The sequence below is a fragment of the Chryseobacterium sp. SC28 genome (genome assembly GCF_003932955.1).
GTDB lineage: Bacteria > Bacteroidota > Bacteroidia > Flavobacteriales > Weeksellaceae > Epilithonimonas.
The window spans coordinates 1-57,671 of the sequence record NZ_QOVY01000002.1; the positions used below are offsets into that span (position 1 = coordinate 1).

Below are 57,671 nucleotides of genomic sequence, written 5' to 3' on the forward strand. Positions count from 1 at the left end.
GAATTACCTCCAAAATCACATCTTTTACAATGATTCAATATCTCAATTTCTTTGTTTTCAAAAGAAGTTTGAACAAAATTAAAATGAATTTATCCTAAATGCACAACAGGTTTTTGTATTACAAAATCATTCTCTCACAATAAATGTTTTTGTGAATTTTTAAGGTCTATATAATGAAGAAGGCTGGAAAAATATTTCCAGCCTTCTTATTTTTCAAAATGCTTATTTAAAATTGTATCCGACGCCGATCAGGAACATGCTGGGTCGGTTGTCGTATCTAATTTCTGTTTCATCGCCCGCCACAAGATCGGAGCCGGCGTTGATGAACTTTCTGCTGTCTTCGGAGAACGCCCCTTCATATCTGGCATTGATTACAAATTTGGAAAGCGTAGCCTGAACGCCAATTTGATAGCCGATGGTGAATTCGTTTTTTGCATCTTCTACAAAACCCCCATAGGTATTGTCGGTTGATAAATTATAGGAAGCAACGGGTCCTGCGAATGCCGCCAATCTCCCCAACAAGAAATTATGCCCAACAAGAACCGGCACATCAATTCTGTTGCTTTTGGCTTCAATCTCGACGTTCTCTGTGGTTTCCACCGTATTTTTAAAAGAGGTGTAGTAGACTTCTGGCATTACGAACCAGCCACTTGCGGGAAAATCTACTTTCGCGGCAATACCCACGTTAAAACCTGCGGCGGTATCGCCATCTGAATCAACGGCGGTATTGACGGCACCCTTGAAATTGTCCCAACTTGCCGAGGAGGTGTTTAAAACGGCGTTGGCTCTCATCCCAAAAGTCACTTGTGAATAAGTGTATAAACTTCCCAAAACACTTATCATGCTAATAAATTTTTTCATCGTCTTCGGATTTTTCGTTAATTAAAGTAGTCTGATTATTTTCTAACATAAACTCTCTAAGCTGCTTGAACAATTCTGATGAATAAACGAAATCTATCAGGTTTTTATTTTTGGCGGTTGTCAGCATGCTTTTGTCTCCTTCCCATTCCTTAATTCCCAATCGGAGGTAGAGAATCTTCTCTCCTATGGTCATTACAGAATTCATATCGTGCGTATTGATAATGGTGGTGGTATTATATTCCTTGGTGATTTCCAGAAGCAGATCGTCAATCACATTGGAGGTGTAAGGATCCAGTCCGGAGTTGGGCTCATCACAAAAAAGATATTTTGGATTGTTGACAATTGCTCTTGCTATGGCAACTCTTTTTTGCATTCCTCCCGAGAGTTCAGATGGATATTTCTTGTTGGCATTCTCGAGATTTACTCTACCGATGACTTCCAGCACCTTTCTTTTCTTTTCGCGATGGGTCAGGTTTGTAAACATATCCAGAGGGAAACTGACATTTTCCTCCACGGTCATCGAATCGAAGAGCGCACTGCCTTGGAAAACCGTCCCTATCTCGGCTCGCAGCCCTTGTTTCTCCTCGCGGGACATTTTCATTATATCTCGTCCGTCGAATAGGATGCTGCCGCCGGATGGTTCATAGACGTTCAAAAGTGATTTGAGGAAAACCGTCTTTCCGGATCCGCTTTGTCCTATTACCAAATTAACCTTTCCTGTTTCAAAAGTGGTTGTGATACCTTTCAGCACCTCCACATCGTTAAAACTTTTTCTGAGTTCCTTTACTTCTATCATTAGCTGAGTAGCATTTGGGTTAATATTAAATCCATCACAATGACGGCGATCATCGTCCAGACTACAGCCTGTGTGCTGGCTCTTCCGACCTCCAGAGATCCACCTTTTACATTATAGCCAAAGTATGCAGGAATCGTTGCAATCAAAAATGCAAAAGCGGCGGTTTTGACAAAGGCATACCAAATAAAATACGTTGGCATATACATCTGTACTCCTGTGATATAATCGGCTTTGGTCCAGTTGCCGGTAGCAATTCCGGTAACATATCCTCCGATGATTCCCACGACAATACTGATGGCTATCAATAGCGGATTAAAAACCACGCTGGCGATTATTTTCGGCAAAATAAGGAAATTTGAAGAATTGACGCCCATAATGTCTAAGGCGTCAATCTGCTCCGTCACACGCATTGTTCCGATGCTGGAGGCAATATAGGATCCCACCTTGCCCGCGAGGATGACGGAGATGATCGTCGGAGAAAATTCCAAAATCAGTACCGCTTTGGTGGCATACCCAATAAAACTGTTGGGAATAGGGAATGACGACGCGCTGAAGTTGTTGTACATCTGGATAGACACGACGGCACCCACAAAGAATGAAGTAAAAAGAACCAGACCAAAAGAATTCACCCCCAAGTCGTAGAACTCTCTGACAAGAAGTTTGAGATAGACGTTTCTTTTTTGCGGTTTTCTGAGTGCCTTGCCCATGAGCAAAACGTATTCTCCTACAGATACAAATAGTTGTTTTAGCATAAAACAAAAGTAGTTTTTTTTCGTATAAATATCAGCGCGCATTTTTGTCGCCAACAATTATGAGAAATAAAGTTTTCAAGATGATAACAATATCCATGCTAAAACTCCAGTTTTTCACATAAAACGTATCTGCGAGAATTCTTTTTTTCATTCCGATTCTCATGTCTCCCTCGTCACCGCGCAAGCCGCTCACTTGTGCCAAGCCCGTAATGCCCGGTTTTACCATGCTGCGCAAGCTGTATCTGCTGATCTTGGGCTTGTAAAAATCATCTACGAGAAGCATATGAGGGCGCGGTCCCACGACGGACATTTCTCCCCGCAGGACATTGATGAATTGGGGCATCTCGTCCAAACTGCTTCTTCGCAGAAATTTGCCTATTCTGGTGATCCGTTCATCGTTGACCTCTGTCGTCCTATCGGAACTGTTCCCGTTGCACTTCATCGTTCTAAACTTAATACAGTTAAAAACCTCATTGTGAAATCCATATCTTTTCTGAACAAAAAATATCGCGCCTTTGGCGTCATCCAGTTTAATTAATATCATAATAATCGGAAACAACCAAGAACATATTCCTACTAAAATGATTAGCGAAAATAGGACATCAAAGATTCTTTTGATAACAGCATTGGTAAAAAAATCCAGCGGAAACTTGGCCGGAGACAACACGGGAACCGTCTCTATGTAGTTGAATTCATATTCAAAAAAATCATTTTGAATGATGTTCGGAACTAGGGAAATCTTCACTTTATTCAGTTCTGCCTGGCGGAAAAGATGGTTCTCAAAAGACTGATCCAGACGATTTTCCGATGGTAAAAAAATAGTGTGAATGCCATTATCTTTCCAAAATTTTATAATCTTTTGAAGATCGTAGTCCTTTGCCGGATAGTCGTAAAGGCGGTAGCCATAGTCTTTTCTTTGTTTGATAATTTCTTTAAGAATATCGGTGGAAGCATTCTCGCCGATAAACATCACATTCCGATGATTGATCCCGATGCTTCGCATATATTTCAACAAGAAATAGATGAAACTTTTAATCGGGATCACAACCAGTAGAAGGATTCCTGCCAGATAGAAGCGTTCGGTTTTCAGAAAGTTGTTGTTGCTTACTTTGCCCAAGAGAACGACGCCTATAAAAAAGAAAAAAACATGAATAAGTATTCTTTCCAGAAAAATGGTGTAGGTCAGATTCCGCGGAATATGGTACAATTTGGTTCTGCCACTCAGCAGAAGCCAGAAAAAACAAAGAAGCAATATGGAGAGAAGATTCTGCTCCAGCGTTTCGGAATCATATTTTATTTCGAAATTTTGAAAGTAATAAAAACAAAAAACAGCCGCTACAAGAATCAGATCTAATAGGATCACAAATGTTTTAAAATATCTGGAATACCGAAGGCGCTGCATAAATCAAAGTTAAGGAATATTAAGATACTTATGCGTTTGGATGGAAGATCGCCATTTCGGATTTTGCAAAATGAAATCTGTAATTTTTGGATACATCAGATCGCGCCTGCTCCATTCGCTCTGAAGATAGAGTTCGCAATTTTCAGTCACTTTATGGCCTTGCTCCTCGGCAAATTTGAAGTCATTATGATTAAAAATGATCATTTTCAGTTCGCTTGCAACATTATAAATATCCGCTAAGGGAAGTCCGGTCTTTTTAGGCGAGAGCGTGATCCAGTCGAGCTTTCCACTCATCGGATAGGCGCCGGAAGTTTCGATGTGGATGGTGCAACCCAGCTCTTTCAGTTTCGCGGTCAGAATATCCAACTTCCACATCAGTGGTTCGCCACCTGTCAAAACGATGGTTTTGCAATGTTTTGCCGCCGTTTCAGCAATTTCCTCGGCGTTCATCAGCGGATGAAGCTTTGGGTCCCAACTTTCTTTGACATCGCACCAATGGCAACCCACATCGCAACCGCCCAAACGAATGAAATAAGCCGCCTTGCCAGCGTGAAATCCTTCGCCCTGAATGGTGTAAAAATGCTCCATCACGGGGAGCATTTTTCCTTCTTTTAATAAGATGTCTTCTTGTTCTTTAGTCATTATCCTCTCGCTAAATCCCTCTCCAAAAGGAGAGGACTCTGTCGGCTTCTCCTAAAATTGAGGTATTCTTTTTAAAAATTAATCATTATAAACAGAGGTTTTGTAGGCAATGAGCGTGTTTTTCATCAGCATCGCCCGGGTCATCGGCCCTACGCCTCCGGGTACCGGCGTGATCCAACCGGCCTTCTGGGCGCAGCTTTCAAAATCCACATCGCCAGCCAGATGGTAGCCTTTTTCGGAATCGTCGTCCACGCGGGTGATTCCTACATCGATGATGACAGCGCCTTGTTTGATCATATCTCCTTTTAGGAAATTGGGATCGCCCAAAGCAGTTATCACGATGTCGGCTTTTTTAGTATATTCTTCTATCCGTTCTGTGTACGAATGCGTTAGCGTCACGGTAGAATTTCCCGGGAAGTCTTTTCTTCCCATCAAGATGCTCATTGGTTTGCCAACAATACGGCTTCTGCCGATGATGACACAATCTTTACCTTTGGTTTCGATGCTATATCTCTCCAACAAAGTCAGAATTCCAAATGGGGTTGCCGGCAAAAATGTATCCATTTCCAAAGCCATTTTCCCAAAATTCTCGGGGTGAAAACCGTCCACATCTTTTCTGGGGTCAATGGCCATAATGATCTTTTCTTGGTCGATTTGCTTTGGAAGCGGCAACTGAACGATGAATCCATCAACGGCTTTTGATTTATTCAGTTCATCAATTTTCTCCAATAACTCCGATTCTGAAACCGTACTCGGAAATTTTATTAATGAAGAAGTGAAACCAACTTCCCGACAGTCTTTCACTTTACTATTAACGTAAGCCTGGCTTGCTCCGTTGTTTCCCACGAGAATGGCAACCAAATGCGGCGCTCTCTTCTTTTGAGCGAGGATCCGGCCTACTTCTTCTTTGATTTCAGCTTTTATCTCTTTTGAAACTTTCAGTCCATCTAGAATTTGTGCCATTTTTGTTGCTTTTACTTTTTAGATTTTATTATTAAGGATATTTTTCGGGATCTTGATGGGTGCAGAAAACGGAGAGAATATAAACTGTTTTCTTTAATTCATCGATACGAAAAAGAATGATGTATGGATATTTTGGAAATGGCAAGACTCTCACATTCAAATATCTTCTTTCATAAAAAGGATTTAACCTAAGTTTCTTGTACGAATCCAAAAGCTGTTTTTTGAAAGATTTACCTGCTGATTTAGAAAATTCAGCATAATATTCAAAAGCATGATCTATTTCTTTTTCTGCTTCAGGAGAAATGACGATTTTATATGCCATGCTTAGCCGAAATTTTTTTCAGAGATTCAAAAGCATCCAAATATGTATTTTCATTCTCCCGTAATCTCTCATCTATCACCCTTTTCATTTCATCTGTCAATTCAAAATCGTCCTCGTCCGATTTTTCAAAACGGATTTTCATTTTCTTAAGAAAAGTTTCTACCAAAGTTTCCTCTTCTTTGTCTTTCAATTGGATTGTGATCTGTGTCATAGCATTAAATTTTAATCAAAATTAATGAAAACCCTCTTTTTTTTACTTATTTCTTTTATAATAATTAATAAGTCCGTTTGTAGAACTGTCGTGCGTTTCCACTTTGGCTTCGCTTTCCAGCTCAGGAATGATTTTTCCGGCCAATACTTTTCCTAATTCTACCCCAAATTGGTCGAAGCTGAAAATATTCCAGATCACACCCTGAACGAAAATTTTATGCTCGTACAAGGCAATTAATTGCCCTAAAGTAAACGGTGTCAATTCTTTGAACAAAAAGGAGTTGGTCGGCGTATTTCCCACGAAAACTTTATACGGTAATAAAAACTCGGTTTCTTCCTCGGATTTTCCGGACGTTTTCAGTTCGCTGAATACCTCCTCTTCCGTCTTCCCAAAGGCCAAAGCCTCTGTCTGCGCAAAAAAGTTGGCCAGCAATATTTCCTGATGTTCGCCCACTTCGTTCAACGATTTGGCGTAGGCGATGAAGTCTGCCGGCACCAATTCGGTTCCTTGATGAATTAGCTGATAAAACGCGTGTTGGCCATTGGTTCCCGGTTCTCCCCAAATGATGGGTCCCGTTTCGTATTCTACAAATTCGCCGTTTCTGTCCACCGATTTTCCATTGCTTTCCATATCACCTTGCTGCAGATAGGCCGCAAAACGGTCAAGATATTGAGAGTATGGCAAGATGGCATAAGTGCCTGCGGCAAAAATGTTGCGATACAAAATTCCTAAAAGCCCCATCAAAACGGGAACATTTCTTTCGAACGGTTCTGTACGGAAATGGCAATCGGTGTCGTGGGCGCCTCTGAGCAATTGTTCGAAGTTTCCGTAGCCCACAGATAAAACGATGCTCAAACCTATGGCGCTCCAAAGTGAATAGCGGCCGCCAACCCAGTCCCAGAATTCGAAGATGTTTTCTTCCGCAATGCCAAATCCTTTAACCGCCTCAATATTAGTAGATAACGCCACGAAATGTTTCTCGATATCGGCTTCGGCAGCACCGGATTTCAGGAACCATTTTTTTGCAGAATTCGCATTGGTCATCGTCTCTTGGGTTGTGAATGTTTTGGAGGCAATGATGAAAAGTGTGGTTTCGGGATTCAGCTTTTTGACCACCTCCACCAAGTGATTGCCATCCACATTGGAAACAAAGTGAACATCCAATCTGGTTTTGAAATGCTTCAGCGCAGAGCAGACCATCACGGGTCCAAGATCGGAGCCTCCAATTCCAATATTGACAACATCCGTAATCTCTTTCCCTGTAAAACCCTTGTGAGAACCAGAAATCACAGATTCCGAAAAAGTTTTCATCTGGTTCAAAACCTTTTTGATGCCGGGTTTGATATCTTTTCCGTCAACTAAAATTTCTTTATCAGAAAAATCTCTCAAGGCCGTGTGTAGAACAGCTCTGTCTTCTGTTTCGTTAATCTTGTCTCCGGTGAACATTTTTTCGATCGCCGTTTCCAATTGGGTTTCTTTCGCTAGATTCAGCAATAATTCGATGGTTTTAGAATCAACCAAGTTTTTGGAATAATCGAAGAGATAATTTTCTGTTTCCAGCGAAAATTCTTTGAAGCGGTTTTCGTTATATTGGAAAAGAGTCCTCAGTTCGAAATCGTGGGTGGCAAAGTGGACTTCTAAAGCTTTCCAGGCGGTAGTCGTTAGGGGATTTATTTTTGGCAGCATATTAATTCTTGATCTTAGGTTGTAGCGTTTAAAATTCTGAAATAAACATATTATAGATCATTTATTATTCTAATTTTTGCATTTTAAATGATTCTACAAAGATTTGCAAATTTAAGAAAAAAATAAGCCACATCTTTTTGATTCGTCTCTTTGTTATCAAATGTTAAACTGTCTTAATATTAGTTGTGGTAAAATATTTAAATTAAACTTAACTTTACAATCAAAATAAGCTTATGGATGATTTTTTAGCTGCACGTTCTCAGATGGCAATTTCGCTGGGCTTTCACATCATATTTTCGTGTGTCGGGATGGTGATGCCTTTTCTGATGGCCTTTTCTCATTACAAATATCTCAGGACCAACGACGAAGTTTACAAAGGGCTTACAAAAGCTTGGAGCAAAGGCGTGGCGATTCTGTTTGCCACCGGCGCCGTTTCCGGGACGATGCTGTCTTTTGAGTTAGGTCTTCTGTGGCCCAAGTTTATGGAACACGCGGGTCCTATTTTCGGGATGCCTTTTTCACTGGAAGGAACGGCTTTTTTCATAGAAGCGATTGCGATTGGTTTCTTTCTTTACGGATGGGAAAAGTTCAACAAATGGTTCCATTGGTTTTGCGGCGTTATCGTCGGCGTCAGCGGTCTGGCCTCGGGAATTCTTGTTGTAGCAGCGAATGCGTGGATGAACAGTCCGGCAGGTTTCGATTATATTAATGGAAAATATGTGAACATCGATCCTATAAAAGCGATGTTCAACGAGGCTTGGTTTCCGCAGTCGTTCCACATGTCTGTGGCGGCATTTGCAGCCACAGGATTTGCAGTGGCGGGCATTCACGCTTTGATGATATTGAAAAAAAGAAATGTTAATTTTCACACAAAGGCTTTCAAAATTTCTGCCGGCTTTGCAGTGTTCGGCGCATTGTTGGCGCCTATCAGTGGCGATATTGCCGCTAAATCTGTAGCAAAAAGGCAGCCCATAAAATTAGCGGCAATGGAGGCGCATTTCGAAACCGAAAAAGGTGCAAGTTTCGTCATTGGCGGCATTCCGGATGAGGAAAACGAACAGATAAAATACGCCATCAAAGTCCCCAAGTTTCTTAGCTATCTGGCTACCGGCGACTTCAATTCGGAAGTAAAAGGCCTTAAAGATTTTCCGAAAGACGAATGGCCACCGGTTGCCGTCGTTCATTATGCTTTTCAAATTATGGTATTTTTCGGAACCGTGATGATGATCATTGGCATTTTGTATCTTATTGCCAGTTTCTGGAAAAAGCATTGGCTTATAAAGCCGTGGTTTCTAAAAACTTTCGTAGTTGCAATTCCTTTTGGATACATCGCTCTTGAGGCCGGCTGGACAGTGACGGAAGTTGGCAGGCAGCCGTGGATAATTTACGGAATAATGAGAACTATAGATGCTGTGACACCGATGCCCGGCATCCGGTACTCTTTTTACTTTTTCACACTAGTCTTCATTTCGCTATCCTTAATTATTGTTTTTTTATTAGTGAGGCAAATCAAAATGGTTCCGAAACTGTACGACCCTACCGATCCAAATTATAAATCAAAAAATCAAATAAAATGATCTATGTTGTAATTGCTTTTCTTTGGGTTTCTATCTGCTTATATTTGATTATGGGGGGTGCCGATTTTGGAGTTGGCATCATAGAACTATTCTCGAGAAAATCTTACCGGGAGCGTACAAAATCAATTATGCTCAAGTCGATTGCTCCGATATGGGAAGCCAACCATATGTGGCTGATAATTGCCATTGTAATACTGTTTGTTGGTTTCCCCACTATTTATGCTACTGTTTCCACCTATCTTCATATTCCTTTAGCCTTGATGCTGGTCGGAATTATTGCGCGCGGAACAGCCTTTACATTTCGAAGTTACGATGCGGTGCAAGACGACTGGCAAAAACTTTATACTCAGATCTTTTATTATTCCAGTCTTTTGACTCCTTTTTTTCTGGGCGTCATTGGAGCTGCTACCATTTCCAGATCCATCAATCCTGATGCGAAAGATTTTTTGAGTTTGTACATTTTTAGCTGGCTCACCTGGTTTGGAGTTTGTGTCGGTCTTTTTACCGCAGCGCTCTGTGCCTACTTGGCTGCCATCTTTTCTCTTCATCAGGCCAGATTCAGTGATTCCTTACCGATTATGATACGTAAGACCGGCCAAACAGCTTTCTACGTGGTGATTACCGGCTTGCTGGTTTTTGTGAGCGCTTATTATTCCGATATTCCTTTGCTGAGTTGGATCTTTTCGAAAGCATTGGGAATCGTGGCAATCACATTAGCCACAGTCAGTTTGCTTTTTACAAATGATGCCATAAAAACACATAAATTTATTCTGGCTCGGTTCTTAGCGGGCTTTCAAATTGTAATGATTTTGGTTGCCGCAACCTATCAACACAATCCTGATGTTATCCTGTTTGCAAACGGCACTTCTCTCTCTCTTTTTGATGAAAGTGCTGCTCCCAATACCATTGAGATGTTGGGCTGGGCATTACTTTTGGGAAGTATTTTTATCCTGCCGTTTCTTTTCTATTTGATCATATCCTTCGAAAGGCAAAGCAAAACCAACCAATAGGAGTACGAGGAATAAAAGAACTACATAATCGATATTTTCTATATTGGTCTTAATTTTGATAGTAAAACAGTTAATAATTTAAAATAAACTCTTATGAAAAAACTACTGTTGACAATCGCACTATGTGCCGGAGTACTCTCGTATGCGCAGGCATGGACGGGAAAAGGGGACCAGAAGCTACAAGTCGGGCTGAGTGCATGGGGAAACGGAACCGGGATTACGGGAACGTACGATTATGGTTTATCCAAAATCGTCTCCTTGGGAGGAGGTGCCAACTTCTACTTTAGCGATTATAAGGACGACAATGAAGACAATAATTTCTTTATCTTTGGCCGGGTCAATTTTCATTTGCAAGATCCGCTGAGTCTTCCCAGCGAATGGGATATTTATCCCGGTGTAGATCTTGGGCTGTTGGGTGAGGAGTTTGGGCTGGGCGTCCGTCTGGGCGTCCGATATTTCTTCAATGAAAATATTGGCGCTTACATCGAAGCCGGAAACAACGGAAGCATTGGTGTTTCTTTCAATTTTTGATCGAATAATTCTAATCTATCAGAAGCAACTCAAAAAAAGGGTTGCTTTTTGTTTTTCATTTTGCAAACAAAGCCAAATGCCCGCCATCTCACGACTAAAAAATCCGTCCTTCTGTATTCTTACAGATAATCATCTGAATATTTGTCCTATTTTCCCAACAATAAAGGTCACTTCAGACGGGAACGCGCCAGATGAAATACATTGGTATAGTTTCTGACTAAAATGATTACCTTTGACAACTTATAAATCTAACCTTAGTCAATGACACTTACTCAAATATTCCAATTCATATTAAGTATATCTATACTCGTAACCCTGCACGAAATCGGTCATTTTTTACCCGCCCGATGGTTCAAAACCAGAGTAGAAAAATTCTTTTTGTTTTTCGATATTGGTTTTTCGCTTTTTGCTATGAAAAAGATCAACGGAAAATGGGAGTATAAATTCCTTTCCAAAAACCAGCCTACCGAAGAAGAAGTCATCGTAGACGGAAAAAAAGTAGTACGGCCCATAGATATTTCCAAACTGCCCGACAACGACTGGCGAAAACACGGCGGCGTGAAATACGGCCTCGGATGGTTGCCACTCGGTGGATATGTGAAAATCGCCGGAATGGTGGACGAAAGTATGGATATCGAGCAATTAAAAAAACCCGCAGAACCTTGGGAATTCCGGAGCAAACCGGCGTGGCAGCGGTTGATTATTATGATGGGCGGCGTGACGGTCAATTTCTTTTTGGCCTGGGCCATCTACTCCTCTCTTTCTTATTTCAAGGGCGAAACCTTCCACGACAATTCGAAATTCGAAAACGGCATCGCAGTTTCTGACGCAGGAAAAAAGATGGGCTTACAAACCGGAGATAAAATCCTGGCCATAGACGGAAAACCCGCGGAAAGAATGGAAACGGCCAGCATCAATATGCTCTTTGCAGATAATGTAACTGTTCTGCGAGGGGGCAAGGAAGTCACTTTCCCTGTCAACGAAGATGGCGTTGCCGAAGTTTTGCACGCCAATGAGGCTAAATTATATTTTATGAACCGCTTCCCCGCTGTGGTAGACAGTTTGGTGCCCAATAAGCCCGCCATCAAAGCCGGATTGAAAAAAGGAGACCGCATCGTTGCCATCAACGGCCAGGAAACCCCGTTTTACGATCAGGTGGGAGAGATTCTTAAAGCCAATAAAGCCGGCAGAGTGCGCTTGGATGTTATCCGAAACGGCAAGCCCATAACGATCACTTCCGAGGTAGATCAGGAAGGGAAAATTGGTTTCGGCTTTGATATGACCGAGGCTCAAAAGTCGCTGGATAAAAGTAAAACCGTAAAAAAATACAGTTTTGCAGAGGCTGTTCCGAGAGGTTTTACACGCACCATTGATGTCTTGACGATGCAGATCAAACAGTTTAAAATCATCTTCAACACCAAAACCCAAGGCTACAAAAAAGTGGGCGGCCCCATTGCCATCATCAAACAAATGCCCGAAACCATCAATTGGGAATTTTTCTGGAGTTTTACCGCGATGTTCTCCGTTTGGCTGGCATTTCTTAATTTGATTCCGATTCCCGGATTAGACGGCGGCCACGTGATGTTTACCTTGTGGGAAATCTTTACCGGCAAGCCCGTTCCCCAAAAAGTTTTGGAAAACGCACAAATGGTGGGCGTGATTTTCTTACTGGGATTGATGCTGTTAATATTTGGAAATGATATTGTTAAATGGATAGCGGAGGCTTTCGCGCAAAAAAGTTGACACAAGGATCGAAAAAAGTTTTGCGATTTTTAAAAAAGTTTCTATATTTGCAAACGCTTACAGCAAAAGGAAATATTCCTCTTTAGCTCAGTCGGTTAGAGCATCTGACTGTTAATCAGAGGGTCGCTGGTTCGAGCCCAGCAAGAGGAGCGCTGAAAATGAGACACTTACAGAAATGTGAGTGTCTTTTTTTATATTTGTCACGAACATTTCACGAACAAAAGTATTTTATTTTAATGCTATTTTTGTGTAAGAATATTTTAGTACGTTATCTATGACTGACTTCTATATCGCAACATATATTCTAATGGTAACCTTTACAATCCTTGTCCCCTTCTATCTTGCAGGGCGGCTTTGGTTTGCGTTCAGTCCGTTTGCGATAAACTATTACTCCAAGGAAAGGGCAAACTGGTATAACGACTGGAACACCCAGCGGTTTTTAATCGTTTTGAATTTATTTTTGGTTTCATTGTCGCTTTCCTTTTTCTGGGGCGGGAAAATACTGGAAGATATCCATGCCGAGAAGATCGACTTTACCCAAATCCTATTCTATATCATTCTTCAAATTCTTGCCGTAATACTGTTCGAGGTAAAAATGGAACACCCATTTAAGCCAATTCAGGCATTCAAAAAATTCAAGAAAAACAGTTATAGCGAAAGGTTTGAGTTCCGAGAAAAGCAAGACGCGGCAGATAAAATAGAACACCATTCCAATGAGCTAAAAAGAGAATTTTTGAAAGTTGGCACTAAGATTTCAAACGAATTAAATAATCAACAAATCATTTTATCTGAAACCAACGAACTCGCAAAACACAACAATAATATCCTACAGGAATCCGATTTTGCTTTTGAAATAAAAAAGAATCCGAATATGGTCATTGATGACATTTTGCGGGATTATTTTATTTCTAAAGATTCCGAGAGGGTTTTATCGGACTTTTTACTGCGGAAGAAAAACTCTGGAAAGATTCTGTTTACAAAGCCTGCAAGGAACGGCGTGAGCGTACAGCCTATTTTGGACTTTTTCTCGACCTTTACTAATGTTATGGAAAGTTGTAAATCCGGCACAATAACCCAAGCCGAAACCTGCAAAATTATCAACGCCGTCACCTCGGCAAAAGACAGGCTCGGAAATATCGCAGAAGAGCCAATAAACAGCAAGAACCTCTCAAAATATCTTTCCAACAGCGATGTTCAGGATGATATATAGTCTAAAATCCAAAAACATTTTCTCTTTAAAAATCATATTTGTCTGATAACCAGAATTATAAAGGCGACAGTTAGTCGCTTTTAATGGTTTATTGACTAAACCATTATCAAACAAAACCTCCTATTGAACGCACATTTCTTTAGGTTGTTTTATTTTACAAAAAACTTTTTAAGTCGCTTTTAGGCGGCTATTTCTTTGGGAAATATCTTGGCCTCAACAAAATTCAACGAAATGAAAGACCAAGAAAGACTAGCTGCGCTAGAAAGCCAAATGTCCACTTTGGTAAACTCGCAAAAAGAGTTTACCTCCAAGGCGCTACAGATGCTCGCCCTCGGAACCAAGAAGATCTATTCCAAGGAAGAGGCCGCGCTGTTCCTCAACCTGGATCCGGACTATCTCTACCAACTCAAACACCACGGCAAACTGAAGGCCTACAAAAAGAAGGGGCAAAAGAAAATCTACTTTCGCAAAGAAGACCTGGAAGCTTATCTTCTGGGGGATAATGTGGAGGAAATACAAAATGATGACTACGATGCATTCGAGCAGGAAATTCTGGAGAGATGGAAGAAATAACCAACAAGCCGGCTGACGAGCAAAAAATCCCAGTACTCTACCAAACCGCTTCCGAGACCACTACCATTTTCGATATGGTGATGAAGTATCTTGAAAGCAAGTATGACCTTCGCTTTAACGCCATCGCCCTGGAGATAGAAATATCGCTCAAGGGAAAGGATGACTGGACAGAGCTAAACATCAACTCCCTTCTGATAGAACTCGTACAGGCCGGGATGCAGATCACCATGCAGAAGCTGGAGATTCTCGTCCGGAGCCACCTGATAAAGAGATACAACCCGATAGCGGAATACTTTATAAAACTCGCGGGCTGGGACGGCGAAGACCATATCCGGAAGCTGGCGGGATTTGTTCGGACCAACGACAGCGAAGCGTTCCGCTACCATCTCGAGAAGTGGCTGACCCGCGCCGTGCTTTGCGCATTGAAGAAAGACTATGTCAACAAGCAGTGCCTCGTGCTGGCAAGCTCCAAACAGAACACGGGCAAAACCACATTCCTGCGGTTCCTCATCCCGGACGGGCTCAGGGATTATTATTCCGAAAATGTCACAGTGGACAAGGACGGCATCATTGCCATCTGCAAAAATTTCATCCTCAATGCGGACGAGCTGGCCGTGCTGTCCAAATCGGATGTCAACACCCTGAAATCCTTCATCTCGATGGGCGGCGCAAAAGTAAGGGTGCCTTACGGACGGAGGCCGGAGAACATGGATAGGATATGTTCCTTTGTTGCTTCCACCAACAGAACAGATTTCCTTACCGACGAGACAGGAAGCGTAAGGTGGCTGGTTTTCGAAGTTTTCAGCATTGATTTCGCCTATGTGGAGGAAATAGACATAGACAAGGTATGGGCGCAGGCGTACCACAATGCTTTTGAAAGAAAAAATTACCAACCGGAAATGACGCTCTCGGACATAGAGGCTAATGAGCTGAGGAACGAGCAGTTTTCCCAGCTTTCACTTGAGCAGGAAATCGTTTCCGCACACTTCGAGAAATCGAAGGACATCAAGGATTTTCTTACGGCGACGGACATCGTTGTGGCAATGAACAACGCCCTGAATTTAAGATTGAACAACATCAAGGTCGGAAAGGCGCTCACCAGGCTCAAGTATGAAAGAATCAAGCATCCGAAACTGCAGGTTTACGGGTACCTGATCCGAAGAAAGATTGACTGAAAGAAAGTTTAAATCCTTGACATTCAATTTATCCTACCTACTTACCTAAGTGGACTTACAGAACTCATTTTCAAATTTTTATGAAGGTAATAAAATAGATAAGACTTTACCTAAACTACCATAGTTAAAGAAGGGGTCCAATTAACAGGTAACAATAAGGTAAGTCATAAAATGATATAACGAACTGATATTCAATGTATAGGTAGGCAGGTATGGAAAAACGGTAAAAATATAACTGGATATAAAGAAATAAATTTTAAAAACACAAAAGATGAACTGCAAACAAGCGAACGAGAATATCAGCATCAAAGAAGTAATGGAAAGTTTTTCTCTATTCCCAAGCAAAGAACATCCGAAAACAGCCTATTATTATGCTATCAATCGACAAGAACGAACGCCAAGTTTATTAGTGAATTATGTGAAAAATATTGCCTTTGATTTTGGCACTGGAAAACAATACGATGTCGTGTCGATAGTTCAGGAGCTCAAACAATGCACTGTATCCGATGCTCTTGAATATCTTTCTCGTTTCGATTTTTCTTATAAAAAGCCGAGTGTGACGGAAGCAATTACTGCTGAAAATACAAATCAAATTCTCGAAGTAAAGGAAGTTATTCACCCGGCATTGTTAGACTATTTGAAATCAAGAAAACTCGAGTCACAAAAATCGGAATTGAGCGAAGTCCACTACCGGATTAACGACAAAAGATATTTCGGGCTCGGTTTTAAAAACGATTCGGGAGGCTACGAAATCCGCAGCAGTTTTTCCAAAATCTGTCTTGGAAAAAAGGATATCACCACGATAAAAAATAATTCTGCAAACCTCAAGGTTTTCGAGGGATTTACCGACTACCTCTCCCTTAAAATTTTAGAACCGGAAAAGACACCTTCCGACTATCTAATTCTGAACTCTGTCGCCATGGTTCACAAGACATCCGGGCTTTTTGGAAATTATAAATCTGTCGAAATGTACTTGGATAACGACCGCGCCGGCGAACAGTGCAGGGATTCAATTTTGAAAATATTCCCGGAGGCAGATGACCGGTCGAATGAATATTTCCCTCATCAAGATCTGAATGATTTCCTGATATCACAGGAAGAAAAGACACTTGAAAATAAGCTTGAAAAAAATCAAACAGCCATCCACGAGTCCGAGGAAAACCGGAATATTTACAGGAGAAAAAGATGAAGATTTATACAAGCCGGGCTGCGCAAAATAAGCACAGGTGGAATGCTCTAAAAAGGCTGGGTAAAAACTTGCCATGTGTCTAGTGCAAAAAGTACCCAATGTTTACAACAAGCGTGGGGCTTGTCGTAAAAATCGGGCTTTTTGGTTTCCTCCTGTCGTCGGAAACACTTGTTTGGAAATGGAATTCAAGCCAGTAATTTATAATCATAAAAAAATTAAACACAAAATAAACACAAGATGAAAAATGACTTTTTAAAACAGTTTGTCAGGCAGATTTCCGAGCAGCAAATTGCAAAGGTTGCAGAAGAAAAAAGAAAGAACCGGTTCCGAGAAATTGGTCGAAAGGGAGGTTTGAAAAAGAAGACGGCGAACCAATTTTCGAAGGTAGTCTCAGTTCGTTTTACCGAAAAGGAGTTTGAGAAAATTCAAAAGGAGGCTGACTTCTACAAACTCAAAATATCAAAATATTTAAGACTGGTTTCAACCGAAAAAGAACTCAAAATAAACGAGTTTCAAACCGACGCGGTTCTGTTGAATTACGGCAACAATTTTATAAGGATATCCAATCTGCTCCGGAACAGAGAATGGAATGAGTTTGAAAACAAGAAAGAGATCCTTGAGGAAATTCAAACCACAACGAGGTTGATCCGGGAATACCTCTACCAACAAATCATCAAGCATGAACAATTCGGCAACGACGAGGAGGATCAGTAAGATCGCGATTGAATACAATGGCAATGACAAAGGCACGGCGGAATGTATTTATTCCAACAACCTGCTTTCAACAATGCCGGAGGAAAGATTTGAAGAGATGAAGATTGTCGCCGAGAGAAATCCGAATGTAAAGAAATGGGCTCTCACAGGTTACATTTCTCCGGCAAAGGAAATTGGCGACATACTGACCAACGACGAATTGAAGGAACTGGCTATAAAATCATTGAAAGATGTGGGACTTACAGAAAATAACCAAATCGTCTTGGATGTCCACAATTCCACGAAGCAGAAACATATCCACTTCATCGTGAACCGCATAGATGTTTATGGTAAATGCACGGTAAAATCTGCCAATATCGGAAAGCGCTTCGGTGAATCAGTGAGAAATGTTTGCAAAGAGATGAACCTGAAAACAGATGTGGAAATAGGGAAAGAGAAAAAGCAGCAGATGCTGAAAGTTCTGCAAAACTGTCTGAAGGTCTCAAGAAATTTTGACGACTTGGTGGATTATATGCGGAGATGTGGTTACAGAGTGACGCTCTCGCAGAATGTGAAGGACGGTATTTCGGGGATGCGGATTGTTAGATTAAAGGACATCAACGACCAAACCCAGAGGCAGTACCATCCAGGTTACAAACTTTCGGAGATCACCAGCAAACTGAAGATTAAGGACATCAAAGAAATCCTAAACCGGAATGCGGAAAACCACCAGTCGGCAATTTTCAGTCAGAGTAATCCGCAAACGAATGAAATAAAACATCCGGAAAAATCAGCCCTCAAGGAGATTGAGAATGCTGTGAAGGAACTCCTCAAACCGAGCTACGCACCGGCGGCAGACGATGAATTGCTGAGGAAAAGAAAAAGAAGGCGATAAGTTTAAAAAAACATCAATAAAAAAAGAAAATGAACAACAACGAATTTAACAACCAGGAGAATACAGAAAATTATTCTTCACAAGATGCAGGCATCGAACTTTTGCACCGCGTCATAGAAAGTAATAAGGCGGTAGAAATTTCGGGGAAGGCGATTTTCCACATGTACTGCGACATCAAGGAGGATGTAAAGAAAATCCAAGCACTGGCACATGAAGAAAATCTAAAACGGCAGGAATTGCTTAAATCCATCCCCAACAATATTATCGCAGAATTATCTCCGGACGTTATAAAGCATCTGGAAAAATTTCATCAGAAATCAGATACAGTTAAATATTGGTTTTTCGGAATCCTGGCTATATTGCTGGTTGCATTTTTTATTTTATCAGCAACTGTTTATCTAGGAAAAATCTGGTACCGCGAAAGCATCCGCACCAAGACCGAGGTTCGAGAGGAAATCCTCAAGGAGATCAAGAATGAAAACAAGGCCATCTATGAAACCGAGCAGGTGAAGCAACTAGAATACAACACTAAGCTGATGAAAAAATGGATGCAGAAAAACCCAAAGGACGCAGAAAAGTTTTTGAAGTTTAAGGAGGGGTATGAGAGTAGGTAGACTAAAAATTATTTGTCCATTCTAAAATAATTCCCTATCTTTGTGCTGTTTACTTACAATGGTCGGAAATTTTAAAATACTGTTGCTTTCCCTTACACTCGCGTTATTTCTGGCGCCAGGGATTTCTCAGGCTTGCAGTACAAAGGAGAAGCAGGTTATTAAAACCGCGACCAGTTCGCAAACTTTCATAAAACAGTCATTCGCACAGATACAGCCGTCTTGCGACAGCGGCGATTGCAAAGATGAGTGCTGTCACCCCAAATCACACAATTGTCAAACGGAAGGATGCTCAGGAAACTGTAGCGGAAACCTTTGCAGTTCTGCTCAATACACTGTTTTAGCGGATAGTAAATTTTTAGAGGATTCTAAAAATGAAGACTCCGGCTATTATAGCAACAATTCCAATTTCTATTATCAGAATCCTCATTACTCCTGTGAATTCCATACCGTTTGGAAACCACCCAAAATAGGGTAATACTTCTTTCTTACAGCCCAAGTTATGTCCGGTCGTGAAGTGTTTTTAACACTTTATCCCTGATGACTTATCAGCGCTGTATATTCCTTTGAACTTCAACTTTTCCTTTAAAAGTAAATCTTTCACAAAAGATTTTCCTTTTGGAGCAAGGACGCTTTTGAAGATCTGAATGTTCGTAAGCAGTTTCTTAACAAGGAAACTTAAAATTAACCTGTAATCTAAAATTTAATGAAAAATATTCTTTTGGGAATACTGGCTTTTGCATCGGTATTTCTCGTTTCCTGCAACAATTCAAAAGCTGAAAACACCCAAATCTCGGTCGCAAAGTTCACCACCGGCGACATTGTTCCGCACGATCAGGTATGTATGGTAAATAACGCCTATATGGGTAAAAAACAACTCGAAGTACAGCACGAAGGTAAAACGTATTACGGCTGCTGCGAAAACTGCAAACTGAGAATCCCGCAGGAAGAAAATGCACGAATGGCATACGATCCGATTTCTCATCAACTCATCGATAAAGCAACCGCAATTATAGCGATATCCGATAAAAACGACAATGTCGTGTACTTCGAAAACAAAGCAAACTACGAAGCCTTTTTTAATAAATAATAAATAACCTTTAAACTTATAAAATAATGAAAATACTAGTATTCAGCCTTTTGGCAATCGGAACATTGGCACTCACTTCTTGTAAAGAAAACAAAGAACAGAAAAGCACTACTGAAACATCCATGCAGCACGATATGAGCATGATGTCTGACAATTCAGCAATGGGCGATATGCCTATGGATGAAAAGGTAACCGTTACCGACGCAAAAAAAACTTCCGCTGACCTCACGGAGCTTTATTCTCATTACACCCATCTTACATTTGCGTTGTCGGGTGATGATGATAAAGAAGCAGTCAATGCTGCTAAGGGGATGTTAGAGGCGCTAACTAAAATAGACAAAAACGGATTTTCCGCTGAACAGAAAAAAGAATTTGCTGAACTCGAAGCAAGCATCAGTGAACACGCCGAGCACATTGCAGATAACGCCGGAAATATTGATCATCAGCGCGAACATCTGGATATAATGAGTGCAGATTTTTACGACCTGTTGAAGGATTTCGGAACTCCAAAGCCGGTGTACAAAGTATTTTGTCCAATGTATAACGATAAAAAAGGCGCTTTTTGGCTTAGCGATTCACGTGAGGTGAAGAATCCTTATTTAGGCAAAGAAATGCTGTCATGTGGCGAGGTTCAGGAAGAAATTAAGTAAAACCGTACAGAACCATGATTCAAAATTTAATCAAACTCTCCCTCCGCAACAGGTATTTCGTTTTGCTGATTGCAATCGGCCTTTTTATCTGGGGTATTTTTGCGGTAAGGGACAATCCCATCGATGCCATTCCGGATCTGAGTGAGAACCAGGTCATCGTTTTTACGGAGTGGATGGGCAGAAGTCCCCAGATTATGGAAGATCAGGTGACTTTCCCTCTGGTCAGCAACCTTCAGGGAATTCCGAAAATTAAGAACATCCGCGCCGCTTCCATGTTTGGGATGAGCTTCGTGTATGTTATTTTCGAAGATAACGTGGACATTTACTGGGCCAGAACCCGGGTACTGGAACGGCTCAACTATGCCCAACGCCTACTCCCGCAAGGCATAACGCCTACGCTCGGACCGGATGGCACCGGCGTTAGTCAAGTCTTCTGGTACCATTTCGATGCACCTAAAATGGATTTGGGAGACCAGCGCGCCCTCCAGGACTGGTATGTGAAATTTGCTCTGCAGACGGTTCCCGGTGTGGCGGAAGTAGCCTCCTTTGGCGGCTTCGAAAAACAGTACCAACTCATTGTAGATCCTGTAAAACTCCAGTACTATAACGTCTCTCTGATGGATGTGATGAACAAAGTGAAAGCCAACAATAATGATGTGGGCGGACGTAAATTTGAAGTGGCTGATATGGCCTATGTCATTCGCGGTCTTGGTTACGTCAAGAACGTAGCCGATATTGAAGAAATTGCTTTGGGAAATTACAACGGTATTCCCGTGCGGGTCAAAGATATTGGCTCTGTGCAGATGGGTGGTGATTTGCGTCTGGGTATTTTTGATGCAAACGGTGAAGGCGAAGTCGTGGGCGGTATCGTAGTGGCACGGTATGGCGAAAATACAGATAAGGTCATCAACGATGTGAAAGAGAAAATGAAGGACGTTGAAAAAGGACTCCCTGAAGGTGTCACCTTCAAGACATCGTACGACCGCAGTATCCTTATTGAAGGGGCAATAGACAATATCAAATTCAAGCTGATCGAAGAGATCATCGTGGTCGCTATCATTGTTATTCTGTTCCTGTTCCACTGGCGAAGTGCATTAAGTATCATTATTCAGATTCCGGTCACCATTGCCATCAGCTTTATTCTGCTCAATGCGTTTGGACTTTCCTCCAATATTATGTCGCTTACCGGAATTGCACTGGCAATTGGGGTGATCGTTGATAACGGAATTATCATGTCCGAAAATGCCTATAAAAATCTCTCCGATTGGCAGAACCATCAACAAAATAAAAACCCATAACAATGAAAACCAACTGGTTAAAAAATATATTCAGAAAGAAAGATAAGGAGAAAGAAAGTTACGTTAAAATTCCCGAAGACATTCGGATGAAGATTATCGAAAAATCATCCTTACAGGTATCCAGAGGCGTATTTTTTTCTACGGTGATTATCGTGGTTTCTTTTCTCCCCGTATTTATGTTGACAGGTCAGGAAGGTAAACTTTTTCACCCGTTAGCGTACACCAAAACTTTTATCCTGATCGTTGATGCGATCTTGGTACTTACCCTTGCGCCGGTACTTATCTCCTTTTTTATGAAGGGAAAGTTTAAAGACGATAATAAAAACCCAATAAACAGTGGCTTGCAGCGGGTGTACGAACCCATCATTCGCTGGTGCATGGAATGGAGAAAAACAACGCTTGGCATTAATATTCTTGCTCTTTTGGTCAGCATCCCTTTAATTATGAATCTGGGACGCGAGTTTATGCCACCTTTGGATGAAGGATCTCTGCTCTTTATGCCGGTCACTTTGCCTGATATTTCGAACTCCGAAGCCAAAAGATTACTGCAGGTGCAGGATAAAATCATTAAAGGAGTTCCGGAGGTGGATCATGTCCTCGGAAAAGCCGGAAGAGCCAACACGGCGACAGATAATTCAGCCATCTCCATGATTGAAACCATTATTTTGTTGAAACCGCAAAGCGAATGGCGCGACGGCCTTACAAAAGATGATCTCATCAATGAGCTGAATGCCAAACTGCAGATTCCCGGCGTAACCAATGGCTGGACCATGCCGATTACCAACCGGATCAATATGCTTTCAACAGGGATTAGAACGGATGTGGGCGTAAAAGTGTACGGACAGAACCTGGACAGTATCGCGGTCCTTTCCGAAAAAATAAAAAAGGAACTCACCGGTATTGAAGGAATAAAAGACATGTACGTAGAACCCATTACCGGCGGAAAATATGTGGAAATTGAAGTGAAACGCGAAGAAATAGGAAGATACGGCCTAAGTGTGGATGATGTAAATGCCGTCGTGGAAAGTGCGCTCGGCGGAATGAGACTCACCACCACCGTGGAAGGCCGACAGCGCTTTTCGGTAAATGCCAGATACGGCCAGGATTTCAGAAATAGTGTGGAATCTCTGAGAAGACTCCCAATGCAGACGATGGAATTTGGTTCCATTCCGCTAAGTGCAGTGGCTGACATTCGTCTTACAGAAGGACCACCACAGATCAATTCTGAAAATGCAATGTTGCGTGGATCTGTTCTATTCAACGTACGCGACCGGGATTTAGGCAGTACCGTAAAAGAAGCCCAGGAAAAACTCAACAGCATGGTCACCAAAATGCCTAAAGGCTATTTCGTGGAATGGAGCGGCCAGTATGAAAACCTGATTCGGGGTGAGCAGACCTTAAAAATGATTATGCCACTGGTATTGGTCGTGATTTTCCTCTCCATGTATTTTGCATTCAATTCTTACCGCGAAGCTTTTTTTAATCTCATCAGTATTCCTTTTGCCTTAATCGGCGGCGTATTCATGATTTCGATTTGGGGGGTGAACCTTTCCGTAGCAGTAGCAGTAGGATTTATTGCCCTATTCGGACTTGCGGTAGAAACCGGAATTGTTATGGTCATTTACCTGAACGATGCCATGATTCAGCTTATTGCCAAAAATGGCAACTCACGGGAGACCATTACCAATGAAGAACTTCGGGAGTACGTCATTAATGGAGCAGCCAAAAGATTAAGACCTAAAATTATGACAGTGTGTGTTACCCTTTTTGGACTGGTTCCCATCCTGTGGAGTCACGGCGTTGGAAGTGATATGATGAAACCAATCGTATTACCGATGGTGGGTGGCGTTTTTACTTCCGCAATTCACATCCTTTTGGTAACACCTGTTATCTTTTATATGCAGAAAGAGTGGGAACTGAACAAACTGGGGAAAATTGACGTCCTCGACGCTTCCCATTAATCCTTAAATGATTACAAAATGAAAAAATTCATAATAACAGGAGTACTGCCCTTCCTTTACACTACCATTGATGCTCAGCAAATGTCCCTGCCCGCTGTAATGGACAGTATCGCAGCCAACCATCCGGTGGTAAAAATGTACAATGCCGAAATCCGGTCAATGGATGCTGCCGCAAAAGGAGCAAGAAGCTGGATGCCTCCAACCGTAGGAGCAGGTTTCTTCATGACGCCCTATAATGCAAAACTCTGGCAGCGCGACGGCGATATGCTCGGCATGGGCTCAGTAGCAGTTTCGGTGGAACAGATGTTTCCTAACAGAAAGAAACTCGATGCCAACGAAAATCTGATGAAGGCAATGTCCTCTGTGGAAAAGGAAAAACTTTTTGCCGCCCTCAATGAAAACTTTCAGGATGCGAAAAAACTGTATTACAGTTCAATCGTCTTGGATAAAAAGCTGAAGGTCGTAAAGGAAAACGAAAAGATGCTGGACTTTATGATTAGAAACGCCGAAATCCGGTACAAAAACGGGCTTTCCAAAATATCTGCATATTACAAAGCCAAAGCCGCCCTCGGAAGCTCCACAAACATGCAGCTCATGTACGAGAATGACCTCCGCGTCAACCGGATCCGGTTGAATGCCCTCATGAAAAGAGACCCGCTCGCGCCACTGGAGATTGAGCCCGAATACAACCTGAATGACTACTCTCTCATGACTTTTGATCAGGATCTATTTTATCAGAACAGAAGTGATCTCCGCGGCATCGACCGGGAAATCAATATTGCCAAACTCAAACAGGATCTGGAAAAGCAGAATCTAAAGCCGGAATTTGGCGTAAAGTTCGAAAACATGTTTGGTTTTGGCGGCCAGCCCATGCAGTTTTCACTCATGCTGATGGCAAAGCTGCCGTTTGTTTCCTGGGCTTCAGGCATGAATAAAGCCAATATTGAAAGTCTCAAACTGAAAGAAGAGGCCTTGCAGGCACAGAAAGAAATGATGGTGAACGAATACAGTGGAATGGCCTACGGAATGCGCAATGAACTGGACCTGAATAAAAATCAGCTCAAACTCTATGAAGACACCATTATTCCGGCCTTAAAAAAGAACTACAAATCCATGCAGTTAGGCTACGAGCAGAATACGGAAGAACTCTTCATGTTGTACGATGCCTGGGAACAGCTGAATATGGCCCAATTGGAATATTTCGAGATCCTGACCAAAGCACTGCAGACGCAAACTGAAATTGACCGCTTAATTGAAAGAAGATGAGAAAAATTATAATATTCACTATGCTTTTATTTGCTTTGACGGCGTGTGACAAAGTTAAGTTCTGGGAAGATAAGCACTCGGCAGAAGCTGCAATGCATACTTATACCTGTCCGATGCACCCGGAAGTAATCTCAGACAAACCAGGCAAATGTCCCAAATGTGGGATGGATTTGGTCCTGAAAGATGCCCCTGAAAAAAAGGAAGAGGGGATTAAACTCGACGATCTGCTGAAACCAACCAATGAATTTGTGATCTCGGAATTGCCGGTCGTAAAATTAAAAAAGGAAAATATTCCCACCACCGTTGATGCTTTAGGGACGGTAGAATACGATACTCGACAGATTGGCAGTATTTCCTCACGCGTTGTTGGGGGCCGTATCGAGAAACTCTATGTGCGGTATAAATACCAGAAAGTGTCCAAAGGGCAGCGTATTTTAGATATATACAGCCCGGAGCTTTTAACCGCACAGCAAAACCTGCTCTTCGCTATTAAAAATGACCGCTCAAACAAAACAATGATTGATGCTTCACGCCAGAAACTCCTTCTTTTGGGAATGCCGGCTTCACAGATTCAGAAAGTCATCCAGCGAGGGAAACCTGATTTCACAGTTCCGGTTTTCAGCAATTACAGCGGACACATTCAGCAGGCAGGATCGGCCGGAAGCATGGGGTCATCACCACAATCTGCACCCGCAATGGCTTCAAATACGGCAGTCACCGCTGAACTACCCCTAAAAGAGGGAATGTACCTCCAGAAAGGACAGAATATTTTCAGTGTCTACAATCCCAACAGAACCTGGGCCCTGATCAATATTTTTTCTGAAGACATTGCACTGGTCAGCAAAGGACAGTCAGTCATGATCATCCCGGAAGCCAATCCGGATAACCGCTTCAAAGGAACCATCGGTTTTATTGAACCGTTTTTCAGGCAGGGCAGCAAAACCGTAACGGCGCGCGTCTATTTTGATAATTCCACCGCAAAAATTCCTGTCGGAAGTCAGGTTAGAGCGGAGATTATGAGCCACAACAGAATGGCAGACTGGCTGCCGAAATCAGCGGTGGTTTCTTTAGGGATTGATAAAATCGCGTTCAAAAAAGTAGAAGGCGGTTTTATTGCCCACAAGGTTGTTACCGGCGCGGTGGTAGGCGATAAAATTCAGATCGTCAGTGGTTTGCTTCCTGAAGATGGAGTTGCCGAAAATGCACAGTACCTGATGGACAGCGAAAGTTTCATAAAAATTAACAGATAAAAATTGATAAGATGAAATTCAATATTTTAATGCTTGCCTTGCTGGTTTTTCTTTACTCCTGTAAAAAGGAGGAAGATCCTCATGCCGGCCACGATATCTACTACACCTGTTCCATGCACCCACAGGTGGTATCTGACAAACCGGGAAAATGTCCTATTTGTCACATGGATTTGGTGCCGGTGGAGAAGAAAAAGAATGCGGATCCCAATGAAATTATCCTGAATGATGAGCAGATAAAACTTGGGAATATAGAAACAGTCGCACTATCTGATGGGTCTATGGCCGACAAACTTACGCTGACTGGAACACTCAATTTTAATCAGTACCAAATGCAGGCAGTAAGTTCCAGAGTAATGGGCAGAGTTGAACGGTTGTATTATAAAAACATTGGCGATTTTGTTCCGAAGGGGGCGCCGTTGGTCGATATTTACAGTGAAGAACTCAATAATGCAAAGCAGGAATATTTGCTGGCATTGGAAAGACGCAAGCTCTTCGTCGGCAATACTTCCATTGATTTTGACCAGCTACTCCAAAGTTCCCGAAACAAGCTTTATTTATGGGGAATGTCCGAAGGCCAGATCAAACAGCTGGAAAGATCAGGAAAAGCCACACCTACTACTACCGTGTTCAGCAATGCAGCCGGTTACATCACCGATCTGCGCATTGCCGAAGGCGATTATCTTGCCGAAGGTGGCACCATCGTGAATCTGGCAGATCTTTCATCACTTTGGGCGGAGGCGCAGATGTATTCGTCCCAAATGGCTCTCCTTCAGAAAGACAGCAAGGTCACCGTATATATTCCCGATCTGGATAATTTGAAGATTAATGGGAAGATTGATTTTACAAATCCGGAAATCAGCGCTTCAAGCAGGATAAATCTGGTACGCGTTTCCGTGCCCAACAAAGGAAACCTGCTGAAACCCGGCATGCCGGTATATGTTCTGGTAGAAAACAAATCACGTGATGGTATTTCAATGCCTGTGGATGCAGTAATCAGGGATGGGAAATCCTCCACGGTCTGGGTGAAAACCGCGAAGAATACCTTCGTCAACAGAATGGTGGAAACGGGTCTCGAATATGAAGACAGAATAGAAATCACATCAGGAATTAAGGCGGGAGACGAAGTAGTGGTCTCCGGGGCCTACCTTCTGAACAGCGAATATAAATTTAAGAAAGGGGCAGATCCCATGGCGGGTCACGATATGAGCACAATGTAATATGAGAAAATTGAATATGATAGGCTGGCTGGCGGTGCTAGTGGTGGCTATTGTTTTAGTCATTCAGGTCATACCGGTGGAGCGTAATGTCTCCACCGTTCCGCCAGGTCAAAGTTTTGAAAAAACCGAAAAGGTGCCCGCCAACGTGGCTGCTATTCTGAAAGTTTCCTGCTATGACTGTCATTCCAACAACAGCCGATATCCGTGGTATTCAGAATTGCAGCCCGGCGCTTGGTTTATGGCGCAGCATATTAAAAAAGGGAGAGACGAACTCAATTTTGATGAGTTCAATAACTATTCAAAAAGACGGAAAAAAGCGAAAATAAAAAGCATCATCAGCCAGATTGAAAAAGACGAAATGCCTTTAAGATCATACCGCATGATGCACGGAAACGCCAGATTATCAGCGGATGAAAAAAAAGAACTGTTAGATTTTTTTCGTGACAACGAATATAGTAAGTAACGCAGAACATAAGAAATGACGCTCGCCTGTGGTCTTTAGAGTATCAGAAATGGTCGTTTAGAATAAAAAAGGATCGGAAAAGACTGTGCTGTAGAATCAACAAAAATTAAAAACAACGTGATGAAATTAAATATTAAAAATATGGTTTGCAGCCGATGTCTCAAAGTGCTTAGGCAAGAGCTTGAACAACTGGGAATTAAGGTTTCATCAATTGAACTCGGGGTATTGGTAATCGACGATACGGGCAGTAATCAGGATGAAATTATGGCGAAAATTGAAAGCGTCCTGCATGCCAACAAATTTGAAATAATCCATAGTCCAGAGGAAGTGCTCGTCGAAAAAATTAAACATTTTTTGCTTTGTAAAATAGAAGAGCTACCTCTCGATTCCACGGTAAACCTATCTCAAATTTTAAGCGCAGAGTTCAACCATGAATATAAATCGTTAAGCAAGCTATTCTCCCACATTGAAAATATAACTGTGGAAAAATATTTTATTAAATTAAAAATAGAGAAAGTAAAAGAACTTATTCAACTCAGGCAGTACACTTTTTCAGAAATAGGGCATCTCCTGGATTACAGCAGTGTCAACCATCTCTCGAGACAGTTTAAAGAAATTACTGGGGAGAGCATGACTGAGTACAAAAATGCTGAACTATCCAAGCGGAGGTCGTTTGACGAAATTAGTTAACCTAAAAAAACACAGCAATTATAGTGAAGCAACGAACGCGCGAAAACAAATATAGGGTATCGTTTTAATGTTGATTAGCGCCTTCTTTTTGTCAGCGCGAAATTATACAGAAACTTACGAAAATTATGCAGATGATCATATTATGAAACTTGTACTTTTACAATAGTAGTTATAACCATCTCGGTTTGAATACACTACCTGTAATGCAAAACCAGTATGGTTAAATGTTGAATTTTAAAAACAAGAACATGAAAAACACTCATTTGATTTGGATGGTAATAGGCTGTGCGTTACCATTTTTGATCATCTTTTTGGCTCCCGCTTTTGGGTTAGGAAGTAGTTGGTCTCTATTTTTTTTCGTAGTTGCTATGTTTGCTATGCACCTCTTTATGCCACACGGTTCGCATGGACACAGCGGTCACACGAGTCACAACCATAAGACGGCAGATGATAATGCAAAGGAAACACCATCAGGACCCTCACCTGATTAGAGGGAACTTCTCATCAATAGGATTTATAAGGTATGGAGTTGCTAAAAAACAGCCTACTGTGAAATCACTTAGATTCCTGTCGCGTGAAAATATTCAGAGTGAACCAACATTATCAGTATTAATTAAAAAAACAAGATTATGCACTACTATGATGGCAATTTTGCAGGAATGCACCTTATTTGGTGGATTATATGGCTCTTATTTATAGCTTGGGTTTTTTTTATACCAGTGGACATTCCATTCCAAAAAACAAAAAATGAAAGCCCATTGGATATCCTTAAAAAGCGCTATGCTAAAGGTGAAATTTCACAGGAAGAATTTGAAAACTCGCGAAGGGTGTTAAACTCAGATACCACATTAAAACCGTAAGATTATGTATCACTTAAACGTAAAAAAACTCGGATTGGCTTTCGGTCTAACAGGAGCCTCGTTTTATTTAGGCTGTATTATTGTAATGGCTTCCGCAGGACAGCAGGGCACGGTTACTTTTTTCAACAGCCTTTTTCATGGTTTGGACACAAGTAGTATTATAAGAATGGATCTTCCTCTGGTAGAAGCTTTTTGGGGCATTGTACAAATGTTTATTTTAAGCTGGTTGGTCGGAGCATGCATTGCGGCATTTTACAATGCCCAAATTAAAAAGGACGTTGATTAAAATTCAAAAAAATGAAACAACAAATTGAAATAACAGGAATGTCCTGCGAAGGCTGCGTTAAAAATGTCGAAAAAGCGTTGAAAGAAATTGATGGCGTACAGAATGTAAAAGCGAGTCTGCATCCACCGCGCGCAGTTATTGAAGCAGAGAAATCGATTAATACAGCGCAGTTAACGCAAGCCTTGGCGAAAGTAGGTTATAGTATTGCCGGCGCTTCCGTAGATGAGAATTTAAAAAAGTCTGGCGGCTCCTGTTGCTGTTGAAAAGTATGAACTGCGCGGGCAAGTATAATGTTAGTACGATGGGAACGATAACGGTAGAAATGCTCCGCTGAAAACTAAGTGAAAGAAGCAAATAAATTTTTTAAAAAAAATCAAAGTAGCCAGCAATAGCTTGCCTGATCGAACGCACTTATGATTGCGACAGTATTGGCGCAGGAATTGCATATTTATTGAAAAAACCAACCTATTTATTAACATAAAAACCAACAATTATGACAGGTTATCACACGTACCAAAGTTGTATTGAAGCATGTTTAAAATGTGCTGCAATATGTAATCACTGTGCTTCATCATGCACTCAGGAAGAAGATGTAAAAATGATGGCGAGATGCATTCAGTTAGACATGGAATGCGCAGCGATCTGCTATGCATCAGCACAGTTAATGAGCCTCGGCAGCGACAAAGCAAAAGACATTTGCCGTATTTGTGCCGACATCTGTGAAGCATGTGCTGCAGAATGTGAAAAACATGCACAACATGGAATGGATCATTGCCGTGAATGTGCAGAAGCTTGCAGAAAATGCGCCGAAGAATGCCGGAAAATGGCAGCGTAATTTAAAACGGGTGGTGATTTAAATGATTGCCACTCTTTTTTTATCTACATCCTAACGACCAAATTAAAATCTATTAATGAAAAAATTTTTTACCCCGACATTGGTTGTCATATTGACCATGCTATTTGTTATGGTCAGCAGTTGCGGCAATAACGATAATAGCAATACCAATAGTAGTAATACTGATAAACCATCTTCATTGCCAAGGGCTAAAGTTTATGTAGCCAATGAAGCCGGAGGCAGTGTTTCAGTTATTGATCTTCAGGATAGCTTAAAAACTACAAGCATTGACTTAAGTGATAGCGCCGGAACTATGTTTATGGCCCATAATGTTCAGGTGGCCCCCAATGGAAAATCTGTTTGGGTGGCGGCAGCAGGTATGGACAGCAGTAAAACAAATTACTTAATAGTTATTGACCCAAACAGCGGTACAATAAAAGAGCGTGTGCTGTTAGGTAAAGATCTACACGTGGCCCATGTAGTTTTAGACGATCAATCAAAGAATGCATTTGTAACCGCAGGTGCAACGAATGAGGTCATACAAGTAGATGCAACGACCTATCAGGTGGTACGGAAGTTTGATTTAGGTGCAAAACATGCACCACATGGTTTGCGCTACGCTAAAGGCAAATTGTATGTAGCCAATATGGACGGAAAAAGCATGTCTGTCATTACTGTAGCTGATGGCAAAGTAACTGATATTCCTCTTGGCGGAATAGCTCCACAGGTGGCAGTTACCCGTGATGATAAATTTATTTTCATCTCTTTATACGACACAAAAGAGGTGATACAGTATGACCTTAAAAATGGTCAACTAAACAGAATACCATTACCTGCTACTGCTCAAGGTCCAATTCAGTTGTATGCTACCCCTGATAGTAAGTTACTGTATGTGGCTGACCAAGGAGAGTTACTCGGAAGACCGGTTTCAAACGAGATTTATGTAATAGACATACCAAACGCAAAAGTGATAAGTACCATTAAAGTTGGTAAGAAGGCACACGGTGTTGTAGCAAGCAACGACGGCAAATCAGTTTATGTAACAAATACTATAGACAATACAGTTTCTGTGATTGATGTGACAAGTCAAAAAGTAATCCACACAATCCCGGTTGGCAAAGGCCCTAATGGAATAAGCTATTGGTTTGAAACTGGCGGTATGCCGTAAACAGGATATTAAAGGAAATAGATATCAAAGAACGTTCTAGTAATATCAATTTATATAAATTAAGCTAAATAAATTTATTATGGAAAAGATTAAAGTAGCCGTAAACGGATATGGTGTCATTGGCAAACGGGTTGCCGATGCCGTACAGATGCAGGAAGACATGGAACTGTCAGGTGTATGTGATGTGGTAACTGACTGGCGCATTCAAATGGCGGTATTAAAAAAATATCCTGTGTTTGCTTCCGATGATACTTTTCAAATTAAGATGAACGAAGCCGGAATAAATTCATTAGGCACAGTGAACGACCTGCTTGCATCATCAGATATTATTGTGGATTGCACACCCAAGAAAATCGCTGCTCAAAATATAGAGCTTTATAAAAAACTTGGTAAAAAGTTTATTTTACAGGGAGGTGAAAAGCATGAAACAACCGGTCATTCCTTTAGTGCCGAAAACAACTATGCCACTGCACTTAACCTTGATGCTACAAGAGTAGTTTCCTGTAACACTATTTCCATTGTAAGAACACTAACCGCACTGAAGAATGCAGGCTTGCTCTTAAAAGCAAGAGGCACTTTACTTCGTCGTGCAACCGACCCATGGGAAAGCCATTTGAACGGGATTATGAATACCCTGGTTGCCGAAAAAGATATACCCAGCCATCAGGGACCGGATGCGCAATCTGTTGACCCCTCTTTTAACGTTATCACATCGGCAGTTAAAGTGCCGGAAACGTTAAGCCATCTACATTACTGGAATGTACAGTTGACCAGAAAAACCGATAAGGAAGAAGTTTTGGATGCGTTCAATAAATCTACCAGAATTGCAATGATTGAATACAGCGATGAGTTAGCCGCTAATAATACAGTTAAGGAATTAATGCTTGCAATAGGCCGCCCTTATGGAGATATGTATGAAGTAGCCTTGTGGCAAGACATGCTGAAAGTGGTTGGAGATGAAGTGTTCTATGCTTACTTAGTCGATAATCAGGCTATCGTAATCCCCGAAACCATTGACGCTATCCGTGCCCTAACCGGAATTGAACCAGACGCTGAAAAGTCGATACTTAAGACCAACGAAAGCCTTGGAGTTAAACAGAGTTTTTATTAGGAGTAAGCAAAAAGTAAATTATCAAATTAATAAAACGGAATGTTAAGGAAAATGGTTTTGTACCCTGCAAATATTTGTAAGACGCGCACTTCCGCAAATGTCTATTTCTAAAACAAATAGAAATTTAGGGATTAAATTAAAGTTTAAAAAAAATGAAAATGAACGATAACATTGCAGACTTATTAGGCAAGAAGGCAGCCTTCTATTTGGATCACGTTTGCCAAAAAATTACAAAAGATGAACTGCTGACTCCAGGCAAATACAGTCTGGAAAAGGTCTTTGGCGATAGCAACAGAAACCCGCAGGTTCTGCGGAGTCTCGCTCAACTTTACGGTCAGGGTAATCTTGGCGGCACGGGTTATCTGAGCATTCTTCCTGTTGATCAGGGTATTGAGCATAGTGCTGTATACTCATTTTATAAAAACCCCGACTATTTCGACCCTGAAAACATTTTAAAACTTGCACTCGAAGCCGGCTGTAACGGTGTGGCTTCTACCTTCGGCGGGTTAGCCTTGAATGCCCGAAAATATGCGCACAGAATCCCTTTCATTGTAAAGATTAACCACAATGAATTACTGAGCTTTCCAAATAAATATGACCAAACGCTATTTGGAAAAGTTAAAAACGCCTGGGATATGGGGGCCCTTGCCATAGGAGCAACCATCTATTTTGGTTCCGAAGAAAGCGACAGACAGATCAAAGAAATTGCCGAGGCGTTTGAGCACGCCCATCAGCTCGGTATGGCGACTATATTATGGTGCTATCTTCGAAATGAGGCATTTAAAACAGCAGATCAGGATTATCACTCCGCTGCGGATTTGACAGGACAAGCCAATCATATCGGAGTAACAATTCAAGCTGATATTATTAAACAAAAATTGCCGACAAATAATTTTGGATTCAAAAACATTAAGTTCGGTAAATACGATGACGCGATGTATGAGGCACTAACAACTCCCCACCCGATTGACCTCTGCAGGCTGCAGGTAGCGAACTGTTACATGGGCAAAATCGGATTAATTAACTCCGGTGGCGATTCAAAAGGTGAGTCAGATCTGCTTGAGGCCATTACAACAGCGGTCATCAACAAAAGAGCGGGCGGCACTGGACTGATTATGGGTCGGAAGGCATTTCAGCGCCCGTTTAAAGACGGTGTGAACTTGCTACAAAGGGTACAGAGTGTATATCTCGATAATAAGATAACAGTTGCCTAAAATAAGTTTCAACAAACTATCAGAAAATGAAGATTCCCATTAGCATCGTAAAAAAGTCCGGAGATATTGTCGCATTTGATGTCGAAAAACTCATTAATTCACTTAGGCGCGCGTCTGCTGGGGAAAACGTCATTCAGCAAATCGTTGGTGAGGTTCAGTCCAAGATTTACGAAGGCATGACCACCACAAAGATCTATAAAATTGCTTTTGATTTGTTAAAAAAATATTCCCGCGTAAGTGCTTCAAAATACAAACTCAAAAACGCACTCTTTGAATTGGGTCCCTCCGGTTTTCCTTTTGAAAAATTAGTGGGCAAACTGATGGCTCATGAAGGTTTTTCCACCCAGGTTGGGGTCATTGTTCAGGGAAATTGCGTGTCGCATGAAATAGATGTCATCGCTGACAAAGACGACCAGCACTGTTTTATTGAATGTAAATTTCACAGCGACCAAGGGAGATTTTGCAATGTAAAAATTCCTCTGTATGTCAATTCCAGATTTCTGGATGTAGAAAAACAGTGGAAAAAACAAAAAAGTAACGAAGGAAAAATATCTAAAGGAGGTGTGTACACCAATACAAGATTCACTTCTGATGCCACACAATATGGGAAATGTGCAGGTTTACTAATGGCAAGCTGGGACTATCCTTTTGGGAACGGTTTAAAAGAGAGAATAGACAAATCCGGTTTGCACCCATTAACCGCATTAACGACCCTGACAAAAAACGAGAAAACAAAATTGTTAGACCTTGGTGTAGTTCTTTGCAGAGAAATTTACGAAAACCCGGGGGTCTTAAACCAAATCGGACTTGCAAAACCACGCCATAAAAACATTATCGAAGACGCAAAAGAATTATGCACTCAACACTAAATCAATCTGACCAATGAAAAATACAAAAATTACCATTCATTTTTTGGGCGCTGCGGGTACAGTAACGGGTTCCAAATATTTAATCGATACAGGAGCACATCAACTCCTAATCGACTGCGGAGTTTTTCAAGGATTAAAGGAATTACGGCTTAAAAACTGGGAATATCCGCCTGTGGACGTTTCAGCCATTGATGCCGTTTTATTGACTCATGGCCATTTCGACCACACAGCATACCTTCCCCGATTGGTAAAATATGGTTTTAGTGGATTAGTTTACGGAACAAATCCAACTTTGGATATTGCCACAATCATTCTGAACGACAGTGCCAAAATACAGGAACAGGAAGCAGTGCGAGCCAATAAGGAAGGCTACTCCAAACACAGTCTCGCAGAACCGCTGTACGGCCTGAAGGATGTAGAAAAAACATTGCCCCATTTTAAGGAGGTTCCGCCATCACAGTGGATTCCTTTGTTTGATGGTATCAATGCACGGTTTCAGTACAATGGGCATATTTTGGGTGCAGCTTTCATTGAGTTGGATGTATATGGCAAACGTTTTGTTTTTTCCGGAGATATTGGACGTACCAATGATCTACTGCTATATCCACCCCTGAAACCCGAAAAGGCGGATGTTCTTTTCATAGAGTCAACCTACGGAGGAAGGTTTCATCCGGATGAAGTGGAAGCGGTTCTGGAGATTGAAAAATTAGTCAACGATACCATTAACCGTGGAGGCAGCGTGTTTATTCCCAGTTTTTCGGTTGAACGTGCTCAACTGATGATGCTTATTTTATGGAGGTTGCTTAACGAAAATAAAATACCCAAAGTACCGATAATCATGGACAGTCCGATGGGAGCCAGCATACTCGATCTGTTTTACCGTACCAGAGATTGGCACCGGTTAACAACCGACGAATGTGATGAAATGTGCGATCATTTCACGGTGGTCAGCAGCTATCAGGAAACCATGGAGTTGCGGTCCGACAACAAACCAAAAATTGTTATCGCCGGCAGCGGGATGCTCACCGGTGGCAGAATGCTCAACTATCTTGAAACCCAGGCACAAAACCCTGATAATACCCTGCTTTTTGTCGGCTATCAGGCCGAAGGAACCCGTGGAAGAAAACTATTGGATGGTGAGAAAGAACTAAAAGTGTATGGAAAATGGGTTCCTTTCAATATGGAAATAGCGGAAATTGAAGGACTGTCTTCACATGCAGACCACAATGAACTCCTTGGCTGGATGAATGAAATAACAAATATTCCGGAAAGAATTTTCATCGTACATGGGGAAAAGGAAGGCGCAGAAGCGCTGCAGCTGGGCATAAAAGAAACCTACGGCTGGGATTCGCAAATACCGCAACTTTATGATATTGAAGAATTATAATTTGGAGAGATGAATCATATAACGGACAGTAAAATCAAGCATTCAAATGAGACCAACTGGTATGTGATTACCGGCGGACCCAGTACCGGAAAAACAACGACCATTGATTTGCTTCAGAAGCAAGGTTACCATACGACAATAGAACACGCAAGGCATTACATTGATACCATGCATAATGAAGGAAATTCCGTTAAAGAAATTAGAAGCAATAAGAAGAAATTTCAATTGGGCGTGTTAGATATGCAGATTGCCCAAGAAGGATCGCTCAATAAGGAGGATATGGTTTTTTTGGACAGGGCTATCCCGGACGCAATGGCTTATTATCAATTTTTAAACTTGGATTATGATGAAAAGTTACTTAATGCCGTCAACGGGGTTTCCTACAAAAAAATCTTTATTCTAGACCGATTGCCGTTTACCAAAGACTATGCGAGAACCGAAAATGAAGACGATCAAAAACTAATTCATCAGTTGATAATAGAAAGCTATACCAATCTCGGTTTCACTATCGTTTTTGTTCCGGTTTTGCCTCCCGAAGAAAGAGTGAAATTCATTTTAGATAATTTATGAACAAAAAATATTCATCCAAATTGTTAACATATAAGAAATTATTATTATGAAAAATTCAGAACATGATCACAACATGCTTAAGGATACTGATTCAGCAACAGGCAATCATTCCAAACATGAAATGGAATCGGGCAAGGAGTCTGTCCAGCACGCGCAAAAAAGCCACGCCTCTGCATACAAAAAGTTATTTTGGATGCTTCTGATTTCCTTTATTTCAATGTTTATACTAATGTATGCGATGGTGGACAAGCTGGCTAACGTAATTCCAAACATAAACCAGTTATACATGGCAGGCCTGATGGCTTCTCCTATGTTAATCATCGAACTGCTGTTAATGGGGAAGATGTATCCCAACAAAAAACTCAATAAAATTCTTATGGGCCTCGGAGTGCTGATGATGGTGCTGTTTTGGTCCGGGATTCGGCAGCAGACAGCCGTGGGAGATGTCCAGTTTCTAAAGTCCATGATTCCACACCATGCAGGGGCTATTCTTATGGTCGAAGAAAGTAATCTGGTCGATCCGGAAGTGAGAAAGTTGGGCGAGGAAATTATCAAAGCACAGGAGGAAGAAATTGCCGTCATGAGGGCGAAAATTAAGGAACTTCAAACCCGGAAGTAATCTCAAATAGCAGAATTTAACGCAAAAAAAATGAATTATGAAAAAATACACCTGTCCCATGCATCCCCAGATATTGAAGGACGAACCGGGGAAATGTCCACTTTGCGGAATGAACTTAATTCCCTTGGGAGGAACCGCCCGACCTGAAAAAGACGAACACAGCCATCATCATCAGAATCATGATCATCACTCAGAATCTGATAGTTCAGCGGCGGGATTTGACAAACATGCAGGTCATCATACTCCGGATTTCCTGAAGAGATTCTGGATCTCTTTGGCACTTACCGTTCCGGTCCTTCTGCTTTCTCATATGATTCAGCAGTGGCTTGGTTTCACAATTGCTTTTAACGGTGATAAATATGTACTTCTGGTTTTGGGAAGTATTATTTATTTCTACGGTGGAATGCCTTTTTTCAAAGGGTTTTTGGGCGAAGTGAAAGCCGGAGCTATTGGGATGATGACGCTCGTTGCTTTGGCGATTACCGTAGCTTATGTCTATTCCGTTGCAGTCGTATTCGGGCTGCCGGGCATGGATTTCTTCTGGGAACTTGCCACCTTAATTGTGATCATGCTTCTTGGGCACTGGCTCGAGATGCGTTCGCAGATGGCTGCTTCAAAAGCGTTGCAATCTCTAGTTGCCTTACTACCAAATGACGTAACCGTCGAGCAGAACGGAAGTCCGGTTAAAATAAAACTGGGACAGCTGAAAAACGGAGATACTGTAATCATAAGACCGGGCGAAAAAGTCGCCGCTGACGGTCTGATTGTCGAGGGCACTTCTTTCTTAAATGAAAGCATGCTGACGGGAGAAAGTGTTCCTGTAAGAAAAGAGTCCGGTGGAAAGGTTATCGCAGGGTCTATCAATGGAGACGGTGCCTTGAAGATAAAAGCAACAGGGGTTGGAAAGGATTCGTACCTCAATAAGGTCATTAATTTGGTTCAGGATGCTCAGGCAGCAAAGTCGAACACTCAGAATCTGGCGGATAAAGTAGCCAAATGGCTTACTATAGTAGCAATTGTGGTGGGAGTAGGAACTTTCGCTTACTGGTACATCACCATGGGAGATTTGGCTTTTGCTCTGGAACGGATGGTAACGGTAATGGTAACAGCCTGCCCTCATGCTTTAGGAGTGGCAATCCCTCTGGTTGTGGCCATTTCCACTACACTTTCAGCGACAAATGGTTTACTCATCAGAAACCGAACGGCTTTTGAAACCACCAGAAAATTATCGACCATTATTTTCGATAAAACCGGCACCCTTACGAAAGGCTCCCACACTGTGCAGAAAATCATTCCTCTAACGGAACACTATTCGGAAAACGATTTACTCCAGTATGCAGCAGCAGTGCAGCAGAACTCCGAACATCACATTGCAAAAGGAATCATGCAGACCCTTTCCGAGAAAAAACTGGAGCTATGGAAGTCAGACAGTTTCCGCTACATGCAGGGAATTGGAGTGACAGGAATCGTAAACGGTAAATCGGTTGTCGCGGCTGGTCCTAATTATTTTGTTCAAAACAATAAACAGGTACCTGCCATTCCGGAAGAAATCAACCAGGATGCAGAAACAGTGAACTTTATTTTGATTGATGACGTGCCCGTGGGTATTGTTTCTTTAGCAGATACCATTCGCGAAGGCGCAAAAGAAGCTATTGACCAACTTCGAAGCATGAACATTAAATCATTCCTGCTTACAGGTGATAACGAAAAGGTAGCGGCGGCGGTGTCAAAGCAGTTAGGAATGGACGGATATTTGGCAAATGTACTTCCGCACCACAAACAGGAAAAAGTAAAAGAATTTCAGGATAAAGGAGAAATCGTTGCCATGACAGGTGACGGCGTAAATGATGCACCGGCTTTGGCAGCAGCAGATGTAGGCATTGCAGTTGGCAGCGGAACTGATGTTGCTGCCGAAACCGCAGATATTATTCTGGTCAACAGTGACCCTCGAGACGTGGTGAAAATGATAGATTTTGGAAAGAAAACCTACAGCAAGATGATCCAGAATCTCGTATGGGCAGTGGGCTACAACGTCGTGGCTATTCCACTTGCTGCGGGTGTTCTGTATCCTACATTTGTCTTGAGTCCCGCCATGGGCGCAGTGCTGATGAGTGTAAGCACCATCGTGGTCGCACTTAATGCAAGTTTGTTAAAAATTAAATAATCACAAGATGAAATATATATTTTCGCTCTTTCTATTTATGGCAATGTCCATAAACAGTTATTCACAGAGCACCAAAACCGTGTACACCTGCCCGATGCATCCGCAGGTCGTGAAATCAGCACCCGGTAACTGCCCCATTTGCGGTATGACCTTAGTGAAGAAAACCGTTACTGAGAAAAAAACGGCGGCCAAATCCGCGCCCGCTCCTAAAAAGGCCACCGTAGTTAAAAAAACTACGGGTAAGAAACCTGAAATTACCGCTGCAAAAACAAAGACGGTAACGGAAGTTAAAAAACCGGTGATGCCAAAGACTAAAGCAGTACCGAAAGACCCCGCGAGCATCAAAACGCCGGAACATTCAACACCTGCTCCGCATCAGCATGAAGCAGCGCAAAAGATGTACACTTGTCCGATGCACCCCGAGGTGGTTTCGGACAAACCAGGAAAGTGTCCCAAGTGCGGTATGAATCTGGTCCCTCAGAAGGAAAGCGGCCGGCATCAGTCTACCGGCAAAACCCCGGAACATCAAACTTCAGATGCGCATCAGCATGAAGAAGCGCAAAAGATGTACACCTGCCCGATGCATCCCGAGGTGATATCGGACAAACCAGGAAAGTGTCCCAAGTGCGGTATGAATCTGGTGCCTCAAAAAGGAAAGAAGGAAGATCATTCTGCACACGGAAACATGCAGATACATGGTGAACACAAAATGGTCATGCCCATGCCCGAAAAGCACCTAAAAGGCGGACGCAAAGTGACCTACCATCTTTATGTGAAAGACACCCTGGTAAATTTCGCGGGCAAACAGAAACGCGCCATTGCCGTAAACGGGCAGATTCCGATGCCAAAACTGGAGTTTTATGAGGGCGATACGGCGGAAGTGATTGTCCATAATTTAATGGACGAAGAAACTTCTCTGCACTGGCACGGTCTTCATCTTCCAAATAAAGAAGATGGGGTTCCCTGGCTTACCCAGAAACCCATTCCACCACATTCAACCTACACGTATTCGTTTCCGATCATCCAAAACGGAACCCACTGGTATCACTCGCATACTGGCCTGCAGGAGCAGATTGGAATGTATGGGATGATGATTCTGAAAAAACGTCCCGAAGATCCTACCTTCCGGAAAGGGATAGATGATCTGCCCACAGAGCATCTTATCCTTAGCGAATGGACGAACCTGAACCCCAACAACGTCCAGCGGATGCTCCACAATGCGAACGACTGGTTTGCTATTAAAAAAGGTAGTACTCAAAGTTATGCCGAAGCCATTAAAGAAGGCCACTTTAAAACAAAACTCACCAACGAGTGGAAGCGGATGCTGGCCATGGACGTGAGCGATGTATATTATGATGCATTCCTGATTAACGGTAAAATCGAAAATCAACTCTCCCGATATAAAGCCGGTGATAAAGTTCGGCTTCAAATTGCCAACGGCGGTGCTTCCTCCTATTTCTGGCTCAATTATGCCGGAGGAAAAATAAAAGTAGTGGCCAGTGATGGATTGGATATTGAACCGGTCGAAGTGGATCGCCTGATCCTGGCTGTTTCCGAAACAGTGGATATCGTAGTGGAAATTCCTGAAAAAAACACTTCATACGAACTCCTTGTTACACCCGAAGACCGCACAAAATCTGCGTCAGTGTTTATTGGAGAAGGAGCTACGAAATCCCATGATCCATTACCCAAACTCAAATACTTTGAAGGGATGAAGATGATGAACGACATGATGAAGATGAACGGTGACATGAAAGATATGGGCATGAAGATGAGTTATCAGACGATGGATATGAATCAGGTGATGTATCCTGAAATTAGTGCTGAAAATAATGCAGCAATGCCGATGGACAAGATGGACAACAACGATGCGCAAATGGATCACTCACAGCACCAGATGCCTGCTTCCGGGATTACCACCTTGAATTACGGAATGATGAAGTCGCCTTATGACACTTCGCTTCCGAAAGACAGTCCCGTGCGCGAGCTCAAGTTTACCCTTACGGGAAACATGAACCGCTACGTTTGGAGCATGGACGATAGAGTCCTGGCAGAATCGGACAAAATATTGGTGAAGAAAGGGGAAATTCTCCGCATTACCCTTTTCAATAACTCAATGATGCGTCACCCGATGCACCTGCACGGTTTTGATTTCCGGGTGCTAAATAAAAACGGTGTTCAGGCACCCCTCAAAAATGTGTTGGATATTATGCCGATGGAAACTAATGTCATCGAATTTGAAGCAAAAACTGACGGGGACTGGTTTTTCCACTGTCACATCCTCTATCACATGATGGCGGGGATGAACCGTGTTTTTGCTGTTGGTGATTATCAGAATCCTTTGCTGCCCGATAAAGCTTCAGCTTACAAAAAGCTCCAGCGCGAAAGTAACATGTGGCACCTTATGGCCGAAAACGATTTTGCTACTAATGGTAACGACGGGAGGGCGAGGATCTCAAATGCCCGCTGGCAATTGGGAACAGAATGGCGTTTAGGTTACAATGATATGATCGGTTATGAAGTTGAAACACATTTAGGAAGATACATCGGAAAAATGCAATGGTTTATGCCATTTATAGGTTTTGACTGGCGTTATAGAAAGATTGACAGGAATAATATTGAAAAAAACCTTTTTGGACAGGCATCTACTAAAGATGGAAGAAAAACTTTCAGCGCTGGTATCATGTATAAACTCCCGATGTTGGTGGACCTGCAGGCAGAAATATTTACAGACGGAATTGTAAGGTTCCAGCTGAAACGTGAAGACATTCCGTTGACTGCGCGTTTGCGCGGGGCATTCATGGTCAATACCGACAAAGAATATATGGCAGGTCTTAAATATATCGTCACAAAAAATATCGGAATCTCAACCCACTACGACAGCGATATGAGCTGGGGTGCAGGGATTATACTGACCTATTAAAGGATGATGTTTGCAAATTATAAAAAAGTGCTTCCGGTCACCTGATGAGCGGTAATGCTCTTAAAAAAAAGAAAGTCTATCACAATGGGATAGACTTTTTTTTATTGTTCGTTCATACGCCTCATAAAAGAACTAAAAAACCGCCCTCACTGGCAGTTTTTATTTGGTCCTGTCAATAAACTGTTGTTGTGCTATAACTTGGTCCCGCTCACGTTTTTTAGGCTTTTTTCGGTATTCGTAATTCTTCTTCGGAAACACAATATCAGACAGCCAGAATTTCCCCAGCTTCAGTCCGTAATAATCGGTGGACTGTATTTTAACATCCAAAATTATCTGCTCACTTTCGAGAAGTTCTTCCACATCATATTTCCTCATTTCTGTGTAGAAAACATCGATTTCCTGCTCCTTCTCTGATGTCACTATCCTAATGTGGTCCAAATGTTTTGATTTTATAATGCCGCGGATTTCCATGAAGCAAAATTGTTACAAATAATGACAAAATAAAAATAATTATTGTGATAAATTGTAACAATCTTAAGATATTGAGGTTTTAATGGGTTTAAGAATCTTTGCTATAATCATTCATAAATTTTTTTTTACCTATATTAGCGCCGTGAAATTTTTCAGCTTTATCCTTTCATGTTTCTTTATGGTACTCACCATGGGGCCATGCACTGATGGTGCCAAAAGGTTAGGCGAAAAAGCATGTTTCACCACTACCGTTCATGTAGAAAGGAGCCACGGTCAAAGCTCTGATTTGTGTTCTCCCTTCTGTGTGTGCCACTGTGCGGGAATGTCAATGACAGTTGCACAGATCAGACAATTACTTCCTGAGAAAATTGCACTTGTCATTAAAGCCACCCTTCCTGAAAAGAATTACAGTTACGCTATTCTACATGTTGCCGATATATGGCAACCTCCGCAATTAGGTTAGTATTATTCAATAAAAATAACGGTTTGTGCTCGTTTCCGAACTGGTAATTTTTGTTATGTAAATTTTACTTTAATCTAATTTTCTTTATCAATGCTAAATAAAATCATTGAATTCTCCATCAATAATAAATTGGTGATCGGGATTTTCACACTTGCTTTAATTATATGGGGCGTTATGTCCCTTCGAACTCTTCCCATAGATGCCGTACCAGATATTACAAATAATCAGGTGCAGGTAATAACATTAAGTCCATCACTGGCAACCCAGGATATAGAACAGTTTATTTCTTATCCTATCGAACAGACAATGTCTACTATTCCTGAAATTCAGGAAGTGCGGTCTATTTCTCGCTTTGGTTTATCTGTAGTTACTATTATTTTTCATGACGACATAGATATTTACTGGGCACGCCAGCAAGTCTCTGAACGGCTTCCTGAAGCCAAAAGTTCCATTCCAGCCGGTCTTGGAAATCCGGAAATGGCGCCAGTTTCAACTGGGTTAGGTGAAATTTACCAATATACGGTACACGCTAAACCCGGCTTTGAAGATAAATACGATGCTGTCAAACTGCGAACAATTCAGGATTGGATCATTAGAAAACAATTATTAGGTACGCCGGGAATTGCAGAAGTAAATAGTTTTGGAGGTCTTTTGAAACAATATGAAATTGCTTTAAACATTAATCAACTTAGAAGTTACAATTTATCTATTTCTGATATTTTCACAGCATTGGAAAAAAACAATCAGAATACCGGTGGTTCATATATTGATAAAAAACCCAATGCCTATTTTATTAGGAGTGAGGGCTTGATCACAAGTCTTGCAGATATCAAAAGGATCGTAGTTAAAAATTCGGAGAATGGCCTACCTATTACCATCAGGGATGTTGCAAAAGTTCAGTTTGGTACCGCTACACGCTACGGTGCACTTACCAGAAATGATAAAGAAGCAGTTGGTGGAATTGTAATGCTATTGAAAGATAATAATGCTTCTGAAGTTGTTGGACGAGTAAAAGATAAAATAGACCAAATACGGAAAACTTTACCTGACGGTGTAGAGATAGAACCTTTTCTGGACAGAAGTGAATTTGTAGACAGAGCCATGAGTACGGTGCAAAAAAACTTAATAGAAGGGGCGCTAATAGTAGTATTAGTTTTAGTTCTTTTTCTGGGGAATATTCGTTCAGGCTTAATTGTGGCTTCTGTAATACCTTTAGCAATGCTATTTGCTGTAGCATTAATGAAAGTTTTTGGCGTATCTGGAAACTTAATGAGTCTTGGGGCGATTGATTTTGGACTAATCGTAGACGGTGCTGTAATTATCGTGGAAGCAACCATGCACCGTTTAGCCCGGCAAAAAGCAGGAAAAATTTCGCAGGCAGAAATGGATATGCAGGTTTCCGGTTCTGCAAAAAAAATGATGAACTCCGCTGCGTTTGGGCAACTAATTATTTTAATTGTCTATTTACCAATATTGGCTTTGGTAGGAATTGAAGGTAAAATGTTTCGCCCGATGGCACAAACGGTTTCCTTTGCAATATTTGGGGCATTAATTCTTTCGCTTACTTATGTGCCGATGATCAGTTCACTTCTATTGAGTAAAAATATTACCCATAAAAAGAACTTTTCTGATAAAATGATGGAAAAATTTCAGCGTATTTATGATCCGTTGATTAATGGTGCACTGCGATTTAAAAAAACTGTTTTGATTGTTGCAATTACGCTTCTCGGATTGTCAGCAGTTATTTTCAATTCTCTTGGTGGTGAGTTTCTACCAACGCTGGAGGAAGGAGATTTCGCAGTAGAAACAAGATTATTAGTAGGAAGTTCGTTGGACCAGACTATAGATAAAATAGAGCAGGCATCCAGCCTATTAATTAAGACGTATCCCGAAGTAAAAGAGGTGATTGGTAAAATCGGTGCATCAGAAATACCTACGGACCCAATGCCCATTGAGGCTGCGGATATTACCATTTTATTAAAACCTAAAAAAGACTGGACAAGTGCAGATACCCGGGAAGAATTAGCGGAGAAAATGCAGAAAACTTTAGAACAGGTTCCGGGAGTTACGTTCGGTTTTTCGCAACCAATCCAACTGCGTACCAACGAATTAATTTCTGGTGTACGACAGGATGTAGGTATCAAAATTTTTGGCGACGATTTAGAAACGCTTTCAGATTTAGCAAAAAAAATAGGGGCGTTAATTCCCTCAGTTGATGGTGCGGAAGATCTGTATGTAGAACAAGTAAGTGGTTTACCGCAAATTTCCATCAAATTGAATCGGGATAATATAGCCCGATATGGGTTAAATGTTGAAGAAATAAATAATGCGATAAATACCGCATTTGCTGGAGGTGTAGCCGGAACGGTATTCGAAGGAGAAAAACGTTTTGATTTGGTCGTTCGGTTAGAACAAGGCGAACGCCAAAGCATAGAGGATGTGAAGAGACTCTTTGTTACTGCAAGTAATGGAAACCAGGTTCCGTTGGAGCAGGTTGCAGATGTAAGTTACCAGTTGGCACCTAACCAAATACAGCGTGAAGATGCCAAAAGAAGAATTATCGTTGGCTTTAATGTTCGCGGTAGAGATATTGCCTCTGTAGTAAAAGACGTTCAGGCAAAAATTGACGAAAAAGTAAAAATGCCGACTGGCTATTTTATAACGTATGGTGGACAGTTTAAAAATTTGGAAGAAGCCAACAAAAGACTGTCTATAGCCGTGCCGATTGCATTGGGATTAATTCTTTTGCTGCTATATTTTGCGTTTGGCTCCTTAAAATATTCACTGCTAATTTTCACAGCAATCCCGATGTCTGCCATAGGTGGCATATTTGCACTTTGGTTAAGAGGTTTACCTTTTAGTATTTCCGCTGGTGTAGGCTTTATTGCTTTGTTTGGTGTGGCTGTTTTAAATGGAATCGTATTAATAACAGAGTTTAATCAACTTAAAAAACAAGGAATGAAAGATATTAAGCAAAGAATTCTCGCAGGTACTGCTATAAGATTAAGACCGGTTTTAATGACTGCTACCGTTGCATCATTAGGATTTTTACCGATGGCATTGGCAACCGGAGCAGGAGGAGAAGTACAAAAACCATTAGCAACAGTTGTTATAGGTGGTTTGTTCACCGCAACATTTCTTACACTTGTACTTTTGCCGGTACTTTACTCTTATGTGGAGAATATAAAACCTTCCCGACGTAAGTTGAATAAGACAAAAATTGCAGGATCAGCAACGATTATTATTTTGTTTTTACTTTCAGGTTTTAATAATGGAGTTAAAGGTCAGATTACGACAAATCCATCTTCATCTGTAGGGACCATAGATTTGAATTCGGCAATTTCTGCTTCCCTGAATTCCAATCCAAACACAAGGGTTGCAAAATTAGGAGAGGAATACCAGTCTGCATTAAAAGGTTCTGTGAGAGATTACGGAAAAACAAATATCAATCTCACTTTTGGACAATATAATAGTCTTATTGCTTATGATAACAATATTACCATAAGCCAAAATATTCCGAATCCGGTTTATTTGAAAAGACTGACAGAACTTGCAGATGCCAATATAAACGCATCCAAAATGCAGGCAGGAATTTATAAAAATCAGATAACCTATCAGGTAAAAAGTATTTATTATAGTTTACTCTACAGAAAAGAACAAAGAACGTTAAATGAGGAATTAATCGCCCTTTATGAAAAAATACTTCGTGCCGCGGATATAAGATTTCAGACAGGTGAAACAAATATTTTAGAAAAATACAATGCCAATACCAGATTGCAGGAAGCAATTTCTCAAAAATTGCAGACTGATGAATATATAAAAATTCATCTGGAGCAACTGAAAAGATATACTGGAAATCAAACGATCGAAGATATCACAGACAAAACGCTTACTGAAAAATTTTTAGATTTATCACCAGAGAGTAGCATGTTTAATAATAATCCAGACTTGCTTGCTTTGAAAAGCCAGATAGAAGTCGCTAAAGAAGAAATCAGAGTTGAAAAAAGCAGGTTACTTCCCGATTTTAGCGTCGGTTATTTTAACCAATCGTTGGTAGGTAATTTCGAGAAAAATGGAGTTTCGAAGTTTTACGGAGTAGGAAAAAGATTTCAGGGTGTAGAATTGGGAATTAGCATACCCATTTTTGCAAAAGCGCAAAAAGCAAAAATCAAAGCCGCAGAAATTAACCAGCAAATGCAGGAAGCAAAAGTAGATGCATTTTCTTTCAGTCTTTCTCAACGGGGTTCGACACTGCTTTCGGACCTAAAACGATTGCAAATACAGATCAATTTTTATAGGGAAACAGCATTGCCACAGGCAAAATTGCTTATTGCAAAATCACAGCGTGCCTTTGAGGTCGGAGAAATGGATTATTACCAGGTTAGTCAATCTATAAATAATGCCGTGGAAGTCCAAAAGCAATACATCGAAAGTTTAAATCAATATAATCAAACAGCCATCGAACTGGAATTAATTTCTGGTTTATAATAAATAATTAAAGGTCCAAAATCATGAACAAATCAAAATATTTATATATCCTCATTTTAGGTTTTTTATTGTCAGCCTGTAACTCTGATAAAAAGGAAGAAACAGCAGTCACGGCAAATGTAGAAGTTCCGCACGATGCAAATAGCGTAGAATTTAGTGAAGAGCAGTACAAAAGTGTGGGAATGGAACTGGGAAATATAACCAATACTAATCTTTCCAATTATATAAAAGCCTCCGGAGCTATTGAAGTTCCACCGCAAAATCTGACCAGTATCACCTCTTCTTTTGGAGGTCATGTAAAATCCATGAACGTAATCGAAGGAAAATATATTGGAAAAGGAACCGTGGTGGCAACGATAGAAAATCCTGAATTTCTACAGATACAGCAGGATTACATGGAAAGCAATAGTCAGATGTCTTATTTAAGACAGGATCTTGCACGCCAAAAAGAACTGGTAAAAGAAAATATTGCAGCCAGAAAATCTTTACAGCGGGCGCAAAGTGAGTATAACAGTATGTCTGCACGGGTTGCCGGATTACGGGCAAGACTTCAGGTTGCGAACATCAATCCTGCTTCTGTTGCAAGAGGTAACATATCTTCGCGCGCCAACATTTATGCACCGCAAAGCGGATACGTAACAAAAGTATATACCAATATTGGAAAATATGTTGGAACTAATGAGGTTGTCGCAGATATTGCAAATACAGGTAATATGATGGTAAAAGTGCAGGTTTTTGAAAAAGATGTTGCAAAAATAAAAATTGGTCAAATTATTCGATTTCAGGCTACTGGTGACGCCGAGGAAAAAACTGCTAAAGTTTATCTGATAGGGAAAGATATACACGGAGACAGAACTGTAGATGTTTTGGCAAGAATTCAGAATGTATCTCAAAATCTGTTGCCGGGAATGTTTGTCAATGCTATCATAGAACTTGGATCTATGGAAACGCCGGCATTACCAGATGCGGCAATTGTAGGTTCCGGAGGTAAGAATTTTATTTTTATTTTAGAAAAAACTTTAGAAAAAACCAAAGATAAAGATGGGAAGGAAAAAGAAAAACAATATATCTTTAGGAAGGTAGAAGTGCAAACCGGTGTAAGCGAAAATGGTTTTACTGCGGTTACTTTGCCTGCAAAATTTAATGAATCCGATAAAGTAGTTTTAAAAGGGGCATATGACCTGCTTTCTAAAATGAATAATATGGAGGAAGAGGAGTAATCTTGGGATAATTTTAAAACCTTAAAACCTATTTACAAACCATTTGTTTCCATAAAAAGTTGCCAAAACTAGCATCAAAATATTTTTATGATTTCAATTTATTTATACGCCTTAATTCCAGTTGTTTCCATTTTATTGGGCGGGATTACCGGATTATTTAAAAAACCAAACGCGGGTTTTCGGAGTTCTGTGTTGCATTTTGCGGGCGGAGTGGTTTTTTCAGTTGTTGCAGTGGAACTTCTGCCGGATATTATTAAAAATCACAGGCCTATTGAAGTGGGAATTGGTTTCGGACTGGGCATCGCGACGATGTTGGCTGTAAAATATTTTTCAGAAAAATTTCAAAAAAACGCTGAAAAATCGGCAGTAAAAAATTCTTTGCCGATGGGACTTCTGGTGGCATTGGCCATCGATTTACTAATAGATGGCGTGCTTCTCGGCGTTGGTTTTGCGGCTGGAAGCACCGAAGGAATTCTGCTTTCCATCGCTTTGGCTCTCGAAATTTTTTCTCTGGGATTAGCAGTAGTTTTGGCTTGTATGGATTTAAATTTTTCAAAACAAAAAAGCCTGACTATTTTATTAGTTTTGGGTGCCTGCTTCTTTGTCGGAGCCGTTTTAGGAATTACATTATTAGCAGGATTATCACAGGAATGGCTGGAATTGGTGCTGTCTTTCGGTCTCGCTGCTTTATTATTTTTGGTAACTGAAGAATTATTGAAAGAAGCGCACGAAGAAAAAGAAACACTTTTGCAGACGAGTATGTTTTTTGTAGGATTTTTAATATTTCTACTGGTAGGAATGGTAGTTTAAATTAATTAAGATTAAAAAAATAAGCATAATCGTAAAGTTCAAAAAATGAATTTTAATTTAAAATTTTTAGGTTCAAAAATTAAACTTGATAAATTATTATAATAAGATACAAACGATATATTCAAAAATTAAAATATAAAAAATGGCAAAAAAGAAATTAAACTTAAGGGATATTGGAACGGAAAAACATGCCGGAGAGCATTCCCACGATGCTGGACATAATCACGATAATACGGACAAAACAACGTTACAAATGTTTTTGCCCGCCATTATATCATTCACATTATTAATAATTGCTATTGCTTTAGATAATTGGATTACCCAAAATTGGTTTAATGGATGGGTAAGGATTGCCTGGTATGTTGCAGCGTATATTCCCGTGGGATTACCAGTTTTAAGAGATGCGTTTGATAGTATAAGAAAAAGTGATTTCTTTTCAGAATTTTTTTTGATGAGTATCGCTACGATTGGTGCGTTCGCCATTGGAGAATTTCCTGAAGGTGTAGCAGTGATGCTTTTCTATGCTGTGGGTGAAGTTTTTCAAACACTTGCAGTACAGAGAGCAAAAACTAATATAAAAACACTATTAGACCAAAGACCAGATGAAGTTACCGTTGTTAAAGATAATCAATCAACAACTGTAAAAGCGGAATCTGTAGAGATTGGCGACATAATCCAACTAAAATCTGGCGAAAAGTTGGGTTTAGACGGCGAGTTATTATCTGAAAAAGGGTCTTTTAATACAGCGGCACTCACAGGAGAAAGCAAACCAGATTCTAAAGAAAAAGGCGAAATAGTTTTAGCAGGAATGATCAATCTGAACACCGTGGTTCAGGTGAAAGTAACTACCGCATACAAGGATAGTAAACTTTCCAAAATATTAGAATTGGTGCAAAATGCAACTTCACAAAAAGCACCCACAGAATTATTTATTAGAAAATTTGCAAAAATCTACACGCCCATCGTTGTATTATTGGCAATTCTCATTACAATTATTCCATTCTTTTTCGTACAGGATTACACCTTCAGTAAGTGGTTGTATAGAGCACTTGTTTTCTTGGTAATCAGTTGTCCGTGTGCTTTGGTAATTAGTATTCCACTAGGATACTTTGGTGGCATTGGTGCCGCAAGCAGAAATGGAATTTTATTTAAGGGCAGTAACTTTCTGGATGCGTTGGCAGAGGTCAAAAATGTGGTTATGGATAAGACCGGAACCATGACTGAGGGCGTCTTTAAAGTACAGACCGTCAATCTAAAGCAGGAATTTGACCGGGATTTAATTCTAAAATTAGTGAATGTAATCGAAAATTCATCAACCCATCCGGTTGCAACTGCCATTCACGCTCATCTCGGTGAACCCGACCATACTATAATTCTCGACAATGTAGAAGAAATAGCGGGACATGGCCTGAAGGGATCGTATCAGGGAAAACAGTTGCTCGTAGGAAACTTTAAACTGATGGATAAATTCAATATCCAATATGATGTAAATCCAAACGATATTGTAGAAACATTGATTGCCATTGCTTATGAAGGCAAATTTGCGGGATACCTTACCATTGCGGATAGCATCAAAGAAGACGCTGCCGAAACTGTACAGAAACTTCAAAGTTTAGGAGTAAAAGTTACCATGTTGAGCGGTGATAAAGCAACGGTGGTCAAAGCTGTGGCAGGAAAACTGGGCATACCTAATGCTTTTGGCGATTTATTGCCGGAAGATAAAGTGAATAAAGTCAAAGAAATAAAAGCACGGAATGAAACGGTTGCATTTGTTGGCGACGGTGTCAACGATGCTCCGGTTGTAGCTTTAAGTGATATCGGCATAGCGATGGGTGGCCTTGGGAGTGATGCCACCATTGAAACCGCTGATGTGGTAATTCAGGACGACAAACCTTCAAAAATTCCAATGGCCATTAATATTGGCAAGCAAACCAAAAAAATTGTGTGGCAGAATATTGCATTGGCATTTGGAGTAAAAGCCATTGTTCTCGTTTTAGGAGCGGGCGGTTTAGCCACAATGTGGGAAGCTGTATTCGCCGATGTGGGTGTAGCTCTTCTTGCCATATTAAATGCAGTAAGAATTCAGAAAATGAAATTTTAAACAAAGCGGGCTTCGTCCGTTTTTTTTCGTTCTGGGGTAAAAAATTAAGTATTGCGTATAATCCCCCTCATGCCACCGGGATTATAATCTAGAAGATTCCTTCCAATTTAAGAACAACAATTCCTCGGCACCCCTTCATTGTACGCAGAAAAATGGTGCAGAAATCTAATAGTTGATCACATGCATTATCAAATAAAATACTGTTTCTCCGCGGAATGATATAGCAGCATTATTCACTTTCGCCACCGCGCACAGCAATATTCCTATGTGCCGGCGCACATACCGCAATGACGACTGCGTACCAGATATTCTTGGATGGTCTGAATAAGTCACCATTAAATCGAGGTCGCTTTTATACTAAAATTACCCAAATTCAACTAGTGAATTTCAGATCTACTGCTTGTTGGTCAGTTAGCTAAAAAATCAGCATCAATTTTTTCCGTATTTTCTAAACTGACATTTATAGAGGAAATTCCGCAGGCTGTTGGCAGTACGTTAATAATTAATGTTGTGTAGCTTTTGATGCGGGTATTTTTAGTCCCTACTTCTAAAATCAGGGACTAAATCGGGGATTGTTTAATGGTTTATACGATGCCTTATGCTTTTACAAAATTATCTAACTTGCTTACTGTCAGTAAAATGATGACTTACATTGCTTTATTGGTTTAAATAAAAACTCCCTGTGGAACTACATGAGCATTTTGATGAAATTCACCCAAAAGTTTTAAATTTTTTAAATGACAATGAAGAGAAGATAATTGAGGGCTACGAAGAAAATGACGGGCACCCATTTCAGCATGTCTTTAATTCTTTTCTAAATTTATTTAAAGTAAGGTTTCCTCTTGTAACAAATTCAGAAGTTAACATTTTTAGATATTTTTTTGTTGAAAAGTTGCAAAGTCACTTCCGCAAAGAACTTCAGGACTCAATTGAAGTATGCAGTCAAACATATTTTGGAAAATTACTACATAACATTCGTGAAGATAAATCTCGATCCGAAAGATGTTTCTTCTGTTTATGCCGTTAAACCTAAACTTGACAACCCAAGGATTGCCAAGCAACATGGGGCATTCTTAATTTTTGGTATTAGTCCATCATTATTTACTGTTTTCGGGTTATATAAACCAATGGCTAAATTTAACAAAAAATGGATTGAAAGAGGAAGTGATTCAGATCAACGAATTATTATCGATAAAAAGTCTAAAACTCAAATATTACAACAACTGGAAAGCTTTGGTTTCAACCAAGCTACTTTATTTCCAGAAGTCGATATAGTTGCAAGTTTTGTAAAATTCAAATACTTAAAAAAACTGGATTAATAGATTTTGGATTTTAATAATAAATATGAAACATTGGATGATTTTATTTCTTCCCGCCTTAATGATGAAGAAGTGGGAATCTGGTTTTATGACAATGGTTTAGAGAAGTTTATTATTAAGTTGCCTAATCATATTATTAGAGCCATCAACCAAGGATGTAAATTAGAAATGTTAGTAGGGCAGTATTTTGTTTCAGAAAAAACATACCCTGTTATTGGATTATTCATTTATGACCATATTGATAATCCCTTGATTGTAACTCAATCCAGTAATTTTCTGCTTGAAATAGATGCACTTAAAATAATATTGAAAAGTGGGAATTCAATTTTAGTGGACTTTTATGATGAATTGGGGGTTCCCGTTTTATCAAGCAATGCTACCCTAAGTGAGAATACTGTTGAAATTCAATGGCAAAACATTGATACTGAATATAACAATGATAATTGGAAGAAAGTTTTAGATCAAATGAAATTGGATTTTGACGCCAAAAACTATCAAGATTTTCAGAGAATAGAAATAAATGTCTCCAATGGAGTTGCGATACAATCTGCTTTTATTACTGATCAAAATATTACCACTCATTATTTAGAGGAAAAAGAGGGAGATCAACTTGAAAAAAAAGTGTTCGTACCCTTAGAATCTATATTTAAAACCAATAATATTTTTCTCAATCCTTATTTTAATTCTTCAGGCAGAAAAAAGGAATTCACCGATATTTTTGCCCATTATGAATTGGGAACATTTTATATTGAATCGAAGGTTTTATCTTCTCAAAAGGCTTTTGATAAATCCATTTCCAAACAACAGGATAATATTAAAAAGCAAATATTAAAGGCGGTTAATCAACTTGCCGGAGCTTTGAGAAGTGTATCAAATGAAATATCGGTGTTTGACTCTAAATCAAATCTGAAAATTGAGATTAACAAAGGGTTAGTACCACAATGTATTATTTTAGTTTCAGAATTACCCTCATTTGGGGAATGGGAAGATTTGAACATTTCAATTTTTGAATTAATTTCACAATATAACTGTTATCTCAATATAATGGAACTTTCTGACTTTGTGAAGATTATTAAATTAGCCCGCGGAAGCATCGAAAAATTGGATTATTATCTTATGAAAAGGGCAGAAGGTTTCGAAACAACAAAGACTTTCTTTTATAAAACCGAGGTTGTGTTTAATTAAGTGTTTTAATAATTTATTTTTTATTCTAGGTTCTAGAAAGACTATTTTCAATCTTTATTCGTCCGATTTCTCTAATTATTTGAGAAGCGAATCTTCTTTTTCGTCGCAAATATTTTCTAAATTTGCGACAAAATAACCGTAAATTGCATATGCAAAGCATTGATGATAAAATACTTGTAAAAATAAAAAAAGCGAAGAGGGGTACGCTGTTTTTTATTGAAGGCTTTCTTGCTTTCGGCAATGCCAGAGCAGTTGCAAAAGCATTGGAAAGATTGGTCAATAACGGCGGTATTTCCCGTGTTGCGAGGGGATTTACGCTGTTTTACAAACGGATCCAGTTTTGGGAAATATTCAGCCTTCTGCCGAACAGATTGCAGAGGTAATTCGCAAAAGAGACAAGGCGCGCATTATTCCAACGGGAATTCTGGCGCTCAATGCACTAGGACTCTCCACCCAGATTCCCCTCAATTTGGTGTATCTTACAGACGGTTCTGCACGAACAGTTGATCTCGGCAAAAGAAAAATAAAATTCAAAAAAACAAGCCCGAAAAACCTCGCTGCGATTGGTGAAATAAGCGGACTTGTAATCCAAGCTTTGAAAGAAATCGGGAAGGACAATGTCACTCAACAGGAAAAGGATTTAGTTATAGAAAAACTTAAAAAGGAAAATCCATACCGCTTGGAACACGACATTCGCCTTGCGCCAGAATGGATTAGGATAATAATGCGGAACGCCATAAATAAAAATAATGACAAATAAATTTTTAGCCCTTCCCCAATAAACGAGGGTCCTTGCTTTTACACAAGTTGCCGAAAAAAGAGGAATAACACCGTTTGCCGTGGAAAAAGACTGGTGGGTATCGCAAACTTTGAAAGCGGTTTTTGAATTGGATGTAGCCGAGCATTTGGTTTTCAAAGGTGGCACCTCGCTGAGCAAGGCGTGGAACCTCATAGAAAGGTTTTCCGAAGACATTGATTTGGCCATCGAAAGAGAGTTTCTTGGCTTCGAAGGAAGTTTGACTAAAAACAAGAAAACCAAATTAAGGAAGGCTTCCGGCCAATATATCAGCGAGGTTTTTTATTTAGAATTACAGGAAAAATTTAAAGAGAAAGGCTTGGAAAATGTCACTTTCTCGTTGGCCGAAACCCAGGATTCCGATTAGGATCCTCGTATTATCAATATTTTTTATCCAAATATAATTGAAGTTACGGAATATCTGAAGCCGAGAGTTCAAATAGAAGTCGGGTGCCGTTCATTAATTGAGCCATTTACGATGAAAAAAATTTCCGCGATGGTTGATGATGAATATCCAGAGCAGAGTTTTTCGGAAAAAAGCGAAGAAATACCATCCGTTAATCCGGAAAGGACTTTTTTAGAAAAAATTTTCCTTCTGCATGAAGAGTTTCAGAAAACCGCTTAAAAAATAAGGGTAGATCTGCTCAGCCGCCATTTGTACGATCTATATGCTTTTTCAAAAACAGAATATGCAGAAAGTGCCCTACAGAATAAGGAACTCTATGAAACCATTGTAAAGCACAGAATGGAGTTTGCCAAAATCTCCGGTATCGACTATAGCCTGCACAGGTCAGCCACAATAAACCCTATTCCACCAGAAAATATCATTGAATTATGGGAAAAAGATTATGCCAAAATGCGAGAAGAAATGGTTTATGGCGAAAACAGACCAACTTTTTCTGAAATAATTGAAACTCTTAAAAAACTGAAAGATAAAATCAACAGCCTCAATTGGGAAATGATTTAAGGGAAAAGGTTTTGCTAAAATATTAAACAAATACTCTTACTTCAAAACCTCGTCAATAATCTTATCCAATTTATTATCCGGAAGACTGTTTAAATAAGACATTGTAGATTTTATATCTTTTTGCCCAAGTGCTTCGCGAATAGTCTCAATTGAAATATTATTGAACTTCAAAACTGTGGCAAACGAGTGACGGGCGCAGTAATAAGAGATATTCTTCTTGATTTGCAGTTCTTTCATTATTTCTTTTAACTGCATATTCACATAATAGGTCAGCACTTTTTTGGATCTGTTTTTTAGGTAAATCTGCGTTGGCTTTTCGGTATTCATTATGTTGAAAATGAACTTTGAACTGTCTTCGGATTTGTATTTTTCCATGATATTCCGAGCGTAATCATTGATTTTAAAACTCACCGGAACGCCTGTTTTACTGCGGATATAATCAATACGATCAATATTCAAGAATTTTTTTTCCAACTTAATCAAATCCAAAAAGTTGATTCCTCTTGCATAATAACTGAACAAAAACATATCTTTTGCAAAAGAAAGTTTTTCGTCTTTTGGCTCATATTTCTTGAGTTTTTCTATTTCTTCTTCATTCAGATACTCCTTTTTCCCACTTTCCTTCAGTTTTGAAATTTTATAATGCCTAAAAGGATATTGTTTTTCCGTAATTACTTGGTTTCTAATGGCTTGATTAAAAACCGAACGCAAAGTCCGCATTCTAATCGCGATACTGGACTCCCTATTCCCGCGAGAAATGCAATAGGCTTCAAATTTTTTCAAGTTAGAATAATCCAATTCATTAAAGCTAATGTCTTTTTTGCCAAAGAACCGTTGCAGCGCATTCAGAGTATCTTTTTCCACTTTCGCTGTTCCGGTTTTATCCGATGCCAAAAGATTTCTAATCAAATCTTCGTGGAAACTCGTATAGGTTAAGGAAATGCTTTGTCCGCTGCTCGTCTTTAGTTTATTGATGAGATCAGGAAGCGTGAAGTAGATTCCATTTTTATCGAAATCGTCGATAATCTCGTCAATGATCTTAATTCTGCGCTCAATAAATTTGTTGAGGTTAGCGTGATTGGGATGCGAAGTTTTCAGACGACAAGCGTCAAAACTCC

The 57,671-nt window shown here is 40.5% G+C and carries 52 protein-coding genes, 1 tRNA gene and 3 pseudogenes (1 of these 56 running past the window's edge); 45 read left to right on the forward strand and 11 right to left on the reverse strand.

Annotated features, from left to right (window positions below):
- Positions 1-222: 222 nt before the first annotated feature.
- The 9 genes from DTW91_RS01540 to pgi form a co-directional block, all read right to left on the reverse strand.
- Complete coding sequence (locus tag DTW91_RS01540) at positions 223-861, reverse strand: outer membrane beta-barrel protein (protein WP_125201666.1); 639 nt, start codon at positions 859-861, stop codon at positions 223-225.
- A complete protein-coding gene (locus DTW91_RS01545) occupies positions 845-1,657 on the reverse strand; it encodes an ABC transporter ATP-binding protein (protein WP_125201667.1) in 813 nt (270 codons plus the stop codon). Before DTW91_RS01545 ends, DTW91_RS01540 begins: the two co-directional genes overlap by 17 nt.
- Positions 1,657-2,409, reverse strand: coding sequence for an MlaE family ABC transporter permease (locus DTW91_RS01550; protein ID WP_125201668.1), 753 nt, complete (start codon positions 2,407-2,409; stop codon positions 1,657-1,659). The genes DTW91_RS01545 and DTW91_RS01550 overlap by 1 nt, the downstream gene beginning before the upstream one ends.
- Positions 2,410-2,440: 31 nt before the next feature.
- Positions 2,441-3,811, reverse strand: coding sequence for an exopolysaccharide biosynthesis polyprenyl glycosylphosphotransferase (locus DTW91_RS01555; protein WP_125201669.1), 1,371 nt, complete (start codon positions 3,809-3,811; stop codon positions 2,441-2,443).
- Positions 3,812-3,820: 9 nt separating this feature from the next.
- Positions 3,821-4,453, reverse strand: a complete 633-nt coding sequence (locus DTW91_RS01560) for a 7-carboxy-7-deazaguanine synthase QueE (RefSeq protein WP_125201670.1) — start codon at positions 4,451-4,453, stop codon at positions 3,821-3,823.
- A gap of 78 nt (positions 4,454-4,531) precedes the next feature.
- Positions 4,532-5,416: a bifunctional 5,10-methylenetetrahydrofolate dehydrogenase/5,10-methenyltetrahydrofolate cyclohydrolase gene (locus DTW91_RS01565; protein ID WP_125201671.1), complete on the reverse strand. Its 885-nt coding sequence runs from the start codon at positions 5,414-5,416 to the stop codon at positions 4,532-4,534.
- A 31-nt stretch (positions 5,417-5,447) separates the two neighbouring features.
- A complete protein-coding gene (locus tag DTW91_RS01570; RefSeq protein WP_125201672.1) occupies positions 5,448-5,738 on the reverse strand; it encodes a type II toxin-antitoxin system RelE/ParE family toxin in 291 nt (96 codons plus the stop codon).
- The gene (locus DTW91_RS01575; RefSeq protein WP_125201673.1) at positions 5,728-5,949 is read right to left on the reverse strand and encodes a hypothetical protein; all 222 of its coding nucleotides are present in this window, start codon (positions 5,947-5,949) and stop codon (positions 5,728-5,730) included. Before DTW91_RS01575 ends, DTW91_RS01570 begins: the two co-directional genes overlap by 11 nt.
- A 42-nt stretch (positions 5,950-5,991) precedes the next feature.
- Positions 5,992-7,635, reverse strand: a complete 1,644-nt coding sequence (pgi, locus tag DTW91_RS01580) for a glucose-6-phosphate isomerase (RefSeq protein ID WP_125201674.1) — start codon at positions 7,633-7,635, stop codon at positions 5,992-5,994.
- Positions 7,636-7,868: 233 nt separating this feature from the next.
- On the opposite strand from pgi, the gene DTW91_RS01585 reads away from it, so the two are divergent.
- The 36 genes and pseudogenes from DTW91_RS01585 (at position 7,869) to DTW91_RS01760 (ending at position 42,733) form a co-directional block, all read left to right on the forward strand.
- Positions 7,869-9,212, forward strand: a complete 1,344-nt coding sequence (locus DTW91_RS01585) for a cytochrome ubiquinol oxidase subunit I (protein ID WP_125201675.1) — start codon at positions 7,869-7,871, stop codon at positions 9,210-9,212.
- The gene (locus DTW91_RS01590) at positions 9,209-10,222 is read left to right on the forward strand and encodes a cytochrome d ubiquinol oxidase subunit II (RefSeq protein ID WP_125201676.1); all 1,014 of its coding nucleotides are present in this window, start codon (positions 9,209-9,211) and stop codon (positions 10,220-10,222) included. The genes DTW91_RS01585 and DTW91_RS01590 overlap by 4 nt, the downstream gene beginning before the upstream one ends.
- Before the next feature lie 93 nt (positions 10,223-10,315).
- Positions 10,316-10,753 carry a DUF6646 family protein gene (locus DTW91_RS01595; protein ID WP_125201677.1) on the forward strand — a complete coding sequence of 146 codons (438 nt, stop codon included), beginning with the start codon at positions 10,316-10,318 and terminating at the stop codon, positions 10,751-10,753.
- A gap of 261 nt (positions 10,754-11,014) precedes the next feature.
- Positions 11,015-12,496, forward strand: a complete 1,482-nt coding sequence (gene rseP / locus DTW91_RS01600) for an RIP metalloprotease RseP (protein ID WP_125201678.1) — start codon at positions 11,015-11,017, stop codon at positions 12,494-12,496.
- A 76-nt stretch (positions 12,497-12,572) separates the two neighbouring features.
- Positions 12,573-12,646 (forward strand) — tRNA-Asn (locus DTW91_RS01605).
- A 124-nt stretch (positions 12,647-12,770) separates the two neighbouring features.
- Positions 12,771-13,706, forward strand: coding sequence for a hypothetical protein (locus tag DTW91_RS01610; protein WP_125201679.1), 936 nt, complete (start codon positions 12,771-12,773; stop codon positions 13,704-13,706).
- Positions 13,707-13,901: 195 nt separating this feature from the next.
- A complete protein-coding gene (locus DTW91_RS01615; protein WP_072997149.1) occupies positions 13,902-14,279 on the forward strand; it encodes a helix-turn-helix domain-containing protein in 378 nt (125 codons plus the stop codon).
- Positions 14,267-15,454: a VapE domain-containing protein gene (locus tag DTW91_RS01620; protein WP_125201680.1), complete on the forward strand. Its 1,188-nt coding sequence runs from the start codon at positions 14,267-14,269 to the stop codon at positions 15,452-15,454. Before DTW91_RS01615 ends, DTW91_RS01620 begins: the two co-directional genes overlap by 13 nt.
- A gap of 271 nt (positions 15,455-15,725) precedes the next feature.
- A complete protein-coding gene (locus DTW91_RS01625) occupies positions 15,726-16,643 on the forward strand; it encodes a toprim domain-containing protein (RefSeq protein ID WP_125201681.1) in 918 nt (305 codons plus the stop codon).
- Between the two features lie 237 nt (positions 16,644-16,880).
- Complete coding sequence (locus tag DTW91_RS01630; RefSeq protein ID WP_078704756.1) at positions 16,881-17,357, forward strand: plasmid mobilization protein; 477 nt, start codon at positions 16,881-16,883, stop codon at positions 17,355-17,357.
- Positions 17,323-18,231, forward strand: a complete 909-nt coding sequence (locus DTW91_RS01635) for a relaxase/mobilization nuclease domain-containing protein (protein WP_125201682.1) — start codon at positions 17,323-17,325, stop codon at positions 18,229-18,231. Before DTW91_RS01630 ends, DTW91_RS01635 begins: the two co-directional genes overlap by 35 nt.
- A gap of 29 nt (positions 18,232-18,260) precedes the next feature.
- Positions 18,261-18,845, forward strand: a complete 585-nt coding sequence (locus DTW91_RS01640; RefSeq protein ID WP_125201683.1) for a hypothetical protein — start codon at positions 18,261-18,263, stop codon at positions 18,843-18,845.
- A 58-nt stretch (positions 18,846-18,903) separates the two neighbouring features.
- A complete protein-coding gene (locus DTW91_RS01645) occupies positions 18,904-19,320 on the forward strand; it encodes a hypothetical protein (protein ID WP_125201684.1) in 417 nt (138 codons plus the stop codon).
- Between the two features lie 228 nt (positions 19,321-19,548).
- Positions 19,549-19,932 (forward strand): hypothetical protein, encoded by a 384-nt coding sequence (locus DTW91_RS01650; protein ID WP_069797733.1) that lies wholly within the window; start codon positions 19,549-19,551, stop codon positions 19,930-19,932.
- A 26-nt stretch (positions 19,933-19,958) separates the two neighbouring features.
- Entirely contained in the window at positions 19,959-20,582 is a 624-nt protein-coding gene (locus tag DTW91_RS01655; RefSeq protein WP_125201685.1) for a DUF3347 domain-containing protein, read from the forward strand.
- Between the two features lie 14 nt (positions 20,583-20,596).
- Positions 20,597-21,880 (forward strand): efflux RND transporter permease subunit, encoded by a 1,284-nt coding sequence (locus DTW91_RS12920; protein WP_125201686.1) that lies wholly within the window; start codon positions 20,597-20,599, stop codon positions 21,878-21,880.
- A 2-nt stretch (positions 21,881-21,882) separates the two neighbouring features.
- Positions 21,883-23,841: an efflux RND transporter permease subunit gene (locus DTW91_RS12925; RefSeq protein ID WP_125201687.1), complete on the forward strand. Its 1,959-nt coding sequence runs from the start codon at positions 21,883-21,885 to the stop codon at positions 23,839-23,841.
- Between the two features lie 18 nt (positions 23,842-23,859).
- Positions 23,860-25,107, forward strand: coding sequence for a TolC family protein (locus DTW91_RS01670; RefSeq protein WP_125201688.1), 1,248 nt, complete (start codon positions 23,860-23,862; stop codon positions 25,105-25,107).
- Positions 25,104-26,357, forward strand: a complete 1,254-nt coding sequence (locus tag DTW91_RS01675) for an efflux RND transporter periplasmic adaptor subunit (RefSeq protein ID WP_228412611.1) — start codon at positions 25,104-25,106, stop codon at positions 26,355-26,357. The genes DTW91_RS01670 and DTW91_RS01675 overlap by 4 nt, the downstream gene beginning before the upstream one ends.
- A gap of 11 nt (positions 26,358-26,368) precedes the next feature.
- Entirely contained in the window at positions 26,369-27,574 is a 1,206-nt protein-coding gene (locus DTW91_RS01680; RefSeq protein WP_125201689.1) for an efflux RND transporter periplasmic adaptor subunit, read from the forward strand.
- A 1-nt stretch (position 27,575) separates the two neighbouring features.
- On the forward strand, positions 27,576-28,037 hold the full coding sequence (locus DTW91_RS01685; RefSeq protein WP_072997246.1) for a heme-binding domain-containing protein: 462 nt from the start codon (positions 27,576-27,578) through the stop codon (positions 28,035-28,037).
- Between the two features lie 120 nt (positions 28,038-28,157).
- Complete coding sequence (locus DTW91_RS01690; protein WP_125201690.1) at positions 28,158-28,727, forward strand: helix-turn-helix domain-containing protein; 570 nt, start codon at positions 28,158-28,160, stop codon at positions 28,725-28,727.
- A gap of 629 nt (positions 28,728-29,356) precedes the next feature.
- Positions 29,357-29,587, forward strand: a complete 231-nt coding sequence (locus DTW91_RS01700) for an SHOCT domain-containing protein (protein ID WP_125201692.1) — start codon at positions 29,357-29,359, stop codon at positions 29,585-29,587.
- Between the two features lie 4 nt (positions 29,588-29,591).
- Positions 29,592-29,873 carry a DUF5676 family membrane protein gene (locus DTW91_RS01705; RefSeq protein ID WP_125201693.1) on the forward strand — a complete coding sequence of 94 codons (282 nt, stop codon included), beginning with the start codon at positions 29,592-29,594 and terminating at the stop codon, positions 29,871-29,873.
- Between the two features lie 11 nt (positions 29,874-29,884).
- A complete protein-coding gene (locus DTW91_RS01710; RefSeq protein WP_059344219.1) occupies positions 29,885-30,136 on the forward strand; it encodes a heavy-metal-associated domain-containing protein in 252 nt (83 codons plus the stop codon).
- Between the two features lie 230 nt (positions 30,137-30,366).
- A complete protein-coding gene (locus DTW91_RS01715) occupies positions 30,367-30,708 on the forward strand; it encodes a four-helix bundle copper-binding protein (protein ID WP_125201694.1) in 342 nt (113 codons plus the stop codon).
- A 76-nt stretch (positions 30,709-30,784) separates the two neighbouring features.
- Positions 30,785-31,876 (forward strand): hypothetical protein, encoded by a 1,092-nt coding sequence (locus tag DTW91_RS01720; protein WP_125201695.1) that lies wholly within the window; start codon positions 30,785-30,787, stop codon positions 31,874-31,876.
- Between the two features lie 79 nt (positions 31,877-31,955).
- A complete protein-coding gene (locus DTW91_RS01725) occupies positions 31,956-32,987 on the forward strand; it encodes a type II glyceraldehyde-3-phosphate dehydrogenase (protein WP_125201696.1) in 1,032 nt (343 codons plus the stop codon).
- A gap of 152 nt (positions 32,988-33,139) precedes the next feature.
- Positions 33,140-34,201: a class I fructose-bisphosphate aldolase gene (locus tag DTW91_RS01730; RefSeq protein ID WP_125201697.1), complete on the forward strand. Its 1,062-nt coding sequence runs from the start codon at positions 33,140-33,142 to the stop codon at positions 34,199-34,201.
- Between the two features lie 26 nt (positions 34,202-34,227).
- A complete protein-coding gene (locus tag DTW91_RS01735) occupies positions 34,228-35,070 on the forward strand; it encodes an ATP cone domain-containing protein (RefSeq protein ID WP_072997249.1) in 843 nt (280 codons plus the stop codon).
- Positions 35,071-35,083: 13 nt separating this feature from the next.
- Positions 35,084-36,457, forward strand: a complete 1,374-nt coding sequence (locus tag DTW91_RS01740; RefSeq protein ID WP_125201698.1) for an MBL fold metallo-hydrolase RNA specificity domain-containing protein — start codon at positions 35,084-35,086, stop codon at positions 36,455-36,457.
- Positions 36,458-36,466: 9 nt separating this feature from the next.
- The gene (locus DTW91_RS01745) at positions 36,467-37,027 is read left to right on the forward strand and encodes an AAA family ATPase (protein WP_125201699.1); all 561 of its coding nucleotides are present in this window, start codon (positions 36,467-36,469) and stop codon (positions 37,025-37,027) included.
- Positions 37,028-37,073: 46 nt separating this feature from the next.
- The gene (locus tag DTW91_RS01750) at positions 37,074-37,646 is read left to right on the forward strand and encodes a DUF305 domain-containing protein (RefSeq protein WP_223200381.1); all 573 of its coding nucleotides are present in this window, start codon (positions 37,074-37,076) and stop codon (positions 37,644-37,646) included.
- 37 nt (positions 37,647-37,683) lie between these two features.
- Entirely contained in the window at positions 37,684-39,810 is a 2,127-nt protein-coding gene (locus DTW91_RS01755) for a heavy metal translocating P-type ATPase (protein WP_125201700.1), read from the forward strand.
- A 94-nt stretch (positions 39,811-39,904) separates the two neighbouring features.
- Positions 39,905-40,252 (forward strand): annotated as a pseudogene (locus tag DTW91_RS13005) (heavy metal-binding domain-containing protein); the annotation flags it as partial.
- Positions 40,253-40,273: 21 nt separating this feature from the next.
- The gene (locus tag DTW91_RS01760) at positions 40,274-42,733 is read left to right on the forward strand and encodes a multicopper oxidase domain-containing protein (RefSeq protein ID WP_125201855.1); all 2,460 of its coding nucleotides are present in this window, start codon (positions 40,274-40,276) and stop codon (positions 42,731-42,733) included.
- 159 nt (positions 42,734-42,892) lie between these two features.
- Here the strand turns inward: DTW91_RS01760 and DTW91_RS01765 are convergent, their stop codons facing one another.
- Positions 42,893-43,153 carry a hypothetical protein gene (locus DTW91_RS01765; protein WP_125201701.1) on the reverse strand — a complete coding sequence of 87 codons (261 nt, stop codon included), beginning with the start codon at positions 43,151-43,153 and terminating at the stop codon, positions 42,893-42,895.
- A gap of 133 nt (positions 43,154-43,286) precedes the next feature.
- Here DTW91_RS01765 and DTW91_RS13010 point away from each other — a divergent pair, with 133 nt between their 5' ends.
- The 9 genes and pseudogenes from DTW91_RS13010 to DTW91_RS01805 all read left to right on the forward strand — a co-directional run bounded on the left by DTW91_RS13010 (position 43,287) and on the right by DTW91_RS01805 (position 56,553).
- Positions 43,287-43,667 carry a DUF6660 family protein gene (locus DTW91_RS13010; RefSeq protein ID WP_410493716.1) on the forward strand — a complete coding sequence of 127 codons (381 nt, stop codon included), beginning with the start codon at positions 43,287-43,289 and terminating at the stop codon, positions 43,665-43,667.
- A gap of 90 nt (positions 43,668-43,757) precedes the next feature.
- Entirely contained in the window at positions 43,758-48,155 is a 4,398-nt protein-coding gene (locus DTW91_RS01770) for a CusA/CzcA family heavy metal efflux RND transporter (protein ID WP_125201702.1), read from the forward strand.
- 23 nt (positions 48,156-48,178) lie between these two features.
- Positions 48,179-49,375, forward strand: a complete 1,197-nt coding sequence (locus DTW91_RS01775; RefSeq protein ID WP_125201703.1) for an efflux RND transporter periplasmic adaptor subunit — start codon at positions 48,179-48,181, stop codon at positions 49,373-49,375.
- Between the two features lie 87 nt (positions 49,376-49,462).
- The gene (locus DTW91_RS01780) at positions 49,463-50,185 is read left to right on the forward strand and encodes a ZIP family metal transporter (protein ID WP_076387896.1); all 723 of its coding nucleotides are present in this window, start codon (positions 49,463-49,465) and stop codon (positions 50,183-50,185) included.
- 142 nt (positions 50,186-50,327) lie between these two features.
- A complete protein-coding gene (locus DTW91_RS01785) occupies positions 50,328-52,286 on the forward strand; it encodes a heavy metal translocating P-type ATPase (RefSeq protein ID WP_125201704.1) in 1,959 nt (652 codons plus the stop codon).
- Positions 52,287-53,263: 977 nt separating this feature from the next.
- Complete coding sequence (locus tag DTW91_RS01790; RefSeq protein WP_123854600.1) at positions 53,264-53,605, forward strand: hypothetical protein; 342 nt, start codon at positions 53,264-53,266, stop codon at positions 53,603-53,605.
- Positions 53,606-53,638: 33 nt separating this feature from the next.
- Positions 53,639-54,790: a hypothetical protein gene (locus tag DTW91_RS01795; RefSeq protein ID WP_148096875.1), complete on the forward strand. Its 1,152-nt coding sequence runs from the start codon at positions 53,639-53,641 to the stop codon at positions 54,788-54,790.
- Positions 54,791-54,939: 149 nt separating this feature from the next.
- A pseudogene (locus DTW91_RS01800) lies at positions 54,940-55,550 on the forward strand (DUF6088 family protein).
- 79 nt (positions 55,551-55,629) lie between these two features.
- Positions 55,630-56,553 (forward strand): annotated as a pseudogene (locus tag DTW91_RS01805) (nucleotidyl transferase AbiEii/AbiGii toxin family protein).
- Between the two features lie 36 nt (positions 56,554-56,589).
- Here DTW91_RS01805 and DTW91_RS01810 read toward each other — a convergent pair.
- Positions 56,590-57,671, reverse strand: partial view of a site-specific integrase gene (locus tag DTW91_RS01810; RefSeq protein ID WP_125201706.1) — the 3' portion only. 130 nt of this gene lie beyond the right edge of the window; only the last 1,082 of its 1,212 coding nucleotides appear in the window; its start codon lies off the right edge, out of view; the stop codon is at positions 56,590-56,592.

What these genes read in the sequence shown, in the direction of transcription:
- DTW91_RS01705 (WP_125201693.1), top strand. Translation starts at nt 29,592, where the DNA reads ATGTATCACTTAAACGTAAAAAAACTCGGATTGGCTTTCGGTCTAACA.
- DTW91_RS13010 (WP_410493716.1), top strand. Translation starts at nt 43,287, where the DNA reads ATGGGTTTAAGAATCTTTGCTATAATCATTCATAAATTTTTTTTTACC.
- DTW91_RS01715 (WP_125201694.1), top strand. Translation starts at nt 30,367, where the DNA reads ATGACAGGTTATCACACGTACCAAAGTTGTATTGAAGCATGTTTAAAA.
- DTW91_RS01785 (WP_125201704.1), top strand. Translation starts at nt 50,328, where the DNA reads ATGGCAAAAAAGAAATTAAACTTAAGGGATATTGGAACGGAAAAACAT.
- DTW91_RS01730 (WP_125201697.1), top strand. Translation starts at nt 33,140, where the DNA reads ATGAAAATGAACGATAACATTGCAGACTTATTAGGCAAGAAGGCAGCC.
- DTW91_RS01725 (WP_125201696.1), top strand. Translation starts at nt 31,956, where the DNA reads ATGGAAAAGATTAAAGTAGCCGTAAACGGATATGGTGTCATTGGCAAA.
- DTW91_RS01640 (WP_125201683.1), top strand. Translation starts at nt 18,261, where the DNA reads ATGAACAACAACGAATTTAACAACCAGGAGAATACAGAAAATTATTCT.
- DTW91_RS01585 (WP_125201675.1), top strand. Translation starts at nt 7,869, where the DNA reads ATGGATGATTTTTTAGCTGCACGTTCTCAGATGGCAATTTCGCTGGGC.
- DTW91_RS01650 (WP_069797733.1), top strand. Translation starts at nt 19,549, where the DNA reads ATGAAAAATATTCTTTTGGGAATACTGGCTTTTGCATCGGTATTTCTC.
- DTW91_RS01575 (WP_125201673.1), bottom strand. Translation starts at nt 5,949, where the DNA reads ATGACACAGATCACAATCCAATTGAAAGACAAAGAAGAGGAAACTTTG.
- DTW91_RS01755 (WP_125201700.1), top strand. Translation starts at nt 37,684, where the DNA reads ATGAAAAAATACACCTGTCCCATGCATCCCCAGATATTGAAGGACGAA.
- DTW91_RS01550 (WP_125201668.1), bottom strand. Translation starts at nt 2,409, where the DNA reads ATGCTAAAACAACTATTTGTATCTGTAGGAGAATACGTTTTGCTCATG.
- DTW91_RS01675 (WP_228412611.1), top strand. Translation starts at nt 25,104, where the DNA reads ATGAGAAAAATTATAATATTCACTATGCTTTTATTTGCTTTGACGGCG.
- DTW91_RS01555 (WP_125201669.1), bottom strand. Translation starts at nt 3,811, where the DNA reads ATGCAGCGCCTTCGGTATTCCAGATATTTTAAAACATTTGTGATCCTA.
- DTW91_RS01740 (WP_125201698.1), top strand. Translation starts at nt 35,084, where the DNA reads ATGAAAAATACAAAAATTACCATTCATTTTTTGGGCGCTGCGGGTACA.
- rseP (WP_125201678.1), top strand. Translation starts at nt 11,015, where the DNA reads ATGACACTTACTCAAATATTCCAATTCATATTAAGTATATCTATACTC.
- DTW91_RS01630 (WP_078704756.1), top strand. Translation starts at nt 16,881, where the DNA reads ATGAAAAATGACTTTTTAAAACAGTTTGTCAGGCAGATTTCCGAGCAG.
- DTW91_RS01775 (WP_125201703.1), top strand. Translation starts at nt 48,179, where the DNA reads ATGAACAAATCAAAATATTTATATATCCTCATTTTAGGTTTTTTATTG.
- DTW91_RS01680 (WP_125201689.1), top strand. Translation starts at nt 26,369, where the DNA reads ATGAAATTCAATATTTTAATGCTTGCCTTGCTGGTTTTTCTTTACTCC.
- DTW91_RS01770 (WP_125201702.1), top strand. Translation starts at nt 43,758, where the DNA reads ATGCTAAATAAAATCATTGAATTCTCCATCAATAATAAATTGGTGATC.
- DTW91_RS01710 (WP_059344219.1), top strand. Translation starts at nt 29,885, where the DNA reads ATGAAACAACAAATTGAAATAACAGGAATGTCCTGCGAAGGCTGCGTT.
- DTW91_RS01670 (WP_125201688.1), top strand. Translation starts at nt 23,860, where the DNA reads ATGAAAAAATTCATAATAACAGGAGTACTGCCCTTCCTTTACACTACC.
- DTW91_RS01700 (WP_125201692.1), top strand. Translation starts at nt 29,357, where the DNA reads ATGCACTACTATGATGGCAATTTTGCAGGAATGCACCTTATTTGGTGG.
- DTW91_RS01745 (WP_125201699.1), top strand. Translation starts at nt 36,467, where the DNA reads ATGAATCATATAACGGACAGTAAAATCAAGCATTCAAATGAGACCAAC.
- DTW91_RS01720 (WP_125201695.1), top strand. Translation starts at nt 30,785, where the DNA reads ATGAAAAAATTTTTTACCCCGACATTGGTTGTCATATTGACCATGCTA.
- DTW91_RS01780 (WP_076387896.1), top strand. Translation starts at nt 49,463, where the DNA reads ATGATTTCAATTTATTTATACGCCTTAATTCCAGTTGTTTCCATTTTA.
- DTW91_RS01595 (WP_125201677.1), top strand. Translation starts at nt 10,316, where the DNA reads ATGAAAAAACTACTGTTGACAATCGCACTATGTGCCGGAGTACTCTCG.
- DTW91_RS01645 (WP_125201684.1), top strand. Translation starts at nt 18,904, where the DNA reads ATGGTCGGAAATTTTAAAATACTGTTGCTTTCCCTTACACTCGCGTTA.
- DTW91_RS01655 (WP_125201685.1), top strand. Translation starts at nt 19,959, where the DNA reads ATGAAAATACTAGTATTCAGCCTTTTGGCAATCGGAACATTGGCACTC.
- DTW91_RS01590 (WP_125201676.1), top strand. Translation starts at nt 9,209, where the DNA reads ATGATCTATGTTGTAATTGCTTTTCTTTGGGTTTCTATCTGCTTATAT.
- DTW91_RS01735 (WP_072997249.1), top strand. Translation starts at nt 34,228, where the DNA reads ATGAAGATTCCCATTAGCATCGTAAAAAAGTCCGGAGATATTGTCGCA.
- pgi (WP_125201674.1), bottom strand. Translation starts at nt 7,635, where the DNA reads ATGCTGCCAAAAATAAATCCCCTAACGACTACCGCCTGGAAAGCTTTA.
- DTW91_RS01565 (WP_125201671.1), bottom strand. Translation starts at nt 5,416, where the DNA reads ATGGCACAAATTCTAGATGGACTGAAAGTTTCAAAAGAGATAAAAGCT.
- DTW91_RS12920 (WP_125201686.1), top strand. Translation starts at nt 20,597, where the DNA reads ATGATTCAAAATTTAATCAAACTCTCCCTCCGCAACAGGTATTTCGTT.
- DTW91_RS01620 (WP_125201680.1), top strand. Translation starts at nt 14,267, where the DNA reads ATGGAAGAAATAACCAACAAGCCGGCTGACGAGCAAAAAATCCCAGTA.
- DTW91_RS01545 (WP_125201667.1), bottom strand. Translation starts at nt 1,657, where the DNA reads ATGATAGAAGTAAAGGAACTCAGAAAAAGTTTTAACGATGTGGAGGTG.
- DTW91_RS01750 (WP_223200381.1), top strand. Translation starts at nt 37,074, where the DNA reads ATGAAAAATTCAGAACATGATCACAACATGCTTAAGGATACTGATTCA.
- DTW91_RS01570 (WP_125201672.1), bottom strand. Translation starts at nt 5,738, where the DNA reads ATGGCATATAAAATCGTCATTTCTCCTGAAGCAGAAAAAGAAATAGAT.
- DTW91_RS01760 (WP_125201855.1), top strand. Translation starts at nt 40,274, where the DNA reads ATGAATCTGGTCCCTCAGAAGGAAAGCGGCCGGCATCAGTCTACCGGC.
- DTW91_RS01625 (WP_125201681.1), top strand. Translation starts at nt 15,726, where the DNA reads ATGAACTGCAAACAAGCGAACGAGAATATCAGCATCAAAGAAGTAATG.
- DTW91_RS01560 (WP_125201670.1), bottom strand. Translation starts at nt 4,453, where the DNA reads ATGACTAAAGAACAAGAAGACATCTTATTAAAAGAAGGAAAAATGCTC.
- DTW91_RS01635 (WP_125201682.1), top strand. Translation starts at nt 17,323, where the DNA reads ATGAACAATTCGGCAACGACGAGGAGGATCAGTAAGATCGCGATTGAA.
- DTW91_RS01690 (WP_125201690.1), top strand. Translation starts at nt 28,158, where the DNA reads ATGAAATTAAATATTAAAAATATGGTTTGCAGCCGATGTCTCAAAGTG.
- DTW91_RS01540 (WP_125201666.1), bottom strand. Translation starts at nt 861, where the DNA reads ATGAAAAAATTTATTAGCATGATAAGTGTTTTGGGAAGTTTATACACT.
- DTW91_RS01685 (WP_072997246.1), top strand. Translation starts at nt 27,576, where the DNA reads ATGAGAAAATTGAATATGATAGGCTGGCTGGCGGTGCTAGTGGTGGCT.
- DTW91_RS01610 (WP_125201679.1), top strand. Translation starts at nt 12,771, where the DNA reads ATGACTGACTTCTATATCGCAACATATATTCTAATGGTAACCTTTACA.
- DTW91_RS12925 (WP_125201687.1), top strand. Translation starts at nt 21,883, where the DNA reads ATGAAAACCAACTGGTTAAAAAATATATTCAGAAAGAAAGATAAGGAG.